Genomic DNA, 57,671 nt, shown 5'->3' with positions numbered 1-57,671 from the left:
TGATTTCAGGAAGTTTTGAGAATTTTTCGCGAACGGAAATTCAGAAAATTATTATCCAGAATGGTGGTCGCGTAACGGGATCGGTTTCTGGATTAACCAATTATTTAGTTTGCGGTAGCGAAGTTGGGAAAGCAAAAGTTGAGAAAGCGACATTTGCTGGTACTGAGATAATTTCTGAAAAGGCATTGATGAATTTTTTGAAAGTAAATTAGCTCGTTTTAAAATTCATTCTCTTCAGTAACCGCTGTAAGTAAATCTATTGGACTACTTGTTAAATCGATTTACTCGTATTAATTTTGCTTCTAATACCCAATCATTTTGTTGGTATTGCTTCATGATCACCACAACAATACCTTATGAAACTATATTATTCTGGAAATCATTCAAAATTAGAAGCTATAGTAAATCGAGCGAATGAAATCATTGAGAGTCCGTTCTATATCTCAGAACTTAGAAAATATCTGATAGAAAATAATCGCGGTTGCTATTTTGGGATATTTAAAAAATTGCTAGAAAACGATAAGCAAATTAAAGTAAAATTACATTTTAATCCTTTTACCAGAATAAAGATAAACAGTAAATCAAATTCAATTATGGTGAGTCCTACTTCTTTAAGCGGTACACATCGAGATGTAATTGTTTTACTTTCCGAATATATTTATAGGATAATACTTTCAAACCCTCAAATTTCACGCTGTTTAAATTTTAGCCAAGAAGAAAAAAATGAATTTTTGAAAGAAATGGGCGGAATTTCAAAGCATTATTTTTAATTATTGATTGTACGTATTAAATAAATAAGAAAATGCCGGGTAACCACTCCCGGCATTTTCAATCTAACCTAACCAACTAACTAACCAATCTTATAATCCAACTAATTCATAAACTGTTTGTCAATAATTCTTTAAATTCTGTTTCAGATTAAATAGAGCCTAAGATTTACAATTCTTTTTTAAATGCTCTAAAGGTTTTGTCTCAGCCGCACCTTTCTATTCCTCATCTATTCTACCGGAGATCAATTCTCGGGCCGATTCCAAAACCTTTCAGAAGTCAATTTTTTATTTTAGTAGGGCTTAAATAAATTGATATTGACTTTGAAATTAAAACTCAAAAACAAAACTAATGTCAAAAAACTTGTAGAGAACTGATAAGCTTATCACTTAACTACACTACAAATATACGTTAGACTTAAAGCTGAAATTTGAGTTAATCGATGAAGAATTTTAAAGTGTAGATGGATGGTAAAAAAGTTTCGTTTAGCTGGACTTTAAACTTTTAATTATAGAAGATTAAGCCGTTTCATTAATTCTGGTCTATTGGAACGACTCACGGGAATTACGTCTTTTTCAATTAAAACGCTATTATCTTCGATATCGATAATTTTGTCGACATTTATAATGAAGGATCTGTGAATTTTTAAAAACAGATTTTCTGGCAATTTTTCTTCGATTTTCTTCATGGTAGAGTGTACCGTATAATTTTTACCAGAAGTTTTAACTAAAATGTAATCTCCTCTGGCTTCTATTAAATATATACTGGGAATATCGATTTTTATCAATCTGCGATCGATATTTACATAAAGATCATTTCCTGATTCTTTAGGATTGCCATCTACAGTATCTGTTGGGGTAGTGGAAGTAGTAAAACTTAAAGCTTTTTTTACCGCCTTGTCAAACCGCTCTTGGGTAATTGGTTTTACTAGATAATCTACTATACAATCGTATTCGAATGCTTCTATGGCGAAATTTCGATCTGATGTAGAGAGTATTATTTTTGGAGGATTTTTTATAGTTTGAATAAAATCGAACCCATTAAAATCTGGCATGTGAATATCCAGAAAGATTAAATCGACCTCATTATGGTTTAAATGCTTGATAGCCGAAATTGCATTAGAAAAATCGGCTTGGATCTCTAAATTTTTATTGTTAGCACCTAATCTTTTTAAAATTACTCTCGCTGCTGTTTCATCATCTACAATAATACATTGCATAGTATTTATTTTAGCCTTTTTTAATAAACGTCATCATAGCTTCTAAAATCTCTTCAAATTTTAGGTACAAATCTTTATCTAAAGTTTCTTCCCTAAGACGGTCTTCATGATCAATAGCAACCTGATAACTTTTTTCTAAGCCTAAAATACTAATTTTATGTTTAATCTTATGAACATCATCTGCAGCACGGTTAAAAATTTTGCCTTCTAAATGTTTCTTGTAGTTTTCAATTTCCTGCGGAAGTTCTAATCGAACGACATCGAGCAACTGCTCTTCAAAAGCTTTGTCGCCACCAGATAATTGGCTAATGTAAGAGTAGTTAGGTTTCTCTTCCATAATAATTTTATTTAGGTAATGTAAAGTAGAATATGGTGCCTTTTGATAATTCACTTTCCAACCAAATTTTTCCTCCGTAAAAATCAATGATCTTTTTTACGATGGATAAACCAATTCCTGTTGAAGAAAAATCGTTATCAATTTTTTCAAATATCTGAAAAATCTTGTAGAAATGATCCTTTTTAATGCCTTTTCCGTTGTCTTCTATCGAATATTTAAAGAAATTACTATTTTCTTCAACTGCAATTTTAACCAATCCTTCAGGTTTATCAATACTTTTAACAGCATTTTGAATTAGATTCTGAAAGAGCTGTTGCAATCGAAATTTATCTCCTTTTACTACGGGAAGTTCATTTAAAATTTCAATTTTGACATTTTTTGGACAATAAATAATTTGTTTTATTTCATTAACCAGATGATTGGTGTCTACTTTATAATACTCTAAATCTTCTTGATCTATAGTCGAATAATTTAAAATACCGGAAATTAGCGCATCCATTTTTTCTACGCTTTGTAAAATTATGTCGAGGTTTTTTGCTCCGTTTTCATCAATTTTATCAGCATAATCCTGCTTCATCCAGGTAACTAGGCTATTAATACTTCTTAAAGGAGATTTTAAATCGTGCGATACCATGTGCGCATAATCTGATAGTACCTGATTCTTTTTTTCTAAATTCTTTAAAAGTATTTCCTGATCTTTATTGATTTTAGTGATCTCCTTGGATTGTTCCTCGATGTAAGTAGCCAGGTTGGCTACATTGATATATTCATCATTTTGATTTTTGTCGGCTATATTTTTGATATCTAAAGTTTTCATCACAGATTTAAGCCGATCTATAATTTCTTTTTGACTTTCAGCTTCAGCTTTCAATTTGCGGTTGGCGCTAAATAATTCATCGGAGCTTATACGCATGGCTAGTTGAATCATGCTTAATTGCTCGTTATTTGTTTTATATGATTCTTCTACGGCCTTAAAAAAATTTTCGAATCTTTCATCGTTTAAAAATTCTGCTGGGAAATATTTTCTTATTTGCCGTTTTAATAAAGAATTCATTTTATTCGCTGATTAAGGTTAACGTCATGGTTTGATTATGAAGATTACAGGCTGTGCTTGTTGAGAATGGAGCAATTTCTCCGTAAGAATAGAATCCGGCTATAGGAACATCGTGGCCTAAAATTTCAGAAACTTCTTCAATTTCTTCTTCAACGCGTTGATCCATTACGATTTTTCTTCCAATGCAACTCACCAATAACGCAAATTGGGGTTTTTTTGAACGATTTTTCATGGCATCTGCGGCGGCTTTCGCAGCTCCTTCAGCAATACCATCTACGGTGGCCATCATCAATTGTGCATGAGCTCCTTCTGGAATATCACCAGCCAAAATCATGCTTTTGTTATCTTTATCTATATTTAAAATGGTACGTACTAAGCTGAAGTTATCGTCTTTCTCTTTTACATTTAATGGATATAATAAAGCGGCCTCTGGCAGTTTACTCGCTTTTGTTCCCAGGTATTTAGAGTAAAGATCTAAAGCCGGTAGATCATCAAGTTCCACTAAAATGTTATTTTTCGATTTTGTAATTAGACGCTCTGGTCCAAATGGAATCCACCCTCCATAACTGGCATAACTAACTTCTAGTGTTTCACCATACAGGCCAACCATTACAATTTCGCCTTCTTTAGGATTTTGTTGGTAGGATACCATTGTTTTTTCAAATCTGGAACCATCTCCACATAGTCCACCAGTTAGTATAATTTCTTGTTTTGTGAATTTTTCAACACCTTTTATTAAAGCACTTCCGTTTACAAAGCTACCTTCAGAAATTATAAATAAATGTTTTAAATTCTCTTTATTGAATTGGCTTGCCAGTTCAAATCCTAGCGCTTCGCCATCTTTATCGTAATCGAGAATATTTGCGGTTTTAACTTCAAAATGAGCTTTATCGAATTGAATAAGGGTAGCAACGATCGAATTGTCGTTTACTTTTTCTCCAATAATTTCTCCAGCAGTTGTTCCAAATATAAGATCTGGATACGGGAATTCTTTTCGGATGTCTTCTAAAACTACAGGATCTTGTAATAATTTGCGTTCTCCAAAAATAAAAACCAATGGATTTTTTAGATGCTCTTTGCTAGATACGCCGTTATAATTCCAATCAGAATTTAATTTTTTAAGAGCCTGAATTACTTTCATGATTGTTTTTTTAAGCTGAAGAAAAATACAGTTCCCTGCCCAACTTCGCTATCTAGCCAAATATCACCTTCATATAAATCCACCACTTTTTTTACAATGCTTAAACCAACACCAGTAGATTTTTCGTGTGTGCCAAGCGCATTAAAAATTTTAAAAATGCGCTGGTGATGTTCTTTTTCTATACCAATACCATTATCTTTTATGCTGAAAGTATAATGAGTAGTATTTTCAGTATAGTCAATTTCAACAAAACCCTTTTCTTTATCAATGTAGTTCACGGCGTTGCTTAAAAGGTTTTGAAATAATTGCTGAATTCTAGTGCGATCACCTTGAATAACCGGAAGAGTTTTTAAAATGCTTACATTTATATGATCTGGAATATAAATCATTTCAAGAATTTCGGTTACAAGTTCCTGAAGGTCTAATTCTTGATTTTGGATATTACCGTCTTCAATACTGGAATATCTAAGAATATTTTCTATAAGATGATCCATTTTTTCAACTTTCCCCTGCATAAGATCCAGGTTCATTAAGCTTTCTTCTCCTAATTTTTCTCTAAAGTCTTCTTTTGTCCAGCTTAGTAACGCAGAAATATTTCTTAGTGGAGATTTTAAATCGTGAGAAACAATATGCGCGTATTCGTTTAAATGTTCATTTTGTTGCTCTAAGTTTTTGAGAAGTTGTTCTTTTTGCGCTTCCAAAAGTTTCATCTCTGTAATGTCTAGATGAATACCTATAGATCCTACCAATTTGCCATTAACATCATAGTTTGGAGCACCACTAACCAGCCAATATTTTAATTTATTGTCTTTGGTTTTTATTCTAACTTCATAGGAATTAGAAACTCCTTTTTTTCGAAACTTATCGTTCTTGGTAAAATCGGCTGCCGATTCTGGAATTAGAAAAACTTCAGATGCTTTTTTACCTGCAAGTTCTTTTTTAGAATATCCACTCATATCGGTGAAACTCTGGTTTACCATTAAGATCTTGTCTTTAAGATCGACTTCCATAAGGCCCAAATTCATATTAGCGATAATGCTACTGTATTTTTCTTTTTGCGCTTTAAGACTGTCTTTATAATTTTTCTGAATGGTTACATCGTCATAGCTCCAAAGGTGACCTTTATATTTTCCGTCGTAGTAAATAGGAATATAGCTGCGTTCAAGAATCCGGCCGTCTACTAGTTCTAATTCTTCCGCGATTACAATTTTTTTCTCCTGAAGTAATTTTTCGATCCTATCAACAAATTGTTCTGGATCTTTGAAGTATATTTTATTTTCTTCGGCTGAATTAGAACAATCTACACCTTTTAAAAGATCGGGGTCAGTATTTATACCGAAAATATTACAGAATTTTTTATTGGTTAAAAGTATTTTTCGGTTCTCATCTTCCAGCAAGATTCCGGTTTGAAGATTAACTATTAAGGTTGAAAGTCTATTTTCAGATTCTTCAATTTTTTCTTTCGCTATTTTTTCTTTCGTGATATCCTCTATAGTTGCTACCTGATGCTGGATTTTTCCATTTTCATCTCTAATTGCTGCAACTCTGGTTTTTGCCCAAAGAGTTTCTCCAGTTTTTTTGATGTATCGCTTATTTATGGTATAAAAGTCTATTTTGCCCTCTACCATATCTTTTAAATGACGACCATGTTCCTCATCATCTGGATGGGTTGCATCTGCTATAGTAAGGTTCCTAAACTCTTCGATAGAGTACCCAAACATGTTAATAAGCGACTTATTAATTTTAATAAGGTCTTTAAAATTGTTATTGGTAAGCGAAATACCAATGGGGGAATTATCAAAAATCAAATCGAGTTGTTTGTTTTGATCTTCAAGCTGTTTTTTTATGGCAATTTCTTCTGTGATATCTCTAGCAACTCCTTGTGCGGCAACCGGCTTTCCTGTACGATCATAAATAATACTGGCGTTAATCTGCACAATTTTTTCAGAGCCGCTTTTAGTGATTATTAGTGCTTTGTAATCGTTATAGCTACCAGTATGATAAAGTTGTTTAAAGGCTGCTGTGGTATAATCAACATAGTCTGGATGTACCATACTTAGAAGATTTACAGCCTCTACTTCATTGTCATACCCAAACATTTCTTTCGCAGCGTGATTCATTTTTAGGACATTACCTTCAATATCCATGATTACATACGCATCGATAATATTTACAAATACACCTTCTAGCTGCGAGGTTTTTTCGTTGAGTAATTCTTTTAATCGATTATTGGATTGTCGTAAGGCTTCAGAAAGATCATATAATTCGGTAGATTTCTCTTCCAGAATTTTCTCTGCAAGTTTTCTTGCCTTCTTTTCTCTTTCTAATGCTCTTTCTAATACTTCAATTTTTTTGGTAGGCTCCATGTTTTTTAGTGATCAGGAATCTGACCTGTGTTCCGTCCTCTGCTAATTTTTCCATCTTAATTTCGGAATCACGGTCGTAGTGTTCAAAAGTTTTTTCCATTAGGGCTTTAGCGAACATATACATTGCTCTATCTGAAAAATACAAAATTTCTAGGTGATCTTCTGTCTTTTTCTCAACTTTAAACGTGGGAAGCTCGGCTCCAGGATATAATTTACGAACCTGAACATGAATATGATTTTCTATAGAAGATACTAATTCTATAGGATCTTTATATAATGCGAATATGCCTGGATGCAATGTAGTAAGCACTCTGAAAAAGTATAGCCCGTAACTATAGATAAGATCATCTAATGGTATATCTACCTTTTTACTAAGATTTACTAAAAGGCTTTGCATTTCTACAAAATCATAAGTTCCTACTGAAGTATAAACACCTTCAGATTGAAGTTTAGACTCATTAATTATATGATCTACGATTTCGATCCCGAAATTCTCTTCAACCATATCCAGAAATTCTGTAAATACAATACCTTTCATAATGTTATCCCTTTATTAATTCGTTTTGGCTCCAGTAATCTAAAGCGCTGCTTAATTTAGAAACATAGTCTTCGTAACGCAGCGGTTTAATAATGTAGCCAGCAATGCCAATTTTATAGCATTCTAATAAATCTCTTCGGTTACTTGAAGTAGTTAGGATAATCGTTGGAATGTACTTTAAAACATCATCTGCCTTTAAAATTTTTAAGAACTCTATTCCGTTCATTTTAGGCATATTCAAATCCAAAAATATAATATCAGGTAAACGATCTTTTTGATTTAGGATTTGCAGTGCTTCTTCACCATTTTTCGCTTCAATGATATGGTGAGGTAAGGATAAGGACGAAATTGTTCTATTTAATTTCATCACTTCGATCATATCGTCTTCGATAAAAAGGATTGTTAGCTTGTTTTTCATTTTATTTTGGTGTCTTATAAGAACAAATTTGCCATATTTTAGGGAAATAAAATATAGTATTCGTCTAATTATATATTAGTGTCGTTAAGCGGTTGATTTGAATAGTTGAATGGAATATAATAAAAAAACCGCCGGAATTTGGGGGCATCCGGCGGTTTTTAGCTGCCTAATAAAAGGCAGAATATTGTGATATTTTTAGTGCACCGCACTAGTGTCTACTTTTCCTTTTCCCTTTTTAATCATTAAAACGAAAGGAACACATAGAAGAAACAAAATCCCTAGGTATAGAAATATATCCATATAAGAAAGTACAGTGGCCTGTTTCATAATGCTACCATCCAAAACACTATATGCTTTATTTAAAGATTCATTAATGCTAAATCCTTTTTGAATAAAATTTTGTTGGAGACCAAGTATTCGCTGTTGCACCTGAAAGTTAATCTGACTAATATTCGGAATTAAATCTACTCGATGCTGTTGTGTTAATCTTGAAACAAAGGTGGTTATAATTGCAATACCAAAAGACCCACCCAATTGTCGCATCATTCCTGTAAACGCCGCTCCATCGGCAATGTCTTTTCCTTTAAGCGTGGATAAAGAAAGTGTGGTGATAGGTACGAATAATAATCCTAACCCAACACCTCTAACTACAAGCGGCCAAAACATATGCTCAGATCCTGTATCTGGAGTCATTAATAGATACATCCATAAACTATATAAAAAAAATACTCCAAAACCTGCAGCTGCTAAAATTTTCTGTGGGACGCCTCGCTCTAATAGTTTTCCTATAATAGGCATCATTAAACCAGTTGTGATCGAGCTTGGGATAAGTAACAGACCGGCATCTGTCGCGGTCCATCCCAAAATAGATTGTGTGTAAATAGGAATTATAAAAGTAGAGCCAAATAAGCCAAATCCTAATATAAATGTGAGCACTGTACCTATGCTGAGGTTAGTATCTCGCAATACTCTAAGATTTACGATTGGGTGCTCGTAAGTTAATTCACGCCAAATAAATAAAACAAGACCAAAAACAGCCATAACCGATAAAGTTATTATGGTGCTATTTTGAAACCAGTCGTCCTGCTGGCCATGTTCTAAAACAAATTGAAGCGAGCCTATAAAAGTGGTTAATAGTATAATTCCCCACCAGTCAACTTGGTTGGCTTTTAATTTATCTCCATACTTAGGACTTTTAACAAATAATATCGTTAGGAAAGTTGCGATTATGCCTAGAGGTATATTGATGTAAAAAATATAGGGCCAAGAAAAATGATCTACCAAATAACCTCCTAATGGAGGTCCTAATGTAGGCCCAACAATTACTCCCATTCCATAAATAGCTTGTGCCATTCCTCGCTTTGCAACAGGATAACTTTCAGTAATTATTGTTTGTGCCGTTACTAGAAGTGCGCCACCACCCATACCTTGGATAAAACGAAAGGCTACGAGTTCCCAAATATTTGTTGCATTTCCGCAAAGAAAAGAGGTGACCGTAAATATAATGATGGACGCTGCAAAATAGTTTCTACGGCCAAACTGTTTAGATAACCAGCTTGTCATTGGAATTATAATCACATTAGCGATTGCATAAGCAGTAATTACCCATGCAATATCGGTAAGTGTTGCCCCAAGACTACCACGCATATCGTTTAAAGCAACGTTTACAATGGTAGTATCAATGATTTCTAGAAGAGCACATAAAACTGCAGTAATGGTAATAATTACTCTTCTAAAACCATATTCAACCAGGCTGTCTTCGTCTTGTATTTGCGCTTGTGCTTCAGCCATAATTTATTTTAAATGTACATCTACCAAAACATTCATTCCTGAACGTAGACGCTGCATTTTTTCTTTGTCATTTTGTTTAGAAAATTCAATTTTTACGGGTAATCTTTGTACCGTTTTTACAAAATTCCCAGTCGCATTATCTGGTGGCAATAAAGAAAATCGTGCACCCGTTGCTGGAGAAAAAGCAGTGATCTCACCTTCAAATTCGTAATCTGGATAAGCATCTACTTCAATCCCTACTTTTTGCCCGATTCGCATTTTTTCAAGCTGCGTTTCTTTAAAATTGGCAGTAACCCATTTATCTTTAGTGTTTACCAAGTAAAACAAGGATTGCCCTGGTTGGATGTACTGTCCTGGTTCGATATCTACACTAGAAAGTTGCCCATCTATAGGAGCAGTAATTATCGTATAGTCCATATTTAATTTTGCAGCATCTAAGGCAGCCTTCGCGCTTTCTACATTGGCTTCAGCGACACTTACTTGATTTTCTGAAATTTCAGTTTGAGAAATTGCTGCATTGCGTTGGCTGGCAGAAGCTTTCTCCTGATTTTTTAGAATCTCCAATTGTTGTTCAGCTTCTTGTTTAGCAGCTGATGCCTGTTCGTATTGCTGCTCTGTAATCGAGTGATTTTTAAAAAGATTCTCATAACGTTTAAAATCCTGAGTGGCTCTCCATAATTTTATTTCCGCAGATTTAATACTTCCGCTAACAGATTTAAATTGAGAATTTGAAGCAGCTGCGTTCGATTGGTAAGAGCCAATACTTGCTTTTGCAACACCAACCTGACTTTTTGCAGCAGCTAGATTTGCTTTGGCTTGCTGTAATTTTACATTGTAATCACGATTATCAACAACTAATAAGGTGTCGCCTTTTTTTACTTTTTGATTATCGCTTACATATACTTGTTCTACATAACCGCTAACATGTGGTATAATGGGATTCATGTTAGCTTCTACCTGCGCATCATCAGTTTCTTCGTGCGATAACGAATGGATAAATTTGTAACCACCATATACGATCCCTACAAGGATCAACGCTCCGATTATGATGATAAATTTTTTATTGGATTTTTTCTTTTCTTCCATTTTAGTAAAAAAGATTAGTTGTTTTTGATATTGAATTTATTTGTGAGTAAACCTTTGGCTTGTAATAATTGATAGTATTTTAGGCTAATATCTGCCTTTGAGTTTGTCTTGTTTATTTTTGCCTGAAGTTGGTCTACATCGGCTTCTAAAAGATCGTTGGTGTCTACCAAACCATTGTCATACTTGTCTTTAACGATGCGATAATTCTCTTCAGCCTGTTTTTGAGATTGGGTATAAACTTCATCTTTATTTAAGGCAAGTTGATATTCTTCTTTCGCATTTTCTACTTGTATTTTTACTTCGTCTTTAGCTTTAGAAATATGATATTCTAATTCTTCAGCTTTATGTTGTGCTAATTTTACTTCATTTTTTGCTTTAAAAATATCTGATAAATCATAGCTTACACCTACACCTATATTCATTGCGTTTGAAATTGTAAGCGCATTTTTTACATCAAGTGCAACATAACCGCCAAGCATAGCAATAGAAGGATAATAGGCAGCTTTCGCCATTTTCACATTGTTTTCAGATGCTTGCTTTTTGTAGTCTAAAGCTGCAATATCGGCTCTATCAATTTGTGTAGTCTCTACAGAAGGAGTAATTGCAAAAGTTTCGGTTGGTAGCTTAAAAGTAGTGTTCTCTGGCATTTTTAGAAAAGTGGCCAGGCGATAATTCAATATTCGAACATTTTTTTGTGCTTCCTGTAGGCTAAGTTCAATGTTTGATTCTTGTAACTGTGCTTTCAATAAATCATTTCTAGCTAAAAGTCCGTTATCTTCCATAGCGCTAAAATCTCTTACTCTTTGCTTAGCGCTTTTAAGATTCTCTTTAATAGCATCTACCATCTGCTGGGCTTTATACAAATTTAGATAAATGTCGATTGTCTTTAGAGCAATTTTTTCCTTTGTGCTGGCAGCTTGGAGTGCTACAGCTTCAAGATTGTTTTTTCCAGCATTTATAGCGTTTCTAATTTTGAATCCGGAAAAAATAGGCATAGACACGCTTGCTTGACCCAAAAGAATTTGGTTAATATCTGGTGTGCCTGTTTCTTGGGTTTCACCTTCAGTAGGATTAGGATTGCCTAGCGCCAATTGAAGATCTATATCTGGGCTGGTTAGATATTGATATTGCCCTGAAATTGAAACATCTGGATATTGACTGTTTTTAGTAACCTTAAGTTCTTCCGAAGCTGTTTTAATACTTGTCTCAGCCAGTTTCGCATCATCACTATTGCTAAGTGCGACACCAACCGCTTCTTCGAGACTTAACGTTTTGTGCTGTTGGGAGAATCCAGATAAGCCAATAAATAAACAAACTGCGAGCAGTAGAAATTTACGCTTCATAAGTTAAAAGTGCTTTTATTGTTCTTTGAATATGTTGGGTTAAATTATTTAAAACGAAATGGTCAAAGCTCTCTTCATCAAAAAGGCCTTGGGTTTGCGAATAGATCTTCTTATTATAATATAGATTAAAATAGATTCCTAAGATAGTAGGAACAATAAGCTCGACATCTACATTTTTACTAAATGCACCATCGGCCTGTCCCTCTTTTATAAGATTGGTGAAAAGCTGTATGTTTTCATCTTTCTTTTTCAGGTAATTTGTGAAATCAATTTTTTGATCTTCTCTTGAAAATTCAAAATGTACAAGTTTGTGAATCTTTCTTCCTTCGTGTATACGCGTTATTAAAAGCGCAATAACAGCATCTATTTTGGCTATATACGTGGACTCACTTTCGATAGTTTGTCCTACAGCCACCTGAAAATTAGAGATTCTGTAAGAGACTAGTGTCTCTAGAAGCTTTTCTTTACTGCCAAAATAGTAAGAGATCATGGCAATATTGATATTGGCCATTTTAGCAATGGCTCTTATCGAGGTACCGTCAAAACCATTTTTAGAAAAAAGTTCTTCAGCTACTTTAAGGATTTCTAATTGTTTTTCGCTCAATTCCATTTCTTCTGATTTCTGAAAAAGAGCACAAATTTAAACAAATGTTTAAATTAAACGATTGTTTAAATTCTATTTTAACATATAAGGTTTTCGGAACTACTTATTGTCGGATTCTAACTTTTTAAGCTCATAGATATTATCAAAAGCTTCGTCTATTGAATTGACTATATATATTTTTCTTTTATAAAACATTCGTTCGAAAACTAGATTCATCATTTCGTGAGAATGAAAGGCAATCACAGAAAAGCTTTTAATAAAATATCGATTTTTGAAGAAATAAATCCAGTCTTTTGAGACTGTATAATATTTGTAGATTCTATTTGAAATATAATGTGGTGTGTAATCGTCACCAAATAAATGCCGTGCATCTTTTACAACTTTCTCGCCGTATTTCCAATTAAATATTACACCTTCGTTGATTTCAGAAACTAAAATATCCTCTAAAAAATATATGCTTCCAAATTCATATTCTATTTTTTCCAAAACCAAGTCAGCGTATTTTGAATCTTCAAAATTCATTTATCCTCATTTTAAGCATATTAAATTACTATTTTAAATTTATAATTGAAAATTGAGGGATACGTTTTTAGAGACTGAAACTTCAAAAAAAAAGGCCGCAAATTGAACGGCCTTAGTTAATGTATTAATATGTGTCGATATTGTCTAATTTTGAACTTTAAAATTTATAGGAATTGTGTAGCGAACAGGGACTGGTTTGCCACGCTGTTTTCCTGGCTCCATTTTTGGTAAAAGATTGATTACTCTAATTCCTTCTTTCTCTAGATCTTTGTGCGGTCCCCTAGCGTGCACATTATTAACTTCGCCATTCTTATCAATTTCAAACATAATAGTTACTCGATTTATACCGCTTAGGCCTAAATCTTCTCCAAGCCCGGTATCAAATCTTTTCGTAATGAATTTGGAAATCTTTTCACTCATACAAGCTTTACGATCTTCGTTATCATCTAGACTTTCACATCCAGGGAAAATAGGAACATCTTCAATAAATTCGACGGGCACGGCAACAACAGGTTCATAGTCTGGGGTTTCGATAATGTCGTCTACTTCGACGATATCATCAAGACTTGTCTCTGTAGTTTTTATACTGTCTTCAGGTTCAGGTGAATCATCTTCTATCGGCTCGATTTCTACTGGATCCTTTGGTTTGGGCGGTGGTAATTCCTCTTTGACCTTGGTTATGGGGATTGCTTCTTCAGTATTGATATCTATAGGTTCCCATTTTTCAGTGGTTGCCTGCTCTTTATCGTAAGTTTTCAAGTTGATCATGAAATACGTAAAAAGTAAGACAACAATTAGCCCAAGTTGTAAAAAGAATACCGTTTTTTTCCGAAGATCGGCTTTTGGATTTTTCTTTGGTTTCATAATAAAGATATTTATGTTAATAAAAAATGTTACAACTAGAACCTGCTTGAAATGCTGGTATATTGGGGGGGGACTTAAATTTGAAGTATCAATTTCAGTGCCTAATTAAATTATTTAACAAAGTATTAATAAAATTTTTTATCGATGAAATGGTATTGTAACAAGTTTTAAGGATATAATTCTTTGTATATTTTTCTGATTTATAAGTATTTGTGTGTTTGTAAGGCTGAATTGGTTCTTAATGGAGCTTTTTATGATTTTTATCGAAAATTTTATTAAATTTTTAACTTCTATTGTAATAATTCTTTAATTAGCTTATCAAATAATAAATGTTATTAGTTGGTCCCGATAAAAAGGGAGTGACGAGGCGAAGCAGTATTCATATCGCTCATACAACATCCCCTACGATATCCTACTCAAAATACTTTAGCGAAATACTTTTTATTAATTAAAAAAATTATGCTATGCAATGGTTTGTGTTATATACCAAAAGCAGATTTGAAAAAAAAGTTGCTGAACGCTTAAGAAATTTAAATTACGAGGTGTATTGTCCTTTAGTGGAAAAACAAAGTAAATGGTCTGATAGAACAAAGCTTATCAAAGATCCATTGTTTAAATCATATGTTTTTATTAGGCATTCTGGAAATCCTAAAACAGAGGTTATGAGTGTCTCTGGTGTGGTACAGTATCTCTATTGGTTAGGAAAACCTGCGATTGTAAGGCAGGAAGAAATAGATACCATAGAAGATTGGTTACGAACAGACGATATAGAGGATTGTACGATAGCTAGCTTAACGGCAGGTGATAGAATGAAGATTAAGGAAGGAATTTTAAAAGGTCATCAAGGAGTAATTAAAGAGGTTTACAAAAATTCAGTAAAACTCATTTTAGCAGATCTTGGGTGTTCTGTCGTTATAAAAACCATGAATTTAGTTTAGTTTTATTCTTAACCGTTAGGCCTATTTACTTTCAATTTTTTTATTTAAATGATAAACAAACTAATTGCAAATATTAGTATTTCTAATATTACATATCATAACTGGTTTAAGGTGTTTTTTGTTTTTATAATAGGGCAGGGTGCAGTACAGCTAATACAATTGTTAAGCGGTTTTTTTTTAATCCATTGGTTATCCGTAGAAGATTACGCGCAGTATAGTATTGCATTCGCTTTTCAGAGTACAGCACAGGTGCTGGTCGAACTGGGCGTTTCTGGGTCTGTTGTTGCTCTAGTTGGCAATAGAATACATGATAAAAAGATTCTAGGTAATTATATAAAAGGAGGGAAATTTTTTAGAAATAGAATGTTCTTTGTAGTTAGTCTTATATGTATAATTGGATTTCCATATATGACCTTGCAGCATGGCTGGCCTTTACATATAACACTATTGTTATTGTTGTGTATACTGCTTAATTTATTTTTCACAGGAAATACTGCTTTTTATATAACACCTTTAATGATTCATCGTAAGTTGAAAGAAATGTATAATGTTCAGCTTACTAGCGGTTTATTTAGACTATTGTTTTTGTGGGCAGCATATCTCTTATCAGTTATAAATTCATGGCTTGCAGCTTTCACTACATGTGTTGTGGTTTTTTATAATGGGGAACGATTTAGAAAAAAATCGCAGGAGTTTATAGAAGAACCTGTATCTAGCGATCCTAAAACTAGGAAAGAAATTTTAGGTTATGTAAAACCTGTAATTCCGGGAATAGTTTATTCCGCTTTTAGTGCCCAAATTTCGTTGTTTATTATTGGGATTTTTGGAGCTTCTGAAAATATTGCTGAGGTTGGTGCACTAGGAAGATTAGGACAAATTTTTGTGATTTTTAATATGGCTAGCTCAACTTTAATAGTTCCTTATTTGGCCAGACAATCAAAAGAAAATCTAGGTAAAAAAATACTGGGAATATTGGCTATTGGAAGCTGTATTGCAATTGTTTTAATAACTATTGGTTTCTCTTTTCCTAAGCCTTTGCTTTGGATTATGGGTGAAAAATATTCTCATTTGAGAGAAGAAGTAGGATTGTTGATCTTAAACTCTAGTATCCTATTTATAAATGTATTAATGTGGGATATGAATTGTTCGCGAAAATGGCTATGGTCGTGGATCCCTATAGTAAGTATTTCATCGAATGTTCTATTACAGATTATTATGATTTATACTATGGATTTAAGTTCTACTTATAATGTGTTGGTTTTTAGTATCGTACTAAGTGTTTTTAATCTTTTAAATAAAATACTGGTAACCATAATTGGCTTAAATAAGACAAAAAATGAAATTAATTTACTACCAAAAGAATAAGAATTTTGGAGACGCGCTAAATCCGTACATCTTCAATAAATTGATCCCTAATTTTTTTGATGAGGATCCAACTTCAATTTTTTTAGGTATTGGCTCAATACTTCAGTTCAATTTCCCAAAAGCTCAAAAAAAAGCAGTATTTAGTACTGGTTTTGCTTATGGAGAGGTTCCAAAAATAGATTCAACATATGATGTATTTTGTGTAAGAGGTCCAATAACTGCAAAAAAAATTGGAGTAGACCCAAAATTAGCTATTACAGATGGTGCTGCTTTACTTAGAGATTTTGACTTTCCTATAAAGCAAAAGAAATTTAAAGTGTCATTTATGCCACATCATCAAAGCGATTGCTATTATGATTGGAAGGAGATTTGCGATCGTGTTGGGTTCAATTATATAAATCCTCTTTCTCCGTTTTTAGAGGTTATAGATGCCATACAGTCTTCACAGGTTATCATAGCTGAAGCGATGCATGCAGCTATAGTTGCAGATACGCTAAGAATTCCTTGGATACCTCTTAAAATGTATCCTTCTATTAATGAACTTAAATGGAACGACTGGACATCGTCTCTAGATATGCAATATGAAGCCAATTATATTAAAGCTCCTTACAATTTACAAACCACATCAGAAAAAATTGCAACGCGGTTTAATATTGATAATGGTGTATTGCTGAAAGGATTGTCAAAAGCACATTTCAAGTATAACGAATTGTTGAAGAGAGATCGTTTTATTGGAAAATTTCAAAAATTGGCCTATGCACCACAGTTCTTGAGTAATGAAAAAATCTTGGATAATAAAGTGGAGCAACTTCAGGAAAAAGTAGAGTTGTTTAAAAGCAAATATTGTTCAATCCATACGTTGTGATATGAAATTAGAAAAAATTATTACACTTGCCAACGCTCATGTAAAGATACAATTCTCTGCCATGGAACGTTCTTTAAGAGCAACAGGTTGCAATTTACCTATATGGGTTATTCCGTTTAATGACGACAAATTTGATCTTCCCGATAATTCTTTTTGGTGGGAAGAAGATCAGCTAATTGAATGGGCTAAGGAGAACAACATTTTTGAAATGTGCCGTAAATATCAGTGTTTTTTTACTCAAAACTATCAGTACGTTGATTCTGATATTATTTTTATTAGAAATCCGGAAGAAGTTTTAAAAAATTACGAAGGATTTATAAGCTCGTGTACGCATTGGAATAATCCAGATCATACTTATAATGCCCAAACAAAGCAATATTTTAAGTCTAAAAGTACCATTTGGCAAAATTCTATTTTTAATGCAGGTCAATTTGCTTGCGATAAAGCATTATACACGCTAGAACGTCTGAAAGAAACCTCTTCAGGAACATTTAAAAAAACATTATTAGATAAAATTAATATCTATAAAGATCAGGTAGCAATTAACCTTCTGGTAAGCTTATCGAATGTTAAAGTTACCAATCTCACGTTGCCTCCTACGAATATGCAGTCCACCTGGGCAGGAGACTATGTAGAGTCTAATTTTGAGGAACTTTACTGGAAAGATGAAGATCATAAACCTTACATCATACATTGGGCAGGGGTTCCCAAGTTTCTAAAATTACCGGTAAATAAATATTTTACAAAATTTCTCACCCCAAGAGAATATAAGGAATGGCTGGATTACATCGCCAAAGAAGAACAACAAAACAAGAATATTTCTCTCCGAAATTTTAAGATTAAAATTCACCGATTTAAAAAAGCGCTCGAAAGTGTTTAAATAAACCTCAATAAATTGAAAATGAATAATATATCTGTAGTTATTCCAACACGACATCGCAATAAAAATTTAGAAGAATGCTTAAAATTGCTTTCACCAGAGGAGCAAAATTATCCAGCTGAAGCTTATGAAATAATTGTATCTGATGATGGAAACAAGAGTACGGCAGAATCTTTAATTCAAAATAAGTTTTCTTGGGTGAAATGGGTTAAGGGACCGGCCAAAGGTCCTGCGGCTAATAGGAATAATGGTGTGAAATATGCCAAATTTGATTGGATTGCATTTACCGATGATGATTGTCTACCCTCCAAAAACTGGTTAAAATCATTTAACGAGGCTATCGAAGCTAATCCAGAGATAAATGTTTTTGAAGGCAAAACCGAGGCCGATCGAATAAAAAGGCGCTTTAACGAAGTAGCTCCTATAAACGCAGAGGGTGGATTATTGTGGAGTTGCAACTTAATGGTTAAAAAATCCTATTATTTAAAGTTAGGAGGATATTGTGAAGATTTCAAATTTGAATTAGAAGATATAGAGTTTAGAACTCGTGTACAAAAAGATAAACAACCTATAATTTTTGTACCCAAAGCTCATGTATGTCATCCATGGCGTATTATTAACAATAGATACAAAGTGGAATATGAAAGTGTGCTTATTTTTCTTGATAAGCATCCCGATCACCAAAAGCATTATAATTTATCTACGCGGTTAAAAATCATAACTATGATGATTTTCAACCTTTTTCGCGATGCATTTAAGTTTAGATTTCGAGGGATAGATTATGCCTTGATAGATTTATTATATGAATTTAAGAGCGCTTTTGTAATTCATTTTAAAGTTGTTGAAAATCAAAAGCAAGTAAGAAAAACAGCTTAGTAACGATTTTATTAAAATATAATGGCATGGAAAAATATTGTGTTTTTGGCGGATTTGGATTTATCGGTCAATATATAGTAAATCAATTAAGATCTGAAGGTCATCGAGTTGTTGTGATTGGTTCGAAAATGAGAAATATCGAAGACTATTATCATTGGGGTGGCTTAACCTATTTGAAACTAGAGCAAATAATGGAAAAAGTAGATGGCGTAATAAATCTGGCTTATGCATCTACACCAAAAACAAGCTTCGATGATCCTATAACAGATATTAAGGATAATTTACCTTCAGTAATAAACTTTCTTGAATGGATGAGCATGTTCTCGGTAAAAAGAATTGTAATGGTTTCCACTGGTGGTGCTATCTATGGAAATACGAATGAAAACCCAATATCTGAGACTGCGGCTACAAATCCCATCTCTCCTTACGGAATAACCAAACTTGCGGTAGAAAAATATTCTTCAATGTATTATAGTCATAAAAAATTACCTGTAATAACAGTAAGACCAGGCAACGCTTATGGTATTGGCCAATCTCCTTTTGCAGGGCAAGGTTTTATAGCTACTGCAACATACTCTATATTGGAAAATAAAGGAATGGAAATCTACGGGAAAAATGGGACCATAAGAGATTATATACATGTAAAAGATGTTGCCGATGGTATTATAGCCGCCCTTAAAAAAGGAAAGATAGGACAAACATATAATGTAGGTACCGGTAGAGGAGTTTCTACAAAATATGTATTCGACTATATATCTAAAATTGCAGTAAAGGCTGGTTATATAGTTCCTAAAGTAAAAAACGCAAAATTAAGACCTTTTGATGTTAGAAAAAATGTCCTAGATAGCTCTAAATTAAAAAGCGATACGGGCTGGCATTCTCAAATAACATTGGAAGACGGGATAAATGAATATTGGAATCATAGTCTAAAAGATTACAATGCCAAATCAATTGAAAGAGTAATGTGGGTTTAAAAAAGTGAAAAAATGCATTGTATAAGAGTTATAGACCCGGATAAGAAAATTATCATTTTCTTATCTTCAGATAATGATATTATCAGAGAGCGGAAGGCATATTTAAATGCTTTCAAAAAAGATTATAATATAGTCTGCTGTTTGGATTATGAATTAAACAGCGTTATTGAATCCATGGAGAAGCAGGGTGAGATTTTTTTAATTCTTTATCCAGATCCCTGTGAAGCAATTATTCCTGAAAATATTTTAAAGTTAAATTATCCAACCGCATGCTTTCAAATAGACACCTACGACGGTACTAGTGCAAGGTTTAACGAAGCAATGCTTTTTGATCATGCATTTATTTTCCATCCTAAGTATGATGAATTGCTCTCGGAGAAAGGTCATCCAAGTGTTACTTTATTACCACATGCGGTCGAGACGAATCTTTATCCAGATTTCAAAGCAGATAGAGCATTTGATGTAGGTTGGGTTGGTCGACTAGATGGTTCATTTTATAAAATAAGAAAAGAACAGGTAGAAGCTATTAGCAAAAATTTTAAGACGAACGATATTAATAAATTTTACAATCAAGATGAACTAATATCGATTTACACCAATTCTAAGATTGCAATAAATATTTCTAGGGACGACTATATGATTGATGCTAATCTGAGATGTTTCGAAATTTTAGCCGCTGGTGCACTTTTAATAACTAAAAAGCCAACAGAATTAAATGAAATTGGTCTTGTAGCAGGAAAACATTTTGTAACCTATACAACTACAGAAGAGTTGCTGCAAAAGATCAAATACTATTTAGAAAATGACAAAGAAAGAAATCGAATTGCTTTGCAGGGCTATAAGCAGGTTAATCTGTACCACGATTTTTCAAACCGTGTTGAAAAGATAAGGGAAGCTGTTCATCAAAATAATAGCATCAAATTGGCTCCTGCCAAGAAATGGACAGATATAGAAATTAATGAAGTGTTTTTTGCTTATTACGCTCATCGCAGAAAATTAACTAAAGCAATTAAATACGGGATGCTATTGCTGAAATCTAGATATAATAAATCCTTCTATGTATTTAAAAACCTAGGTAGAATTGTGTTTTTAAACGTTAAATTTTATACCAAATAATATGAAACTAACAATACTACATGTAGCAGATATAAAATTGGATCCTTTTTCAGGGATGGGCAGAATTGCTTATTTCTGGAAAAAGGCTTTTGAAGAAGCCGGTCACGAATTTATTCATTTAGGAAAAGAAGAGGTTAAGACAAATCATCCATCGCAATTCCCTAAGCAAGCTTATAAACTTTTCAGGTTAAAGTATGCTGCTAAAAAACCTGATGTTATTTTAGCTCATGAGCCAGTATCAGGTATCTTTATTGGAAAAAATATTCCGGTAGCCCTTTTTAGTCATGGAATTGAGCAGCGAGAATGGAATTTAAGAAATAAGGTTTATAAACAGTTTCATGATCCAGTTAGTTTTAAGAGCAAGATATTATTTCCGGTGTGGCGATTAGTAAATTGTAATAAAGGGCTGAAAAAAGCTAATTTGTTACTTTTATCTAACAAGGAGGATCAGACTTATGCGATCCAAAAATATAATAGAAAATGCAATGATATTGTCATTTTCAGAAATGGAGTAAAGGAAGATTTTCTTGCAAATTGTATAACGAAAGAAAAAACCGGAGAATGTGTTATAGGTTTTGCTGCGACCTGGATTAAAAGAAAGGGAACTGGATTAATTACAAAAGTGGCAAAAAAATTAGCAGACCAAGATATAAATGTGAAATGGTTATTATTTGGAACAGTTTTCCCAAAGGAAGATATTTTAAAAGAGTTTCCAACAGAACTGCATTCAAAGATCGATATCGTTTCAACTTTTAATGAATATGAAGAAAAAAGCTTATATGAAAAATGCGATATATTTATTCTTCCAAGTTTTTTTGAAGGTCAATCTTTGGCACTCTTACAAGGAATGGCTTCTGGTTTATGCTGTATCACTTCAGATAATTGTGCACAATTAGATTTAATTCAGCATCGAATAAATGGACTACTTTTTAAAACCGGAGATTTTGAAGATCTATCAGATCAAATAGAATTAGCGATCAACAATCCAAAATTCCGAAATAAATTGGGCGAAAATGCAAGGGAGAGCGTGATAGATAGGAAATGGAATGTTGTTTCTAAAGAAGTGGTAAGGCAAATTGAGCAAATAGCTTAGTATCAATTTAATGCTAATTCATAAGATTCTTTTTAAGTTTTCAATTTATTATCACTTTTGGCGGGCTAAGATATGTATACTCCCGGCTGTCTTGGCGGGTTTGAAAATAGGATCTAAGAGTGTAATAAAAAAAGCTTATTTCACTTGGCCACACCAAGTTAGTATAGGGGAAAATTGTATTTGTGAAGACCATGTGAATTTTAGATATGATGGGACATGGCGTCCAGGGCCTTCTATAGTTATTGAAGACAATGTTTATATTGGATCAAATTCAGAATTTAATATTTGTGATCATATAAATATAGGCAAAGACGTACTTATTGCATCTGGCTGTAAATTTATAGATCACAATCATGGATATCATTTAACAAATCAAAAAATTAGATTACAGCCCCCAGATATAGGTGCTATAAAAATTGAAGACGATGTTTGGCTGGGTGTTAATGTAGTGGTATTGAAAGGGGTTACAATTGGATGCGGCGCTATCGTTGCGGCAGGATCTGTGGTTACCACATCTATACCTTCAATGGAAATATGGGGCGGTATTCCCGCTAAAAAAATTAGTAATAGAAATGATGAAAACCTTAATAATCACATGCGGCTGTCTGGAACCTTCTAAGGATGGTATAGGCGATTATTCTTTCAATTTGGCTAAAGCGGTTAAACTGTTAGGAGTGAGAGTTGTTTTAGTAAGTGTAAACGATGTATTTGTGAAAGTTTTTAGAGAAGAAAATAGAGAGGATATACAAATTTGTAGGATTCCGGCACAAATAAACTGGCAGCTAAAATATAGAAAATTGAAAAACATATGCGAGACCGTTAGTCCTGATCATGTAAGTTTTCAATACGTTATCTATGCTTATCATAAAAAAGGATTACCAATTATTGCCCATAAATTTTTAGTGGAAATATTAAAATTTCATCAGGTAAGTATAATGATGCATGAACCATGGATAGGACGGTCAAAAGAAGATTCGTTTAGCCATAAGATAATTGGATATTTTCAACAGGTTATTATAAAGCAGCTTATAAATGGCATAGCTCCAGTTAAAGTTTTTACCAGCAACAAGGCATTTAGCGATTTATTAAGTAAAAATGGTATAGGAAATAAAGTTTTACCACTTTTTAGTAATATCCCTTTTCTTGAAAACGCATCGAGCTCTATACCAGATCTTTTCAATAAAAAGAGTTTTGTAATTTCTGAAAAATCTATCAAAATCGTGCTTTTTGGACGGATACCTTTCGCTTGGAAAAAAAGAGAATTTCTAAAGTGGATGGAAGAAAGGGATATATGTTTATTAATCGCAGGTAGATCAGATCAAGATAATGCTCAAAATCTTATAAAGGAATTCGAAAATTTAAAACCTAATTTGAAAATTTTTTCTTTTGGAGAGCTCGATAAGATGCAAATTTCGGCATTACTACAATATGCAGATGCCGGCTTAGCTCTTACTCCACCAGAAATTTTAGGAAAAAGTGGGGTTGTGGCTGCTTATAAAGAACATGGGCTGCCCGTAATATTAGCAGGAAAGAATGAAAGCTTTTCGGGAATTTCGTTTAATGCTTCAAAAATGACAGATGAAATTAGCTTGGATATTCCATGGGATAAACAGGAAATTAAATTTCAAAGAAAAAAGACCTACAGCGGAGTACACTTAACTGCCGAAATGTTTCTTGATACGATAAGTAGCGTAGAAAAACAGCAAATTGCTCTTGCGTAATTTTAACCACAAAATTAATATTATGAAAATAATTGTTTCGCATCCAAATAGTAATCAGTTTAATCGTTGGGCTTTAGACGGTTTGTTAGATAGAAATATGTTGCAGGAATTTAATACCTCTTTAGCGGCATTTCCAGGAAGCTTCTTAGATAAACTTTCTAATGTAAAAACATTTTCAGAAATAAAAAGAAGAAGTTTTGTTTCTAATTTACAGCCATTTACAAAATGTTCTCCCTGGCGAGAAACGGGGCGGATTGTTTCCGGTAAGTTTGGTTTACAATCTTTGGTTAAACATGAAACAGGAATTTTTTCTGTAGATTCTGTGTATAGAGATATCGATTTTAAAACGAAGTCAAGACTTAAGAAGGCAAAGCTGAACGGGGCAAAGGGAGTGTATGCTTACGAAGATGGAGCGCTTAATACTTTCTTAGAAGCTAAAAAACTAGGTCTTACCTGTTTTTACGATCTGCCCATAGGTTATTGGAAACATGCTAGGAAGTTATTAGAACAAGAATACGAACGATCCCCTGAATGGGTGCCTACACTCACTGGTTTACAAGATTCGCCTACTAAACTTTCTAAAAAAGACAGAGAATTACAGTTGGCAGATAAAATCTTTGTAGCAAGTACTTTTACAAAAAATAGCTTGGTAGATTTCGATGGTATCCTAAATAATGTACAAGTTGTTCCATATGGCTTCCCAAACCCTACTACCAAACGTAATTACTCTAATATTACAAGAAGAAATAAGTTGAAGCTGCTTTTTGTTGGAAGATTAGAGCAGCGAAAAGGTATTGGTGATGTTGTTAAGGTAGCCGATGCTTTAAAAAATCATGTAAGTCTTACAATTGTAGGGCAAAAGCCAACGCAAGATTGTGAAGCTTTAAACTCAGCCGTAAAAAGACATCATTGGATTTCTAGTATCCCTCATGCAAAAGTTCTTGAACTTATGAAAGAGCACGATGTACTTTTGTTTCCTTCTTTATTTGAAGGTTTTGGGATGGTAATAACGGAAGCGATGTCTCAGGGCACACCAGTAATAACTACTGAAAGAACTGCCGGCCCAGATTTGATTGAACACGGAGAAAATGGCTGGTTAATGAAGGCGGGTTCTACATTGAGTTTAAAAAATTGTGTTGAAGAAATCCTGGAAAACAAAGAAATTATTGCGCAGGTAGGAAAAAACGCATTAGAATCTGCATATAATAGGCCTTGGAAAAAATACGGAGAAGAACTAGCGCAGGCAATGAGAGATCACTTTTAACTACTAACAATGAACAATTTATCGATTAGTATAGCCAAGAGTAGAGAAGTTGTATATTCAGATAATTTGGTTCTTAAAAAGGGAGTTTGGTTATATTTCATCCTATTGTTATTTGAAGGTGCTCTACGTAAGTGGGTGCTTCCTTCGCTATCCGCTCCTTTATTGATTGTAAGAGACCCAATAGCTATTTGGTTAATTTATGCAGCCTGGAAGAGAGATATAATACCTTATTCGTCATTTTTGGTTTCAATGGTATTTACTGCGTTACTATCATTAACCACTACGTTTTTGACCGGCCATGGCAATATGTTTGTAGCCTTGTATGGCGCCAGAATTTTGATTTTACATTTCCCGCTTATCTTTATCATCGGTGAGGTTTTTACAACCAGTGATGTTGTAAAAGTTGGCAAAGTAATGCTCTGGCTTTCAATTCCCATGACAATTCTAATAGCATTACAGTTTTATAGTCCACAATCTGCCTGGGTAAACCGAGGTGTTGGTGGCGATATGGAAGGCGCAGGATTTAGTGGTGCTATGGGATATTTTCGTCCGCCGGGCACGTTTTCTTTTACTACTGGAAATACAATGTTTTATGCGGTATTGGCAGCATTTATATTTTATTTCTTTTTAGAGCGCAACAAAATAAATATATGGTTATTAATTTTTGCTGCAATTTCTTTGTTTATCGCAATTCCACTTTCAATAAGTAGAACACTGTTATTTCAGGTTGTAATCGCTTTCTTTTTTGCCTGCATGACAGGAATAATCAACCGAAAATTTTCAGGAAGGATAGTAGCAACCGCATTACTTTTAGTTATAGCACTTAGCCTAATTGCAACTACAGAAGTTTTTCAAAAAAGTACAGAAGTGTTTTCTACTAGAATAGAATCAGCCAGTAAATTTGAAGGTGGGATTGAAGGTACTTTACTCGATCGCTATTTAGGCGGGCTTTTAGGTGCAATAGAGCATTCTACTTCACAAAATTTACCATTTTTTGGTTATGGTTTAGGATTAGGAACCAATGCTGGTAGTATGATGCTTACTGGTGAAACTACTTTTTTAATTGCAGAAGAGGAATGGGGACGTTTGGTTGGTGAAATGGGAATTTTGTTTGGTCTGGCAGTTATTTTTATTCGATTAGGTTTATGCGTTTCCATGACTTTAAAAGCATACGCTAAATTAGTTTTAGGCCAACCCTTAGCCTGGATGCTTTTAAGTATTGGGCTTTTAATAATCCCTCAGGGGCAATGGGCTCAACCTACAGCATTAGGATTTGGAGTTTTGGTAGGAGGATTCATTATGGCTGCTATTAATTCTAAAAAATAATATCAAATGAAACTCATATTTTATTCACACCCCAATTTTTTGGGGCATCAAAGTATGCCCAGATTTACCCAGATGTTGGCAAAAGGAATGGCTAAACGTGGACACGATGTAGAAATTTGGTATCCTTCTGCAGTATTCGCGGGTTTATCAAAAAAAGCTACTCTAAAAAAGTACTTGGGATATATAGACCAATTACTGATTTTTCCTTTACAGGCTAAAAAAAAAATAAGAAAAAAGGATGAAGGCTTGCATGTATTAACCGATCATGCTCTGGGACCATGGATGAATTTTTTGAAAGATCGTAAGCACGTAGTTCATTGTCATGATTTTATAGCTCAAAAAGCAGTAAAGGACGGGATCGAAGGTTTTAAAGTTGGTAGATTAGGTAAAGTATACCAGGCAATTATTAAAAATGGATTTACTAAAGCCAGAAATTTTATAGCTGTTTCTGAAACAACTAGAAAGGATCTACATGAAATAGTTCCTATTGAAAACTCTGCAACTAAAGTAGTTTATAATGGTTTGAATCAGGATTTTAATCCAACTAATTCGGTTAATGAAATTAGATATTATTTAAGCAAATTATTAAATCTGAATTTATCAGATGGTTTTATTTTCCACATAGGGAATAACGAATGGTATAAGAATAGAGTAGGTGTAATTAAATTATACGATTACTGGCGTACTAATTATGATCATAGTTTACCCCTAGTAATGGTTGGCCCAAAACCAACGGAGGAACAATCTTTTTTAGCTGAAAAATCTTTTTTTTCGAAAGATATATTGTTTTTTAATGATGTTGAAGATAAGATGGTTAAGCAATTGTATGCGGCAGCTACGGTTCTTTTATTTCCATCTTATGCTGAGGGATTTGGTTGGCCAATTGCTGAAGCAATGGCATCAGGTTGTCCTGTAATAACGACTGGAGAAGCACCTATGACCGAAGTTGGTGGCGAAGTCGCTTTTTACATAGCAAAGCGATCATTCAAGGATAAAGAAGAAATTGGATGGCTCGAAGAAGGAGCACAGGTAATCCAAAAAGTTATTTCTTTAAGTTCAGAAGATCGAAAAGAAATAATTTCAAAAGGTATCGAAAATGCTAAGCGATTTGATAGTGAAATGGCCTTGGATTCGATAGAAGTTTTATACCAATCTTACTATTTAGAAAATCATGAGAATACTTCACATTGTTGATCGCATGGATCCCAAAGCTGGAGGCGTATGCCAGGCCATAAGGATGATTATAGAATCTTTAAAACATAGAAATGTTGAAAGTGATGTTGTTTCAGTAGACGACCCAAAAATGAGGTTTCAAGATGATTTTAAAATTTTGGCTTTTGGTCCTGCAGAAAATCCATGGCAATATTCCAAAAAACTATTACCATGGTTAATATGTAATCTTGGGAATTACGATACAGTGATTATACATGGCTTATGGCAATATTACAGTTTTGCAACTTATAAAGCATTAAAAGAAAGAAATGGTGAAAAACCAGTAGTATTTGTAATGCCTCACGGGATGTTAGATCCTTATTTTCAAAATGCTCCAGATAGAAAGTTAAAAGCAATTAGAAATAAAATTTATTGGCAAATCATTGAAAGGCATGTGATAAATGGTTGCGATGCGCTATTATTTACTTGCAAAACAGAATTAGATCTCGCAAAATTACCGTTTAAACCCTATAAGCCTAAAATTGAAAAAGTTATTGGATTAGGTATAAAGGCACCTCCGAGGTGTACAACCTCAATGGTTAATGCGTTTTACGATAAAACAGGACTAACTAATTCTGATGATTTTTTACTTTTTCTAGGCCGAATAAATAGAAAAAAGGGACTCGATTTACTTGTTAAAGCCTTTTTACAATTACTGGACAACATACAAATGCCAAAATTAGTCATTGCAGGACCGGGAATCAATTCTGATTTCGGATTAGAAATCATCAATCTAATTAAGACCAGACCAGAATTGAAGTCTTATTTTATTTTTCCAGGCATGCTAACTGGCGATTTAAAATGGGGTGCGTTTTATGCTTGTGAAGCCTTTATATTGCCAAGTCATCAAGAAAATTTTGGTATCGCAACGGTAGAAGCTCTTGCTTGTCGTAAGCCAGTTTTGATTTCAAATCAGGTGAATATTCATAACGAAATAGTTGCTTTTGAAGCAGGATTGGTAGAAGAAGATAACCTTGAAGGAGTTTTGAATTTGCTTTCCAAATGGATGATAATTTCGAATAAAAATAAAGAAATGATGACATATAATGCTGAAAAATGCTTTAAAGAATTATTTCAGTATCAATCTATAGCAAATAAAATTATAGAACTAAATAATTCTATGAATGAAAAATACTTCGAATATTCAGTCGAGGGTTAGACTTGCGGATTTCGATGCAAAATTAGGTTTGGATAGAGGCGCTAGTAAATTCAAAGAAATAATTTGGTATTTTATTAAAATTACCATTTTTCTATCCGCTTTTCCTTACCCTTCAAGTTTAAAAGTTTTCCTATTAAGAGCTTTTGGAGCTCAAGTTGGCACCAATATTACTTTAAAACCGAGAGTGAATATTCATTTTCCCTGGAAATTAGAAATAGGTGATCACGTTTGGATCGGCGAAGAGAGTTGTTTGCTCAATTTTGAAAAGTTAATAATAGGCGATAATGTATGTATTTCACAACGGTCCTATTTGTGTGGGGGCAACCATGATTATAGAAAACCTTCAATGCCTTACCGAAATGGACCAATTACTTTAAATAATGGTTGTTGGATTGGAGCTTGTAGTTTTATAGGCCCAAATGTAGTAATAGGTACAGATGCTGTGATAACCGCAGGATCCACTATAACCTCGAATATTGAACCAAATATAGTTTGCAGAAAATCAAATTTTGATTTCGAAAAACCACGATGGAATCAAGATATATTAAATCAAATTTAAAAGTCAAATTTTAAGATATGAAAAGAATTTTAGTTACTGGCGGAGCCGGTTTTATCGGATCGCATTTATGCGAAAAATTATTAAATGAAGGTAATGAAGTTATCTGTTTGGATAATTATTTTACTGGTAGTAAGCAAAATATTGTTGATCTAATGCATCATCCATATTTTGAAATCGTAAGGCACGATGTTACAGAGCCATTTATGGCTGAGGTAGATGAAATTTATAACCTGGCTTGTCCTGCCTCCCCGGTGCATTATCAATATAATCCCATTAAAACCATGAAAACATCTGTTATGGGAGCTATAAATACTTTGGGGTTAGCCAAAAGAGTAAGAGCAAAAATATTGCAGGCCAGTACTAGTGAAGTATATGGAGATCCAGAAGTACATCCACAACCCGAGGAATATTGGGGTAATGTTAATACTATTGGGCCGCGATCCTGTTATGATGAAGGTAAGCGATGCGCAGAGACTTTGTTTATGGATTATTTTAACCAACATAATATAGATATTAAGATTGTCCGGATTTTCAATACCTATGGTCCTAATATGAATCCAAGCGATGGTAGAGTAGTCTCTAATTTTATTGTTCAGGCTTTGAAAGGTGAAAATTTAACCATCTTTGGTGATGGTAGTCAAACTAGATCTTTTCAATATGTGGACGATTTAGTAGAAGGAATGGTGAGAATGATGAATACCCAAAGGGGATTTACAGGTCCTGTGAATATTGGAAATCCTTATGAGTTTACCATGTTAGAGTTAGCAGAAGCTATCATAGAAATTACAGGGTCATCTTCAAAGTTGAGTTTTAGAGCACTTCCTAAAGATGATCCAAAACAAAGAAAACCAAATATTTCATTAGCTAATAAAAACCTAAATGGCTGGGAACCTAAAATTCAATTGAAGGAAGGGTTGATTAAAACCATAACTTATTTTGAACAGGTATTAAACCATCAACCAAATTTAAATATGATCCAATAAATAGTATATTATGAAAATTTCAATAATAACAGTGGTATACAACAATGAGGATACCATAACAGAATGTATAGAATCAGTATTAAACCAAACCTATCATAATATAGAGTATATAATAATTGATGGGAACTCGACAGATGGTACTCAGGAAAAAATTAAGCCTTACCTAAGCCGTATTGATTGTTATATATCAGAATCTGACTCGGGAATTTTTGATGCTTATAATAAAGGTATAGAACGTGCAACCGGCGATGTAGTTGGTATTTTAAATTCTGATGATTTTTTTCATTCTGAAAAAACTATCGAAAAAATAGCAAAAGCTTTTGAAGTTTCTGGTAGTGATCTAGTATACGGGAAAGGCGTATTTGTGAGCAAAGAAAACCCAGATGTAATTAAAAGAATCTATCCTTCTAATCCTTTTAAGAATACTCATTTACTTTTTGGATGGATTCCATTACATCCTACAATTTATGTGAAGAGAAAGATATATGAAGAATATGGCTTATACAATAAAAATTACTCTATAGCCGGTGATTACGATATATCTTTGAGATGGTTTAAAAATCAGCAAATTGAAAAATTTTATCTAAAGGACTGGATAGTAAAAATGAGGTTAGGAGGGAAAAGTACAACTCTGGCTTTACAGAAAAAAAAATCATCTGAAGATATTAAGATTATTAAATATCATAAACTCGCAGGGTATTTAACACTTATGTTTAAAATAGGTAGAAAGATCCCACACCATCTTATTCCTAGAATGGTAGACTCCAAAAATTTATATCGTTGGTTCTAAAATTAGGAATCAAAACATAATTAACCTTTAAATAAATAGTAATGAAACTAGCAGCAAATTCATTTATTTTATTGGTAACAGTTATGCTTTCTTTTTCTTCCTGTGTTTCACGCAGAAAAATTGCGTATTTGCAAGGAGAAGGTGAGCAAAATTTAGACCTAGAAAATAACGTAAAAATTAAACCCGATGATGTCTTGACGATACGGGTATCTACGGAAGAACCGGATGCGGCAATTCCGTTTAACTTGATTAAATCTGCAGGACAAACCGGAATCCCAGGAAATATTGAATTAGAAACCTACTTGGTCTCTCATGAAGGAAATATAATTTTTCCTGTGGTTGGTGAAATTAAAGTCACGAACTTGACAAATATCGAACTAGCCGAACGAATTAAAACTAAAATCAGCGACTATGTTAAAGATGCCATCGTAAATGTGCGTATTCTTAATTTTAAAATAAGTGTTTTAGGAGAAGTAAATAGTCCTGGTACATTTGTTATTGAAGATGATCATATTACCCTGCCACAAGCGTTAGGATTAGCCGGCGATATGACGATTTATGGTAAACGAAAAAATGTCCTAGTAGCAAGGCAAATTAAAGGGAAACAGGTAAGAAAGTATGTGGATTTGCGTGATGCTGATGTAGTAAGTTCACCTTATTATTACCTTCAGCAAAATGATATTGTATATGTAGAACCCGTGGGTGCAAGAAGACAGTCAGCTAGTTTTCTGGGTACGGCTTCCAGCTATCTATCATTAGCTTCCGTAATTATTTCAACAATTGTTTTGATAACTAATAATTAAATTTTGGTCATTATGAATAACAATATTAAGAGTAATCACCAGAAAAGAATTGGTTCTGAAATAAAAAAATACACCAAATTTTGGTATTGGTTTATACTAGCTTTAATTATTACTTTGAGTGGCGCATATTTTTATTTAAAATATTCTACGCCGATCTATAAGGCAACAGCAAGCATTATTATAAAAAATGATGCTTCACAAGGAAATTCTGAAGCAGCCTATGGAATTAACGATGCTAGTTTATTTGGACTAGGATCGCAAAAGATAGAGAGTGAAGTTTCTATTTTAAAATCAAGACACTTAATGAAGAAAGTGGTTAAGGCGCTTCACTTAAATATTTCATATGCTATTGAGGGTAGGTTTCGCACTATAGAATTATATGATGATAAACCGTTTACAGTGAAAATGTTGACATATGATCCTAAAAAACTCAATAAATATTCCAATCAATTTAGCATTACTTATTTAGGGAATGATGAATTTGAAATTTTAGATCGTAAAGACTTAAAAGAATATAGAGTAAAGAGTAACGAGCCTATCGATATTGGTTTTTCAAAGATTATTCTTACGAATCCAAAATCTGGTGGACTGAATTTACCGGTAAATGTAAATTTCAATTCAATGGAGTCTGTAGCCGCTAACTACGGGAATAAAGTAGCACTAATGCAAGGTGAAAATAGCTCGAACGTGATAAAGTTTGAACTTGCAGATGCCGTTCCAAACAGAGCCAAACATGTTTTAGATCAACTCATTTTAGAATATAATAAGGATGCTATTGAAGATAAAAATTTAATTGCTGAAAACACGGCAAGTTTTATAAATGAGCGTTTAATGATTATCAATACCGAATTAGATTCAGTAGAAACGGGAAAAGTAGAATTTAAGAAAGAGAATCGTCTAACCGATTTATCATCGGAGTCTGAAATGTTTGTGCAAAATGCAAGTGAGTACAGTAAACGAAAGCAAGAAATAGGAACTCAGCTAGAATTAGTTAATACTATTTTACAATTTTTAGCTTCCACCGATAATGATGATTTAATTCCTGCAAATCTAGGACTTGAAGCTAATGCTGTAAATCAACAAATTTCAGAATATAATACATCAATTCTAGACCGCAACAGATTATTAAACAGTTCTACGGAAAAAAATCCTATGGTAAAAAGGATTAATGATAATATAGTTCAGATTAAATATAATATAATTCAATCTTTAAAGCAGTCTAGATCCAGTCTTCAAATTTCTTTACATGATTTACGAAGACAATCATATAATATTAATTCTAAGATTTCAGAAATTCCTCTTCAGGAGAAGCAAAATAGAGGTATAGAAAGACAGCAGAAAATAAAGGAATCTTTATATTTATACTTATTACAAAAAAGGGAAGAAAATACATTAGCTTTAGCCGTAACCGAACCCAAAGCAAAAGTTGTAGACGAAGCTTATAGCACGGGCATTCCTGTAGCTCCCAATCCTAGAAGTATTTTTTTGGGATCAATTTTATTAGGTTTGCTAGTGCCTTTTTCGATTATTTTTGCTTCTCAGACGTTAGATGGAAAGGTTAGAAGTAAACAAGATTTACAAGAGTATTTGTCTGCTGAAATTCCGTTAATTGCTGAAATTCCAACTTTGGGAAGGTTAAGAAAGAATTTTTTGATACAGCGCAAAGATAGATCTGTATTAGCGGAATCTTTTAGGATTTTAATGACAAATTTAAATGCCTACTTAAAAAAGACATTTGATAATCAAAACTCAAAAGTGATTCTTCTAACATCTTCATCTAAAGGAGAAGGAAAAACTTTCACTACCATAAATCTTGGGATTACCCTTGCTAATAGTAAAAAGCGCGTTTTAATAATTGGAGCAGATTTAAGGAATCCACAGTTACAAAGATATACAGATGATCCTAAAAATTTTATTGGATTAAGTGAATACCTTTCAGATAATGCGACCGTTGATGAAATTGTAAGAAAATCAAGTTTTCATCAAGATCTAGATATAATCTACTCGGGAAGCATTCCTCATAATCCGGTTGAAATATTAAGAGAGGACAAATTACGAACGCTTTTTGATCACATTCGAGCTACATATGATTTTATTCTAGTAGATACCGCTCCTTTAATGTTGGTAGCAGATACAGCTATTCTTAGTGAATTTTCAGATCTTACTTTATACCTAATAAAGGCAGGTAGTACAAAGAAAGAAAGTTTAGATTTTATTCAGGATGCCAATGATGGTACGTTAAAGAATACCTGTTGTGTATTAAATTGTGTCCAATTTGCTAATTTAAGATACGGCAACAAGTATGGATATGGTTACGGAGAAAAAAGAAGAAAGGTAACACCTGAAATTAAAAAGGAAACGGCTAATATGATTTCATGACAAAATATAGAGTTATATTTTAGCTCAATTTCAGCTTTAAATAATATAAAATGCGGTTTTGAGAATTGCTTAGAAAAAATAAAATAAGCATTTTACAATGACTGTTATCGAGAGTTAAGTTTCAAAAGTTTGAGCGTTAGATATTTTATCCATTTTAAAAATTTTGCTGCTAGCGATGTTAGCCCCTTAGGAAAGTACTTAGTACCAACTGAAGGGGCTTTTTTATTTATTCCCTAATTTCAGGAATCTTATCTATATACATTTTTTGATAGTTGGGTTTCATCATACCACTTTCCCCAATTTGTTTAAAATTAAAACTGTTAGTAGAAAATCTTTTAGACCGTACACTTGTTCGCTCAAGTATCTCATCAATTGCTCTTGCAAGAAATGGTTCTTCAGGATCGCCTAAAACTCCTAAATTACCTAGCTCTTCTTCTATAAAAATGTCTGGAGTAAGGCCATCAACAAAATCGGTATATCCATCAGCATTAGCCATTTTTAAAACTAAAGGCTGCATGGCGTAAGTATGCTCTTCACTTCGGTTTTCTTTACCAAAGCTAGGACTGTCGTAAAGTGTGATAGAAGCCTGAAATTTACCAGTTGTTTGTCCACCAATTTGAACTACATTAATATGCGGACTTAAGCCATTTATAATTAATTCGCTAGCTGAAGCTGTAGATCCTGTGGTGAGAATATACACTTCATTTAGATTTAAACTATTAATGCTCTCTCCAGAATTTAATTGTGTGTCAAATTCATTAATCAATCGCTGCGGTGCAAAATTTTCGTAGTAGTTCTGGTAATCCTCATTCCATCTTTCCTTTGCAAATACCTTTCCTTCAAACTGGCCGGTAATCATACTTGCTAAAGCGGTTGCCGTATTTACAGATCCACCACCATTGTAACGAAGATCTAATATTAAGTCTGTGACTCCTTTTGTTTTTAATTCTCCAAAAGCTGCATTTAACTCTTCATCAAAATTCGCTATAAAACTATTATACATTAGATAGCCAATCTTGCGATTTTCAATCTCTAATACTTTAGTTATAAAAACGGGATTCATTGTATAGGGATCGTCAGATAGGGTTGCAGTCTCATCTGTTAGCTGGAGTGCTCCATTTTCTACATAGGCTATATCGATAGTAAACGTTTTTCTTGAAAGTAAATTAAAGTAATTAGCTTCAGTTAGTGCAATTCCGTCAACTTCGGTAAAAATAGTACCACGTTCAAGACCGGCTTTTTCGGCTGAAGTGCCGGGTAAGATGTATCTTATAAATCCAAAAAGATTGTTAGTTCCAGTTATTCGCCCTAGACCAAAGTCTATACCTGTAGCACCACTAATCCCATCGAATTGATCTTCCAGTTCCTGATAATCATCGACTATGTAACTAAATCTATCCTGATTAGATAGTAATGAGTTAAAAAGTCCTTCAGGAGAATTAAAGTTGTTTAAAAAATTCTTTTCTTCTTCATCATTTTGAAAAAAATCATCATCAAGTTCTGCAACATCAGATTTGTATAAGTACACATCATTTAGGCCGCGATAAATAAAACTTTTTATTTGAAGATCAGTATTTATCTCTTCATCTATAACATCCCCATCATCGACTTCTGGTTCGGGATTTTCGTTTTTATCTTTTATTTCAACCAGATCTTCTTCAATATCGTCGCTAGAACAAGCATTAAATGCAAATATGCTTCCTAGGAACCATATTATTAAAAAGTATTTTTTCATAGAGTTAACTCTTAATATTTTTAAAATTATCAGTAATTGTGCCATCATTTTATCTTCTATACAATTATATACGTTAAAACTAATACTTTGGTTGTCTTTTAGTTGTAGATGCTGAAAAAAAGATTTTTCAAGAAATATATAATTATTGTGATGAATTTTTCAAGAGTATTACTATAATTTCTTTTTAAGGAAACGAATTTATATTAAGAATGAATACTTAATAATTCTATTAGTAGGTTTTAGTTGACGAGATATAGATTTATATTTCTTTAAGCGGTTTTTACTGCATGGATATAATTGCCTTGAATATGGATTTTTTTGTCAAATATTTTAATAAGTATTTGTAAATAAGTTTTTTATGTTCTGCAATATACATGCTTTTTTCGATTTTTGATTAATATTTACAACGTTATAGTTTAGTGCTATTTTCTATGTTTTTGATCATTTTGTCCATTAGTTGCAAGCAATACGTGGGTAATTTTACCTCTTGAATTACTTAATTAATGTTAACAATTAACTAAATAAATGATAATGGAAAAACTTAAACTATTATTAATTGTCATATTACTTGGTATTGCTACTCCTGGAATTGCGCAGGAGACGGTAACAGGTATTGTTACAGATGCTAATGATATTCCTATTCCCGGAGTAAATGTTATTCGCGAGGGAACAACTGTAGGTGCGGTTACTGATTTTGACGGTAATTTTTCTATAGAAGTTTACGAAAACGATATCTTAACTTTTAGTTTCTTGGGTTATAAGTCTTCTCAAGTTAAATACACAGGGCAGGAAACAATAAATGTACAATTAGAAGAAGATAGTGCAGAGCTAGAAGAAGTAGTTGTTATTGGTTATGGTACCGTAAAGAGAAAGGATTTAACGGGATCTGTAGCATCAGTCGGCGCTAAAGATATTGAAAAAGCTAATAAAGTAGATGCGGTATCTGCATTGCAAGGTCAAGCACCGGGTGTGGTGGTTCAACGAACAGATAATAAACCAGGATCTGGTGGTTTTAATATTCGAATAAGAGGAGCTAGTACTATAAATTCTAATGAAACCGCAAGTGGCGGAGGATTTAATCCAGGCCAAAATCCATTATTTATTGTAGATGGAATATTTGTAGATGATATTTCTTTTTTAAATCCTGCGGATATAAGTAGTATGGATATTCTAAAAGATGCTTCAGCTACAGCAATATATGGTTCTAGAGGTAGTAACGGAGTCGTTTTAATTGAAACTAAAAGAGGGAAAAACGGAGAGTTAAAGATTGACTATAGTGGATATGTAGGCTTTAGAGAAGCCTATAATTTGCCTCCGGTTTACGATGGTCCGGGGTATGTTGAGCTATTGAGAGACGTAGCGGTAGGACAAGTTTTTGCAAGTAAGGAGGGTGACTTAAGTACACGTCGTGATGATGTAGATATATCAGATTATCTAGATCCTGAAGAACGTCAGAATATAAGTGATGGTGTAAGTACAGATTATGTAGATCTATTACTTAAAAAGGGATTACAAACTAATCACACTATTAACTTAAGTGGAGGTACAGAAAAAACAACTTATTCGGCCGGTTTGGCTTATACGCTGGACGAGGGGAATTTTGACGGAGAAGACTTCAACCGGTATAATGTTCGGGCTAGTTTAAATAGTGATCTTACAGATTGGTTAAATATAAGTTTGAGCAATTACTTAACTTCAGCAAAACAAAATGAAGGAAGTAATGAGGCGTTTAGAAGTGCATATCGTTTAAAACCAATAGGAAGACCTTACAATGAAGATGGTTCTCTTCGTTTTAAACCAATTGAAAAAGAAACACAGATAACAAATCCTTTATTCGATGTTAAAAACGAAACGAGAGAAACACGCTTCCTTCAATATATAGGGGATATTGCCTTAAAAATTGAACCTATAGAAAATCTAAGTTTAACTACTAAATTTTCCCCAAATATTAAATATCAGCGTTATGGTGAATACCGCGGACGATATACAAAAAGTAGTAGTGGGAACGTAGCGAATAGAAGAGCCCAGGTAGATAATTCAAACTATTTCTCTTATTCTTGGGATAATATATTAAATTATGATTTTGAAACTGGTATACATGCGCTTAAGTTTACTGGTGTGGCTTCGCGTTTTATGGAACGATCTGAAGGTTATTACAACCAGGTACGTAATTTTACTACAGACGAGTATACCTTTTATAATTTAGGAGCTGGATTAGATATTATAGATTATTCTAGTGGTTTTTCTAAACAAACACTAGAATCTTATACGGGACGAGTTAATTATACCTTGGCTGACAAATATTTATTTACTGTTACAGGACGTTATGATGGTTCTTCTATACTTTCTGCCGATAATAAATGGGCCTTTTTCCCTTCTGCTGCTTTTGCATGGCAAGTAATTGATGAAGATTTTATGCAAGAGCAAAATGTTTTTTCTAACGCTAAATTAAGATTGAGCTACGGACAAACAGGAAATAACGGTTCTGGTGGTGGTCTGGCTCCGCTAGCATCCCAGTCTTTATTAGAAGCAAGCGCTACTAACTTGGGAGACGCTTCAGTTTCTACAGCGTATTTAACTGGACTAGCAAACCAAGATTTAACCTGGGAACGTACAACAGAGATTAATCTTGGTGTCGATTTTGGATTTTTGAATAACAGAATCTCAGGTTCCATAGACCTTTACGAACGAAAAAATACCGATATCATATTTTATACTCCGCTTCCTAGTGTTACTGGATATGAAGGAACATATGATAACGTAGGTGAATCTACCAACCGCGGTATAGAAATAGCTTTAAATACTACCAATATTAATAGCGAAGACTTCAGATGGACGACCAACTTCAATTTTGCATCTAATAAAAATACCTTAGATAAACTTTACGGAGGTTTGGATGAAATCATTTTTAATGTGAATGGGACCAATCTTATTCACCGTGTAGGTGAACCAATAGGAGCAGTTTATGATTATGAGTATGATGGAATTTGGCAATTAGATGAGGTTGAAGAAGCAGCTGCTTATGGGCAACGTCCAGGGCAGGTAAGAGTAACCGATGTTAACGGAGACGGAGAAATTACACCTGATGAGGATCGTAAAGTTATAGGCCAGGTAACGCCAAAATGGACAGGTGGTATCACTAGCAATATGACTTACAAGAATTTTGATTTTGGGTTCTTGATCAACATCAGTCAGGGTAGTACTTATAGAAGTGTATTTCACAGTAACTACGCTTGGGGATATGCCGATCAACCTTCTCGATTATTTAACGGCTATAGAACTGATTATTGGACTCCAGAAAATCCAACTAACGATTGGTATCAGCCAGGGAATGGTGGTATTTATCAAGGTGCAGCACATTATATGGATGTTTCTTTCGTAAAAGTAGGATATATGACTTTGGGATATACGCTACCTAGCGATTTACTTGAAAAAATAGGTGTAAGAAGTCTGCGCATATATGGAACTGTTCAAAATCCTTTTGTTTTTAGCGATTACGATGGATGGGATCCAGAGAATGCTGGTCGAAATCAATATGGTGCTGCGTTTATGGCGCGTACTTATATGACAGGGATAAACCTTACATTTTAAAAATTATAAAATATATTGAAAATGAGATATTTTAACTATAAAGCGATTGTACTGCTAATATCTTTAGGAGCAGTAAGTATAGGCTGCGATAGCTATTTAGAAGAAGAGAATAATACCTCTCTAAGTATCGAAACAGCAAATACAGATCCAGAGACTTTCAATCAATTAGTAGCTTCAGTTTACGAAAGAGCGAGAGAAACAACTACGGTTTATACCTCAGATCTTTATTATGCTTTAGAAGATCTAGGTACAGATATCGTTACACGTAATACTCCTATTACCGGGACTAGTGATCTAAATGATTACGTCAATTTCAATTCTCTCAATTGGGCGGTTGGTGTATATTGGGCTAACCAATATAGCGTTATCGCTGCAGCTAATTTAGCAATAGATGATGCCCCGCTTATATTAGATGTACCAGAAGATGAAAAAACAAAAGGTCTTGCTGAAGTTAAGTTTTTTAGAGCAATGGCTTATTTTAAGCTTGTAGAAAATTATGGTGGCGTACCATTAGTGCTGAATGCAGTAACAGATATATCTACAGATTACCCGCGTAATACTGAAGAAGAAGTTTATAACCAAGTATTAATGGATCTTGAAGAAGCTCTGGCGGGAGTTCCGGAAAGTACAGAAGTTTATGGTCGTCTTACCAAGGATGCCGTTAGACATTTTATGTCTAAAGTATTACTTACTAAGGGCTACAAATCTTTTGGGGATGATAATGATTTTACTCAGGCAGCTGCCTATGCGGAAACTGTAATTAATAATCACCAACTTGTTTCTTCATTTCAGAGCTTGGTAAGCATAGAAAATCAAAGAAATTCAGAAGTGATTTTTTCCTACCTATTTGGAGGAAATGCAGTATCTAGGGGATGGGGTAATTCAAAACATATGTTATATAAGTTTCGATTTTTTGATTATCCGGGGTTAACCAGAAGTGTAAAAGGTTTAGGCCCAATGCCAACACCCTTTTTCTACAGTCTTTTTTCTGAAGAGGATGAGCGTGCAGCAGCAACATACAAAAGAGTTTTATACGCTACCGAAGAAGATGTAGCAGAAGTAAATGATACTGAAGTTAATATTGCAGTTGGAGATACTGCTATATATTTTCCAAAAACAGCGTGGACACAAGCTGAAATTGATGCCGTACCTTATGCTGTAATAAATCCGGGGACTTACTTCAAAAATGATGGCGTAACACCAGTACACTATCCAATGTTTAGAAAGTTTGATGATCCTACGATACCATTTACGCAGCCAGATCAAACTTCGCAAGGAGAAAGAGACATGGTTATAATGCGTTCAGGTGAAGCTTATCTATTTGCTGCAGAAGCTTATTTGCAACTAAACGATAAATCTACAGCTGCAGAACGTTTAAACACAATACGATCTAGAGCAGGATTGGATTCTTCTTTATCTTCTGAAGATGTTGATATAGATTTGATCCTAGATGAAAGAGCAAGAGAACTTGTTGGAGAAGTAAATCGTTGGATGGATCTAAAACGTACGGGCAAATTAATAGAACGTGTATTAGAACATAATCCGCATGCCGCTTTAAATAACGCTATTCAGGAAAAACATCTTTTAAGACCAATCCCTCAGACAGAGATTGATAATACTGGAGGCTCTATAACCCAAAATCCTGGTTACTAATATTGTAATCTATAAAAGCAGGCAGTAATGCCTGCTTTTATTTTAAAAAAAGAATTATTATATCAGTTTAGTACATTGGTACCCCAATACTTTTGAATATGAATTTTAAAAATGTCCGGCGTATTCTCACAGTCTGTTTATTACTCTTGTTGTTTTCCTGCAAAGTCAGTAAAACAGAAAAAACAGCTTCAGAAGAATATGTCGATAAAGTTTACCCCTTATTAGATACTGAAAATTCTAGATGGTTTTATTTTAGCTCTGCCAGCAGACCTTTTGGGATGGTTAATCTTAGCCCAGACACCCAGATCGATGGGGCGTGGGGTAGTGGATATCGTTACAACACCGATACTGTTAAAGGATTTAGTCATATACACGCTTGGCAAATGGCCGGACTTTCTATGATGCCTGTTACTGCGAAAGCTGATGACGAGAAAATTTTTACTGATTTTTATTCGAAATTCGATCATAAAACTGAAGAAATACATCCAGGATATCACAAACTTTTTTTAGATAGATATCAAATTGAAACTGAATTAACCAGTACTACTCGGGTAGGATTTCATAAATATAACTATCAAAATAGTAATTCTCAGGCTTTATTATTCAATCTCAATACCACTTTAGGACCTTGTGATAATGCAGAAGGTTCGTTGGTTTTAGACAGTGAAAAAGTAGTATCAGGTTCATTTAAAATGACACCTACTAGTAGGCGACCAAAAGCTTTAATTACTTATTTTAAAGTGCATTTTAATAAACCGGTGGCCTCAATTAAAAAAGATAATAATACCGGAAATTATTTGGTGACTTTTGAAGAGGATGCTGGCGAGTTAATGGCTAAAGTAGGAATTTCATATACTTCACCCGAGAATGCCAATTTAAATATTCAGTCAGAATTAAATCATTGGAATTTCGATAAAGTAGTAAAGGAGTCCCGAGAACATTGGAACAAATTGTTAGGAAGAATTCGTGTTGAAGGTGGCGATAAAAAACAGCAAGATCGATTTTATACCGATTTGTGGCATGCTTTGCAAGGAAGAAGAATCATTAGTGATTGTAATGGGGATTATCCAGATAATACCGGCGATAATTTTAGAATAGGAAAGCTGCCATTAGATAAGACTGGAAGTCCACTTTTTAATCATTATAATTCAGATTCTTTCTGGGGAGCACAATGGACTATTAATACGTTGTGGGGACTTGTATATCCAGACATTATGAAAGAATTTACAATGTCCTTAATTCAGTATTACAAAGATGGCGGTTATATTCCAAGAGGACCTTCAGGAGGTAATTATACCCATGTAATGACAGGTGCATCTTCAACTCCTTTTATAGTAAGTGCTATACAAAAAGGATTAATTTCTGAAGACTTAGATAAAATTTATCAGGCATTAAAACTGAACCATATGCCCGGCGGAATTATGGCTAAAGCGGGTTATGAGCATGAAACTTCTATTGGTGGTGGTTTAGATTATTATTTAGATAAAGGCTACGTTCCTTACCCATTGCCCGTACCAGAGGATGAATACGGAATTCATAAAGATGGTTCTAGTATGACTTTAGAATATGCTTATCAAGATTATACCCTAGCCCAACTCGCCAAGAAATTACAAAAACTGGAGGATTATAATTATTTTACAGAAAGATCGAAAAATTATAAGAATGTCTTTAATAAAAATGTAGGTTGGATGTCTCCTAGAAAAGTGGACGGTAGTTATAGTGACAATTTCGATCCTTATCAATACGAGAATGGTTTTGTAGAAGCGAATGCTGCGCAAGCAACCTGGTTTGTTCCACACGATTTAGAAGGTCTTTCTTTGCTTATGGGAGGAAAAAAGCAAGCAATTTTGAAGTTAAACAATCAGTTTGTAGAAGCAGAGAAATTAGGTTTTACCTCGGGAACTTCTCACGATGCAGAATTACATCCTGAATATAGTAGAATACCTATTAACTACGGAAATCAACCTTCGATAGAAACCGCCTTTGTTTTTACCAAATTGGGAAATCCTGAATTAACTCAATATTGGTCTAGAAAGATTGTAAATACTGTTTTTTCAGATCTATCTCCATCTAGAGGATATAACGGAGATGAAGATCAGGGATTAATGGGAAGTTTAGCTGTATTAATGAAATTGGGACTTTTTCAGATGAACGGAGGAACAGAGGAAGATCCTGCTTACCAAATAGGAAGTCCAATATTCGACAAAATTACGATCGATTTAAATTCCGATTTTTATGAGGGGAAAGAACTCAGTATCATTTCTAATAACAATTCTGAGAAAAACATTTATGTGGAGAGTGCTGAATTTAATGACAGGAAATTGGATTCTTTTGAAATTAAACATAGCGATTTAATAAAGGGTGGAGAAATCAGATTACACATGACGAATTCAAGGCATAAATAATAATAGAAGAAAATTGAGAATTTTATAAGAATTTAAATAATATTGGTATGCGATATTTTTTTACTTGTTCTGTAATAGTGGTGACACTTTTTTTAAGTTGTACTCAAAAAGAAGAGCAGCATCACGAAAGCACAGCAGAATACGAATTATTAAACAGAATACTTCCCGATCATGCTTCTCAATTTAAAGTAATTATTGATAGCACAAGTCAGGATGATTATTTTGAAATCTCTACTTCTGAAGATAAAATTCAGTTGAAAGGAAATAATGGAGTTTCAATTGCTTCTGCTCTCTATTACTACATCAAAAACGTTACTAATGGGCAAATTACTTGGAACGGTGTTAATCTAAATTTACCAGAAGAACTTCCCTTAGTTTCTCAACCTATTTATAAGAAAACGCCTTACGATTATCGATATTATCTAAATTATTGCACGTTTAATTACACGATGAGTTGGTGGGATTGGGAGCGATGGGAAAAAGAATTAGACTGGATGGCGCTTCATGGAATCAATATGCCATTAGCCATTACGGGTGAATCTTATATTTGGGATAAAGTATATCGATCTTATGGATTTGAAGATGAAGATTTAGATCCATTTTTCAGCGGTCCTTCTTATTTTTCCTGGTTTTGGATGGGAAATCTAGACGGTTGGGGTGGTCCTTTACCTAAAAGTTGGAAAGAAAGTCACAAAGAACTTCAGCTAAAAATATTAAAAAGAGCACGCGAATTAGGAATGACGCCCGTTTTGCCTGCTTTTACCGGTCACGTGCCAGCATCTTTTAAAAAGGTTTTTCCCAATGCTACTTTAAAACAAACCAATTGGGGTAACGATTTTGAGGATACTTTTATTTTGGATAGTAACGATCCTTTGTTTTCAGAAATTGGTCAACGATTTTTAGAAGTTCAAACAGAGGTTTATGGCACCGATCATTTATACTCTGCCGATACTTTTAACGAAAATACTCCACCGTCTAATGATCCTGAAGATTTAGCCAAACTCAGTAAAAAGGTTTACGAAAGTATGAAGGCTGTAGATAAAGACGCGGTCTGGGTAATGCAGGGTTGGCTATTTTATAGTCACCGTGATTTTTGGCAGGCTCCACAAATAAAAGGCTTGTTGGATGCAGTACCCGATGATTCTATGATTATTCTAGATCTGGCTACAGAAATAGAACCTGTATGGAAAAGAACTGATGCTTTCTACGGAAAACAATGGATTTGGAATATGTTACATAATTTTGGAGGTAATATCACCATGTTTGGTCGTATAGAAACGGTAGCTACTGCTCCGGCTGAAGCATTAAATAGTAAAGACTCTGGGAAACTAAAAGGTTTGGGGCTAACTATGGAAGCTATAGAGCAAAACCCTGTTTTATATGAATTGATGGCCGATAATGTTTGGCGTAATAAACCAATAGATTTAAAAGACTGGTTAAAACAATATACTAAAAATCGCTACGGAAAAGAAGATGAAAAACTTTTACAGGCTTGGGATACTTTAGTAAATACGGCATATAACGGAAAAGTGATTAGAGATGGAGCTGAATCTATAATCGTCGCGCGTCCAACTATGGAAGGCTATAGGCGATGGGCAAGAACAAAACTAAATTATAAACCCGAGGAACTTTTACCGGCTTGGGATAAATTTATTGAAGTAGCCGATAATTATAAGGATTCTGAAGGCTTTAAGTATGATCTTGTAGATCTAACACGGCAGATCTTGGCTAATTATGCATTACCGTTACAACAACAAATTAGCTACGCTTATCAAAATAATGATAAGGAAGATTTTGACAAGTATAGCAATCAGTTTCTAGATCTTATTGACGATCTCGATGAATTGTTAGCTACTCAAAAGGATTTCTTATTAGGTCCTTGGCTAGCTAGTGCAAGAGAGTGGGGAACATATCCGCAAGAAAAAGCATTGTACGAACAAAATGCCCGCGATCTTATTACGCTTTGGGGAGGAAAAGATAACAGGTTGCATGAATATAGTAATCGACAATGGAGCGGACTTATGGCCGACTTCTACAAGCCCAGATGGGAACAATATTTTAAAGCTGTAAAGAAAGACTGGTTGAAGTTTGATCAGTCACAGTTCGATGAGAACATCAAAGAATGGGAGTGGAATTGGGTGCAAACGGAAGAAGAATTTCCTACTCAACCATCTGGAAGCGCTATTAACAAAGCGAAGGAGCTTTATAAGAAGTATCGAAATGATATTGTACCGCTAACACAAAAGATGAAACCGATAGAATATAACTATTAGAAAATAATGCTTTTGAAAAATAAAATATCCAAACGCTTTTTATCGCTCGATGTTTTTAGGGGAATAACGATATGTTTTATGATTATTGTGAATTCTCCGGGAACGGGTGCGCCATTTTATGCCTCATTAACTCATGTAAGTTGGTTTGGATTTTCGTTAGCAGATTTGGTTTTTCCTTCTTTTCTTTTTGCCATGGGGAATGCGATGGCATTCTCTATTCCGAAGTTCAAAAGTGGAGACTCAAAAATTTTTTGGAAGAAAACGATTAAAAGAAGTTTACTGATTTTCCTGATTGGTTATTTGCTATACTGGTTTCCGTTTTTTGAGTTCGACCAGGAAAATGAATTAGTTTTAAAACCAATATCGCAAACTCGGATAATGGGGGTGTTGCAACGCATCGCTATTTGTTATTTTGTTGTAGCAGTTTTGGCTTATTATTTCAAGAGGAAAACCATAGCAATCATCGCTGTAGCAACATTAATTATTTTTTGGATCTTATTGTATCTCTTAGGCGAAACCGGCAGGGAGTTAGAAATGGCAACTAATGGTATTACATGGTTAGATCAAAAGATTCTTGGTGAAGCCCATATGTACAAAAAAGACCGAATAGTTTTTGATCCTGAAGGAATTTTAAGCACGCTGCCTTCCATAGTGAATGTAATTGGTGGTTATTTAGCTGGTGTTTTGATAAGAAAACATGAAAAAACGCATAAAACTGTTGCTGAATTATTAGTTATAGGAGTGATGCTAATTAGTTTAAGCTTATTTTGGAATGAATTCTTACCATTTTCAAAGAAATTATGGACAAGTTCTTTCGCTCTTTATACTGTAGGTATCGATTTATGTATTATTGGTTTTTTAATATTTATAATTGAATTAAAAAACATCAAATTTGGCACCTATTTTTTCACTGTTTTTGGTAAAAATCCCTTGTTTATTTATCTATTTTCAGAATTGTTTTTTATAAGCCTGTGCTTAATTCATACCCCTTCCGGAGAACGAGTTTTTGATTGGTTGAGTCAGCATGTTTTTCAGAATATTTATTCAGGGAGTTTTGGAGCCTTGCTTACCGCTTTATTCATCATGGGAGTTTGTTGGCTTTTGGGGTGGATATTAGATAAAAATAAAATATATATAAAGCTATAATATGTTGGTTTTAAAAAAAGTAAGTTTATTTCTTACAATCTTCTTTTTCATTTCTCAAATGCAGATTTGGGCGCAAGAAGTGAATTCATTTAGTTTAGTAGATGAAAATGAAATATCGACTATTGTAATCGATGATTCTGAAGCCGAAGTGGTTAAAATTGCAGGAAATCTTCTGAAAAATGACATCAAAAATATCAGTGGAAAAATCCCAAATTTAGGAAATTCACTCGAAGAAAATATAGTCTTAGCAGGAACCTTAGGCAAAAGCAAGTGGATTAATCAACTTGTTTATTCCAACAAAATAGATGTCTCTGATATTGAAGGAAAGTGGGAAACTTATAAAATTCTCGTCGTAGAGAATCCATTTGATGAGGTGAAAAAGGCATTAGTTATTATAGGTTCAGATAGAAGAGCAACTGCCTATGGTTTGTTAGAAATTTCAAGAAAAATAGGAGTTTCTCCATGGGAATGGTGGGCCGATGTAGTTCCTGAAAAAATGCAAAATATTCAGCTAAATATCGCTTCGGAAACTTTTGGAGAACCATCAGTAAAGTATCGAGGTATTTTTTTAAACGATGAAGATTGGGGACTTCAACCCTGGGCTGCAAATACTTTTGAGCCTGAAACTAATGATATTGGTCCCAAAACCTATGCTAAAGTTTTTGAATTGCTATTAAGATTGCGCGCCAATACCATTTGGCCGGCAATGCATTCTAGCACCAAGGCTTTCTATCACTATCCAGAAAATAAAAAAGTAGCCGACGATTATGCAATAGTTGTTGGGAGTTCTCATGCAGAGCCTATGTTAAGCAATATCAATGCAGAGTGGGATCATGAAACGATGGGTGATTATCGCTACGATACCAATGCTTCGAGTATAAAAAAGTTCTTCGAAAAAAGAACAAAAGCGACTGCAAATTACGAAGGGATTTATACTTTAGGAATGCGTGGTGAACACGATTCTCCAATGATTGTGGGTAACGAAGATGTAACTTCACAGGTAAGTTTATTGGAAAACGTAATTAACGATCAGCGCGAAATCCTGAAAAAATATAAAGCAGATTATCCAAATACTCCTCAAGCTTTTGTTCCGTATAAAGAAGTGCTGCATTATTATAAAAACGGATTAAAAGTTCCAGATGATGTAACGCTAATCTGGACAGACGATAATTATGGATATATAAGACAGCTGAGTACCGAAAGCGAGCAAAATCGTAAAGGAGGATCGGGTGTTTACTATCATACTTCCTATTGGGGAAGACCACATGATTATTTGTGGTTAAATTCTACCAATCCGGTGCTTATGTGGGAAGAGCTTCATAAAGCTTATTCTTTAAATGCTAGCGAAATGTGGATTTTAAATAGTGGAGATATTAAGCCGCATGAATATAATATTGAGCTTTTTATGGATATGGGCTGGGATATTTCAGCATTTAAGAAATCTGAAGAAGTTGAAAGCCATCAGTTGTCTTGGGCCAAAAGAGAATTTGGCAAAGAATTTTCTTCCGCGATTAGTGATATTATGAATAGCTATTATCATCTAGCATTTCAGAGAAAACCGGAGTTTATGGCTTGGAGCCAGGTGGAGCCTGTGACTAAAAATAAGGAAACACAGTTATCTTCGATACATTATGGTGATGAGGTTACTACGAGAATAAATCAATATCAGCAATTAGTTGCTTCCGTAGATAGCATTAAAAATCAGATAACTAATAATAGAAAAGATGCTTTTTATGAACTCGTTTATTATCCGGTAAAAGCAGCTGCGGCTTTAAACAAAATGTGGCTTTACGCTTATAAAAATAAATTTGTTGCCACACAAAATAGAGAAAGTGCCAAATATTATGCGCAAAAATCTGCGGAAGCTTATGAAGCTGTAGCCCAGATGACATCATATTATAATGATTCCATTCAAAATGCAAAATGGAAATATATAATGAATAAGTCGCCTCGTAATCTTCCGGTTTTTGATCAGCCAGCTTATATGGGTGTTAACTCTTCACAAGAATCAGGTATAGGTCTCTCGCTTGAAGGCCACGAAATGGAGTATAATCAAAACACAACTAATGCACATTCTGATGTGTTACCTATTTTTAATGCATACACAGAGAATTCTTATTACATAGATGTGTTTTTAAAAGGAAAAGAAGCACAAAATTGGAGCACTAAAACTAACGTTCCGTGGTTGAAATTATCTAAAACCGAAGGAAAACTTTCTACTGAAAATCCTGAAGATCGAATAATAGTAAGTATTGATTGGGATTTAGTGCCAAAAGGTGAAGATAAAAAAGAAGCACCACTAGGTCACGATTATCAATTAATTCCACCAAGTTTTAAGGTAAATACAACGCTAGATATTCTTGCGAATAGCGAAAAAAAGACGGTTGGAGTATCTGTTTTTAATCCAGAATTAAAAGAACTCAAAGAATATAATGGTTTTATTGAAGACAAAGGTTTTGTGGTTATAAATGCAGAAAATCCTACTAAAAATAAAAAAGGAACTGAAACTTTCTGGGAGCCAATTCAGAATCTGGGATATACTGGAAAGGTAATGCAGGCAAAACCTTATAAAGCAGCGCCAATTGCGATAAATGATTCAGTATTAAAAAATAGCGCAATCTTATCTTATGATTTCTACACCTTCAATTACGGTGAAGTAGCTATCCGTTTAGCAAGTTTACCCACTCATCCTTTAAATGAAAATTACGGAGTTCGGTGTGCGGTCGCTATAGATGACAACTCTCCAGAAATAATCGATTTTGAAACACAAGGACGAAGTGAAGAGTGGAAAGAAAATGTTCTAAGAAACCGAACGATTAAGTCAATGTCCTCAATTTTAAATAAACCTGGAAAGCATACTATAAAAATTTATATCATTGATCCCGGTCTTATGATTGATCAAATTTTAATAGATTTAGGCGGACTTAAAAATGCTTATGCTTTTCCTGCGGAAACTAAAAGTAAATGAGTCAGAACGATAGTTCCCTGAAATTTATGATTAAATACGCTGTTTTATTTTATTTTTTATTTGTTCAAATTTGTTTTGCTCAGGATTTAAAATTTGAACATTACAATGATACCTATGGGCTTTCTCATAATTCTGTGCGACATATCGTACAAGATGATAATGGATTTTTATGGTTAGGTACGTTTGGAGGTTTAAATAGGTTTGATGGTTATCAATTTACGTCTTACTTAAGTGACGATAAAGGAAGTAATAGCTTATTGCACGACGACGTTACGGCATTAGAATTTAATAGCCAGACGAATAATTTGTGGATAGGAACCCGAAAAGGACTTACATTATTAGATCTGGATAAACAAAAGTTCACCACTTTTCTTCCCGATCAATCCAACGCATACAGTTTACCAGATGAAGAAATAAGAGCAGTGTATCCAGATAGGAAGAATAATGTCTGGGTAGGTACTAAAACATCAGGGCTATTTTTATTTAACACATCTGAAGAAAAATTTACCAAAATACAATTATCAGGTTTTGAGTATGTAAAAGAAATTTTTGAGGATAGTAAAGGGAATTTATGGATTGGTAGTTTTGGCAATGTTGGTATTGCTAAAATTAGCAGAAAAGAAGACGGTACAATTGAGCATATTCAGTATTATAATTTACCAATTCCTAATTCGGAAGAACTAAATCCCTATATAAACTTTATCTACGAAGATGCAAAAGGCGATCTTTTTGCCGGTACGCGTAAAGGATTATATAAATTTGATGGCGAAACTAATTCCTTTACTAATTTATACATAGAAGATCCAGTAATTAGAGAAAAGCTTGGTCCTTATTTTTTATCTGTTGCAAAAGCTCCAAATGGCAAATATTGGTTAGGTACTTTAGGAGGGCTTTTGGTGTGTGAAGCGCTTGAAGATATCTGTAAAGGACATTTTTCTTGGAATTATGAAACACTTACCGATGATAGTTCCATAACCGATAATCTAATTTATTCACTTTATTTTGACGCCTCCGGTGTTTTATGGATTGGTACAGAAGATGGATTAGATAAATATGATCCTTATGTGAATGAGTTTAAAATTAGTAGAGAGATCTCTAAATTTATAAATGGGCAGGCACCGCGAATTAGGGGATTTGCCAGCACCTATGATGATAAAGTTATCGTAGCAACGTGGCATAATGGTTTGTTTACTCACGCAAACGATGGCGTTAAACCACTTAATGGAATAAAAGAAAATATAGCAAGTATTTATTCAGCAGACGGTATTCACTTTTATTGTGGTTTATGGGATGGAAGACTACTTATTTATAATTATAAAACCGGTTTTGAAAGAGTTATAGATGTTGGATTTAAAAATGCACCGATACTCAGTATTTTGAAGTACGATAACACGCTAGTAATTGGATCTTTTGGTGAGGGAATAAGGTTTATCAATGCCAGCTCTTTTACTCCAAGCGATATTGAACCTCTATTGCCTGATTACGATATTAATAAAATAAAAAAATATAAAGATGAAATTTGGGTGGCTACAGAGGCCGGAGTGGTTGCCTACAATTTAAAAACAGCAGCAATAAAAAAATATGAGCAAATTACCTCCCATCCAGAAATGCCATATGACAATGTAAGTGATATACTAATCGATGAAGAAAATAATACGATCTGGGCAGCCACACGATTGGGTTTAGCTCGGTATGATGCTAAAAAAGATCACTTTTCTAATCAAGAAATACCAAAGTCGTTAACCAACAGATGGGTCACAGATATTGTGGCTACACCCCAAGGGGATCTTTGGCTTAACCAAAATAATAATAGTATAGCAAAATACAATATTGCACAAAATACGACCAAGATTTATAATGTAAGAAGTGGTAATAGATTAGATATTTTTAGCTCAAATGGATTTTTCAATTTCAATAACGAGAGTATATATTTAGCAGGAAAAGATGGGATTATTTATTTTACACCTTATCAAATTAGCGAAAATCTATTCAGTCCTAAACCTATCATAACAGAGTTTAAAGTTCAGAATAAAGAAATAATACCAGGAACTAAGATAGATGGGCATGTGCCATTACAAGAAGATATCAATAAAAGTAAGAAAGTAGAATTGCAATATGCCAACAGAAGTTTTTCTATTCAGTTTGCAACACCTTCTTTTACAAACGAACGTCTTAATAAATTTCAATATAAATTAGAAGGTTTTGATAAAGATTGGATCGAAACAGGTAGTGATGTAAGAACTGTTCAGTATACAAATCTTTACCCTGGAGATTACATTTTTAAATTAAGAGCTAGTAATAGCAACGGTATATGGAGTGAAACTTCAGAATACGATATAGAGGTAGATCATCCATTCTGGCTCAGTTTAAAAGGTGTACTTCTTATCTTATTTTTTCTAGGTATTCTTTTCTATTTTATAAGAAAACAAGTAAAAATAAGAATTGCGCTAAAGCGAGAATTGCTATTGGAAAAGGTAAAAAGAGAAAGAGACGAAAAGCTGAATAATGATAAACTTAGATTTTTCACTAATATTTCTCACGAACTGCGAACTCCTTTAACTCTTATTTTAGGTCCGGTAAAACAAATATTAGATTTAAATAATCAAAACGAATATTTAAAAAGTAGAGCTAATCTTATCTATCAAAATGCGAATAGACTCCTTCGATTGGTCAACCAGATTTTAGATTTTAGGAGGGCAGAAACTGGAGAATTAAAATTAAGAGTCCGACAGTCTGAAATTTTGGTTAGTACCAGGAATATTTTCAATTCATTTCTAGAAATGGCTCATGCAAAAAGCATAAACTTGAATTTAAATGTCGAAGAAGAACAGATGATCTGTTGGATCGATATGGATAAATACAAGAAAGTGCTTTATAATTTAATGTCCAACGCTATTAAATTTACGAATAATCAGGGTAATGTTGATCTTTATCTAAGTTATAAAGGTGAAAATAACGAATATCTTTTTTTAGAGATTAGCGATGATGGTATAGGGATTCCTGAAGAAAGTCAGGAGAAAATATTTTCGAGATTTTATCAGGCAGAGAATAGTCAAGATAATACAACCGGGACAGGTATTGGTTTGTCTTTGGTAAAAGCATTAGTAGAAATTCATAAAGGCAGCATTTTCGTCAAAAGTGAGCCTGGCAAAGGCAGCATTTTCACAGTAGAAATTCCTATAAAGAAAGATGCTTACAATACAGAAGATATTTTTGATTCTGTGCCTAAAGAAGTTGCCAATGAAGAATTTGTGCCAATTACGCAAATAGAAAATTCATTTGAGCCCTCTGTAAGAAAGATCGATCCTGTGATCAAGCATAAAATTCTAATCTTAGATGATAATGCCGAATTAAGAAAATATATTGCTGAATATCTTTCCCCTTTTTATAAAGTATATGAAGCCGAAAATGGGAAAGAAGGATTAGAAATCTGTAAAAATGAAAAACCTATTTTATGTGTTGCAGATGTTATGATGCCAGTTATGGATGGTTTCCAATTTGTAGAGGCACTGAAGGCAGACGAAAATACAAGTCACATAGCAGTAATTTTATTAACCGCGTTAGCAGAGAATGAAAACCGTATCAAAGGATATAAAATTGGGGTAGATGGATATTTAGTTAAGCCTTTTGATCCTTCGTTGCTAAAAACCAGAATTGAAAATATAATCAAGATATATTATGATCTTAAACAAAAATTTTCTGGTGACGAAGAGATAGATATTCTAAAGCTTGCTCACTCTCAAATCGATATCGATCTCATCACAGATATCAAGGCATTAATAGATAAAAATATCAATAATCCAAAGCTTACACCTAGTTTCATAAGTGATGCTATGGCAATGAGTTCCTCAAAGATTTACCGAAAAATAAAACAACTTACCGATGTTACGCCAAATGAGCTTATTCGCATTATTAGATTAAGAAAATCTATAGAACTTTTAAAGACAAAAAATTATAATGTGAGTGAAGTTGCCACAATGGTAGGCTTTAATGATCCTTTATATTTTAGCCGATGTTTTAAAAAGCAGTTTGGTAAATCTCCTAGTAGTTTTTTAAAATAAATATTCAATTAAAACGACTGATATTGTCAAATTTTATAATCTCAATTATAACCTAACAATAAATTAAAATTTCAAAAATGCGCACTAAATTTTATTTAAGTTCAATTACGATATTCTTACTATCGCTTTCACTAATTCAATGTAAGCAAGCTGCTAAAGAAAAGGAATCAGAAGTTCAGTCAAAAGATTCTGCTCAAACCGTAATGATAAATAATCCTATAGTAGACGGGGATTTTGCAGATCCGTCTATCGTCAAGTACGAAGGTAAATACTATATATATGCAACTATCGATCCCTGGGGCGGGGAGGAGTTAGGTGTATTAGAATCTTCAGATTTCAAAAATTGGGAACAAAAACATATAGCCTGGCCTACTAAAACGCTTTGTACAAGTCCTACTTCAAATGATAGTAAAGTTTGGGCACCTTCCGTAATTCAGGGTAAAGACGGGAAGTTTTACATGTATATTTCAGTAGGAAGTGAAGTTTGGGCAGGAGTTAGTGAGCATCCACTGGGACCCTGGAAAAACATGAAAGAAGATAACTCACCACTGATTAAAGGAGATATGTTTCCTGAATATCACATGATCGATGCTGAGGTATTTATAGATGATGATAAGCAGGTGTATCTTTATTGGGGCTCGGGTTTAAATTGGGTTAATGGGCATTGCTTTGTGGTAAAGTTAGAAGACGATATGAAGAGTTTCAATAAAGAGGAAATAAAAGATGTAACCCCTCCAAATTATTTTGAAGCACCTTTAATGCTAAAAGAAAACGGTAAGTATTATTTAATGTATTCTGATGGTAAATGTACTAACGAAACTTATAAAGTACGTTATGCAATTGGCGACACACCGTATGGACCATGGAAAGAAGGAGAGAATAGTCCGGTATTAACTACATCAGAAGATAAAACCACTTTAGGACCTGGGCATCATACTGTTTTTAAAGAAGGTGATCAGCACTATATTCTTTACCATAGAATAAAAAATAACGAAGACGAGTTATTTAGAGAGCTTGCAATCGATAGTTTGAATTTCGATAATAACGGTAAAATAAAAAAAATAAATCCTTCAGGTGTAATTATGCCGAAGATGTAATTTCTATTACGAACTCATAAAACCAAAAATCCCGAAATTTTTATAGATTTCGGGATTTTTATTGTGGAGTCGGGCGGAACGACCGAATATTGATTTATAGGGCTTTCCAACCTATAAATTTTAATGGATGCTGAATTGGTACTCCGTTGTCAAAGTAGACCTTTTTGAGATAGAGAGTTTTGGGGTTTATAATCATAAATCAAATATTTAACGAACAAGGATATGGATTTCTGGAATAAATCTGAATTACCGCTTCAGCGTAAAATGATTTTTATAAACTCGTCCATTTCCTAAATCAACGTGAAACCAATAATCATCTGAAGGCATTTGACCAGATTTAAATGTGCCATCCCAACCTATATCTTGAGGAGTGAGTTGTCTCAGTAATTTACCATAGCGATCGTAGATAAGTATTGTAGCATCGGGAAATGCATCGATGCCTTCAATTTGCCAGTAGTCATTAAATCCGTCGCCATTAGGGGTAAAGAATTTTTTATAATCAATTAAAACCACTTTTTTAGAATCCGTTCCACATCCGGCTTTATCGCGTATTGTGACATCATACACACCACCCGAAATATATGGGAATAGTTCGCTGTCTTGAAAATTAAAGCCATCAATGCTGTATTCAAAATCTCCGTCCCCTATGGTTTGAATTTCTATATAGTTGTTATTAGACCAATCTGCAAAATCTACTTTCTGAATGGCTGGTGATTCTGATCTTTTCAATTGAAAAACATAAGAATTTTTACACATTATTCCATTTTGGTTTTCGCCAATGGTAAGTACATAACTTCCTTCAAGACTTAGGTAAGCCTCTGAAGTATTGGAAATGATAGAACCTGTAGGATCTTCCCATTGCCAGAGGTCAAAGGTTTCGTTTCGTGAAAGTTGTAGACCGGGTTCTTGATCGCAGATGACAAAGTTGTTATCAATAGCAAGTTCGGGTAACGCATTTACCGTTAAGTCCAGATAGGTTTCACTAAAACACAATGAATTTGAACTGTTTTCAACACGTATAGCAATACGCTGTGACCAAGCCGAAGTATTCTGAAAATTATCGGAAAGGGGCGATGATAACGTTGTTCCGTTTTCATCAAAGTAGTAAATTTTTAACCCGGTTTGAGAACCTATGATTTCTTGTTCAAGACTACTTAAATCAAAAGTGGAATAGCCATTCCCTACATCACAGGCAAAACGTATTACGGGTTGATTGATTTGAGGTTTAGCAGATGTAATGAGGTTTAATTTTGTTTCTGCATAGCACCCGGTCTGGGAGTTGGTTACCCGTATGGTTATCGCTTCCTTAGTACTGATATACGGATTTGGTAAGGGGCTCGGCAAGCTATTACCCGCTGCATCATAGTAGGTGATTGCCGTTCCGGTTTGGCCGTTAAGGACCAGATTTTCAATCTGGGAGGTGTCAAAATATTCAGAAATGCCGTCGTTATTATCATCGCAGCCGATCAGGTCGGGGAGGCTTCCAATATTTGGTATATTACTCACAATAAGTTTAAATGAAGATTCTGAAGAACATCCTGTACGCGTGTTTAACACTTGAACCCTGATTGTTTCCTGATTGGAAACCTTATTTGACACCTTCTGTGGAAGGGGCTCCATGATTTGCTGGCCATCTTCGTGTATTAGAGTGAGCTCAAGATCAGGCTGGCTACCCAAGAGGTCATTTCTTAAGCTAGATATATCAAAAGTGGTGAATCCGTCCGTGTCGGTATCACAAAATACAAGATCATCAATAGGGTTTATATGAGGTAATGGGTTGACAATAAGATCAAATGAGGTTTCCGAATAGCAACACGGATTATCTGCGTGAGCCACACGTACTTTAATAGTCTCTCGATTTATAACCCTATTGGTGAAGGGATTTGGTAAGGCATCATAGCTTTTACCGGTACCGTCAATATAGGTTATAACTTTACCTGTTTGGCCTTGTAGGACTTGCTGCTCAACATGACTTAAATCAAACGAATTCGAAATTCCTGTGCCGGCTGTTGTTTCACAGGTATAAACATCCTTGATACCATAAGCGGTAGGGGGTTCTTTCACATCTATTGTTTCAGACAGGGATTCTATACGACCATCTTTACCGGTAACCCGTGCGGTTATAGTGTAGATGCCATCCTTTGAAAAATCATGATATGGTGAAAGCTGATCTGAGGTATTATCTGTACCTGATGCCGGATCTCCAAAGTCCCATTGTACGCTAGACAATTTTGCTTCATCCTCAATGCTAAATTCTTTTAAAAACTCTGAGCAAATATTAGAAATACTCATAGAGAAAATATTTAACTTATGTTTTACATCGCCAGTAACATTAATGTAAAAATTTGCGTCAGGAAATCCAAAGTCTGCTGTTGATCTGTATATATT

Annotated in this window: 44 protein-coding genes (2 of these 44 only partly in view); 29 read left to right on the top strand and 15 right to left on the bottom strand. The window is 33.9% G+C overall.

Annotation, left to right across the window (positions count from 1 at the left end; genetic code table 11):
* On the top strand, positions 1–212 hold the 3' portion of the coding sequence (locus PBT89_RS13170) for a 3'-5' exonuclease (protein ID WP_270062306.1). Its footprint begins 637 nt before the window's first position; 212 of the gene's 849 nt are visible here — the last part of the coding sequence; its start codon lies off the left edge, out of view; it ends in the stop codon at positions 210–212.
* 144 nt (positions 213–356) lie between these two features.
* On the top strand, positions 357–770 hold the full coding sequence (locus PBT89_RS13165) for a hypothetical protein (protein ID WP_270062305.1): 414 nt from the start codon (positions 357–359) through the stop codon (positions 768–770).
* A gap of 506 nt (positions 771–1,276) precedes the next feature.
* Here PBT89_RS13165 and PBT89_RS13160 read toward each other — a convergent pair.
* The 13 genes from PBT89_RS13160 to PBT89_RS13100 all read right to left on the bottom strand — a co-directional run bounded on the left by PBT89_RS13160 (position 1,277) and on the right by PBT89_RS13100 (position 14,051).
* Entirely contained in the window at positions 1,277–1,987 is a 711-nt protein-coding gene (locus PBT89_RS13160; RefSeq protein ID WP_270062304.1) for a LytR/AlgR family response regulator transcription factor, read from the bottom strand.
* 10 nt (positions 1,988–1,997) lie between these two features.
* Positions 1,998–2,324 (bottom strand): Hpt domain-containing protein, encoded by a 327-nt coding sequence (locus PBT89_RS13155; RefSeq protein ID WP_270062303.1) that lies wholly within the window; start codon positions 2,322–2,324, stop codon positions 1,998–2,000.
* A 7-nt stretch (positions 2,325–2,331) separates the two neighbouring features.
* Complete coding sequence (locus tag PBT89_RS13150) at positions 2,332–3,378, bottom strand: sensor histidine kinase (RefSeq protein WP_270062302.1); 1,047 nt, start codon at positions 3,376–3,378, stop codon at positions 2,332–2,334.
* A gap of 1 nt (position 3,379) precedes the next feature.
* A complete protein-coding gene (locus PBT89_RS13145) occupies positions 3,380–4,519 on the bottom strand; it encodes an FIST signal transduction protein (protein ID WP_270062301.1) in 1,140 nt (379 codons plus the stop codon).
* Positions 4,516–6,885, bottom strand: coding sequence for a PAS domain-containing sensor histidine kinase (locus PBT89_RS13140; protein WP_270062300.1), 2,370 nt, complete (start codon positions 6,883–6,885; stop codon positions 4,516–4,518). The genes PBT89_RS13145 and PBT89_RS13140 overlap by 4 nt, the downstream gene beginning before the upstream one ends.
* Positions 6,863–7,423, bottom strand: a complete 561-nt coding sequence (locus PBT89_RS13135; protein ID WP_270060436.1) for a heme NO-binding domain-containing protein — start codon at positions 7,421–7,423, stop codon at positions 6,863–6,865. Before PBT89_RS13135 ends, PBT89_RS13140 begins: the two co-directional genes overlap by 23 nt.
* Before the next feature lie 4 nt (positions 7,424–7,427).
* Complete coding sequence (locus PBT89_RS13130; RefSeq protein ID WP_270062299.1) at positions 7,428–7,841, bottom strand: response regulator; 414 nt, start codon at positions 7,839–7,841, stop codon at positions 7,428–7,430.
* Positions 7,842–8,036: 195 nt separating this feature from the next.
* Positions 8,037–9,632 carry an MDR family MFS transporter gene (locus PBT89_RS13125; RefSeq protein ID WP_270062298.1) on the bottom strand — a complete coding sequence of 532 codons (1,596 nt, stop codon included), beginning with the start codon at positions 9,630–9,632 and terminating at the stop codon, positions 8,037–8,039.
* 3 nt (positions 9,633–9,635) lie between these two features.
* Positions 9,636–10,718: an HlyD family secretion protein gene (locus PBT89_RS13120; protein ID WP_270062297.1), complete on the bottom strand. Its 1,083-nt coding sequence runs from the start codon at positions 10,716–10,718 to the stop codon at positions 9,636–9,638.
* 14 nt (positions 10,719–10,732) lie between these two features.
* The gene (locus PBT89_RS13115; protein ID WP_270062296.1) at positions 10,733–12,061 is read right to left on the bottom strand and encodes a TolC family protein; all 1,329 of its coding nucleotides are present in this window, start codon (positions 12,059–12,061) and stop codon (positions 10,733–10,735) included.
* Positions 12,051–12,671 (bottom strand): TetR family transcriptional regulator, encoded by a 621-nt coding sequence (locus tag PBT89_RS13110; protein ID WP_270062295.1) that lies wholly within the window; start codon positions 12,669–12,671, stop codon positions 12,051–12,053. Before PBT89_RS13110 ends, PBT89_RS13115 begins: the two co-directional genes overlap by 11 nt.
* 93 nt (positions 12,672–12,764) lie before the next feature.
* A complete protein-coding gene (locus PBT89_RS13105) occupies positions 12,765–13,187 on the bottom strand; it encodes a hypothetical protein (protein WP_270062294.1) in 423 nt (140 codons plus the stop codon).
* A gap of 144 nt (positions 13,188–13,331) precedes the next feature.
* Entirely contained in the window at positions 13,332–14,051 is a 720-nt protein-coding gene (locus tag PBT89_RS13100; RefSeq protein ID WP_270062293.1) for an energy transducer TonB, read from the bottom strand.
* A gap of 464 nt (positions 14,052–14,515) precedes the next feature.
* On the opposite strand from PBT89_RS13100, the gene nusG reads away from it, so the two are divergent.
* From nusG to PBT89_RS13005, 19 genes are all read left to right on the top strand, one after another.
* Entirely contained in the window at positions 14,516–14,989 is a 474-nt protein-coding gene (nusG, locus tag PBT89_RS13095; RefSeq protein ID WP_270062292.1) for a transcription termination/antitermination protein NusG, read from the top strand.
* Positions 14,990–15,037: 48 nt separating this feature from the next.
* Positions 15,038–16,354, top strand: coding sequence for a lipopolysaccharide biosynthesis protein (locus PBT89_RS13090; RefSeq protein WP_270062291.1), 1,317 nt, complete (start codon positions 15,038–15,040; stop codon positions 16,352–16,354).
* The gene (locus tag PBT89_RS13085; RefSeq protein ID WP_270062290.1) at positions 16,326–17,219 is read left to right on the top strand and encodes a polysaccharide pyruvyl transferase family protein; all 894 of its coding nucleotides are present in this window, start codon (positions 16,326–16,328) and stop codon (positions 17,217–17,219) included. Before PBT89_RS13090 ends, PBT89_RS13085 begins: the two co-directional genes overlap by 29 nt.
* Before the next feature lies 1 nt (position 17,220).
* On the top strand, positions 17,221–18,099 hold the full coding sequence (locus tag PBT89_RS13080) for a hypothetical protein (RefSeq protein ID WP_270062289.1): 879 nt from the start codon (positions 17,221–17,223) through the stop codon (positions 18,097–18,099).
* 21 nt (positions 18,100–18,120) lie between these two features.
* Entirely contained in the window at positions 18,121–18,975 is an 855-nt protein-coding gene (locus PBT89_RS13075; protein WP_270062288.1) for a glycosyltransferase family 2 protein, read from the top strand.
* 26 nt (positions 18,976–19,001) lie between these two features.
* On the top strand, positions 19,002–19,949 hold the full coding sequence (locus PBT89_RS13070; protein WP_270062287.1) for an NAD-dependent epimerase/dehydratase family protein: 948 nt from the start codon (positions 19,002–19,004) through the stop codon (positions 19,947–19,949).
* A 12-nt stretch (positions 19,950–19,961) separates the two neighbouring features.
* Entirely contained in the window at positions 19,962–21,065 is a 1,104-nt protein-coding gene (locus PBT89_RS13065) for a glycosyltransferase family protein (RefSeq protein WP_270062286.1), read from the top strand.
* Position 21,066: 1 nt separating this feature from the next.
* Positions 21,067–22,158, top strand: a complete 1,092-nt coding sequence (locus PBT89_RS13060) for a glycosyltransferase family 4 protein (protein ID WP_270062285.1) — start codon at positions 21,067–21,069, stop codon at positions 22,156–22,158.
* Positions 22,159–22,351: 193 nt separating this feature from the next.
* Positions 22,352–22,777 carry an acyltransferase gene (locus tag PBT89_RS13055; RefSeq protein WP_270062284.1) on the top strand — a complete coding sequence of 142 codons (426 nt, stop codon included), beginning with the start codon at positions 22,352–22,354 and terminating at the stop codon, positions 22,775–22,777.
* Entirely contained in the window at positions 22,731–23,879 is a 1,149-nt protein-coding gene (locus tag PBT89_RS13050; protein ID WP_270062283.1) for a hypothetical protein, read from the top strand. Before PBT89_RS13055 ends, PBT89_RS13050 begins: the two co-directional genes overlap by 47 nt.
* Positions 23,880–23,901: 22 nt before the next feature.
* The gene (locus PBT89_RS13045) at positions 23,902–25,143 is read left to right on the top strand and encodes a glycosyltransferase family 4 protein (protein WP_270062282.1); all 1,242 of its coding nucleotides are present in this window, start codon (positions 23,902–23,904) and stop codon (positions 25,141–25,143) included.
* A 9-nt stretch (positions 25,144–25,152) separates the two neighbouring features.
* Positions 25,153–26,469, top strand: coding sequence for a hypothetical protein (locus tag PBT89_RS13040; protein ID WP_270062281.1), 1,317 nt, complete (start codon positions 25,153–25,155; stop codon positions 26,467–26,469).
* A 6-nt stretch (positions 26,470–26,475) separates the two neighbouring features.
* Positions 26,476–27,663 (top strand): glycosyltransferase, encoded by a 1,188-nt coding sequence (locus tag PBT89_RS13035; RefSeq protein ID WP_270062280.1) that lies wholly within the window; start codon positions 26,476–26,478, stop codon positions 27,661–27,663.
* Positions 27,641–28,840: a glycosyltransferase gene (locus PBT89_RS13030; protein WP_270062279.1), complete on the top strand. Its 1,200-nt coding sequence runs from the start codon at positions 27,641–27,643 to the stop codon at positions 28,838–28,840. Before PBT89_RS13035 ends, PBT89_RS13030 begins: the two co-directional genes overlap by 23 nt.
* On the top strand, positions 28,806–29,399 hold the full coding sequence (locus PBT89_RS13025) for a WcaF family extracellular polysaccharide biosynthesis acetyltransferase (RefSeq protein ID WP_270062278.1): 594 nt from the start codon (positions 28,806–28,808) through the stop codon (positions 29,397–29,399). Before PBT89_RS13030 ends, PBT89_RS13025 begins: the two co-directional genes overlap by 35 nt.
* A 17-nt stretch (positions 29,400–29,416) precedes the next feature.
* Complete coding sequence (locus PBT89_RS13020; protein WP_270062277.1) at positions 29,417–30,382, top strand: UDP-glucuronic acid decarboxylase family protein; 966 nt, start codon at positions 29,417–29,419, stop codon at positions 30,380–30,382.
* Between the two features lie 10 nt (positions 30,383–30,392).
* Positions 30,393–31,172, top strand: coding sequence for a glycosyltransferase family 2 protein (locus PBT89_RS13015; RefSeq protein WP_270062276.1), 780 nt, complete (start codon positions 30,393–30,395; stop codon positions 31,170–31,172).
* A 41-nt stretch (positions 31,173–31,213) separates the two neighbouring features.
* Positions 31,214–31,975: a polysaccharide biosynthesis/export family protein gene (locus PBT89_RS13010; RefSeq protein WP_270062275.1), complete on the top strand. Its 762-nt coding sequence runs from the start codon at positions 31,214–31,216 to the stop codon at positions 31,973–31,975.
* 12 nt (positions 31,976–31,987) lie between these two features.
* Positions 31,988–34,354: a GumC family protein gene (locus PBT89_RS13005; RefSeq protein ID WP_270062274.1), complete on the top strand. Its 2,367-nt coding sequence runs from the start codon at positions 31,988–31,990 to the stop codon at positions 34,352–34,354.
* Between the two features lie 226 nt (positions 34,355–34,580).
* On the opposite strand, the gene PBT89_RS13000 is transcribed toward PBT89_RS13005, so the two are convergent.
* Positions 34,581–36,089, bottom strand: coding sequence for a S41 family peptidase (locus PBT89_RS13000; RefSeq protein ID WP_270062273.1), 1,509 nt, complete (start codon positions 36,087–36,089; stop codon positions 34,581–34,583).
* 531 nt (positions 36,090–36,620) lie between these two features.
* Here PBT89_RS13000 and PBT89_RS12995 point away from each other — a divergent pair.
* From PBT89_RS12995 to PBT89_RS12960, 8 genes are all read left to right on the top strand, one after another.
* Entirely contained in the window at positions 36,621–39,680 is a 3,060-nt protein-coding gene (locus tag PBT89_RS12995; protein ID WP_270062272.1) for a SusC/RagA family TonB-linked outer membrane protein, read from the top strand.
* A gap of 21 nt (positions 39,681–39,701) precedes the next feature.
* Positions 39,702–41,333 carry a RagB/SusD family nutrient uptake outer membrane protein gene (locus tag PBT89_RS12990; protein WP_270062271.1) on the top strand — a complete coding sequence of 544 codons (1,632 nt, stop codon included), beginning with the start codon at positions 39,702–39,704 and terminating at the stop codon, positions 41,331–41,333.
* 98 nt (positions 41,334–41,431) lie between these two features.
* The gene (locus PBT89_RS12985) at positions 41,432–43,738 is read left to right on the top strand and encodes a GH92 family glycosyl hydrolase (RefSeq protein WP_270062270.1); all 2,307 of its coding nucleotides are present in this window, start codon (positions 41,432–41,434) and stop codon (positions 43,736–43,738) included.
* Positions 43,739–43,785: 47 nt separating this feature from the next.
* Positions 43,786–46,011, top strand: a complete 2,226-nt coding sequence (locus tag PBT89_RS12980; RefSeq protein WP_270062269.1) for an alpha-N-acetylglucosaminidase — start codon at positions 43,786–43,788, stop codon at positions 46,009–46,011.
* Positions 46,012–46,023: 12 nt separating this feature from the next.
* Positions 46,024–47,157: an acyltransferase family protein gene (locus PBT89_RS12975; protein WP_270062268.1), complete on the top strand. Its 1,134-nt coding sequence runs from the start codon at positions 46,024–46,026 to the stop codon at positions 47,155–47,157.
* A 1-nt stretch (position 47,158) separates the two neighbouring features.
* A complete protein-coding gene (locus tag PBT89_RS12970; RefSeq protein WP_270062267.1) occupies positions 47,159–50,125 on the top strand; it encodes a glycosyl hydrolase 115 family protein in 2,967 nt (988 codons plus the stop codon).
* On the top strand, positions 50,122–54,186 hold the full coding sequence (locus PBT89_RS12965; protein ID WP_270062266.1) for a hybrid sensor histidine kinase/response regulator: 4,065 nt from the start codon (positions 50,122–50,124) through the stop codon (positions 54,184–54,186). The genes PBT89_RS12970 and PBT89_RS12965 overlap by 4 nt, the downstream gene beginning before the upstream one ends.
* 77 nt (positions 54,187–54,263) lie before the next feature.
* Positions 54,264–55,283 carry a family 43 glycosylhydrolase gene (locus PBT89_RS12960; RefSeq protein ID WP_270062265.1) on the top strand — a complete coding sequence of 340 codons (1,020 nt, stop codon included), beginning with the start codon at positions 54,264–54,266 and terminating at the stop codon, positions 55,281–55,283.
* A 246-nt stretch (positions 55,284–55,529) separates the two neighbouring features.
* On the opposite strand, the gene PBT89_RS12955 is transcribed toward PBT89_RS12960, so the two are convergent.
* Positions 55,530–57,671, bottom strand: partial view of a T9SS type B sorting domain-containing protein gene (locus PBT89_RS12955; RefSeq protein ID WP_270062264.1) — the 3' portion only. It continues 1,098 nt past the right edge of the window; only the last 2,142 of its 3,240 coding nucleotides appear in the window; the start codon falls outside the window, past its right edge; its stop codon occupies positions 55,530–55,532.

Source organism: Zunongwangia sp. HRR-M8, assembly GCF_027594405.1.
Taxonomy (GTDB): domain Bacteria; phylum Bacteroidota; class Bacteroidia; order Flavobacteriales; family Flavobacteriaceae; genus Zunongwangia.
Note: the sequence above shows the minus strand (reverse complement) of the source record. Positions and strands in the feature narration are given on the sequence as shown.

Bases quoted from the DNA above. Each gene is read 5' to 3' on its own strand.
- PBT89_RS13165 (WP_270062305.1), top strand. From the start codon at position 357: ATGAAACTATATTATTCTGGAAATCATTCAAAATTAGAAGCTATAGTA.
- PBT89_RS13160 (WP_270062304.1), bottom strand. From the start codon at position 1,987: ATGCAATGTATTATTGTAGATGATGAAACAGCAGCGAGAGTAATTTTA.
- PBT89_RS13155 (WP_270062303.1), bottom strand. From the start codon at position 2,324: ATGGAAGAGAAACCTAACTACTCTTACATTAGCCAATTATCTGGTGGC.
- PBT89_RS13150 (WP_270062302.1), bottom strand. From the start codon at position 3,378: ATGAATTCTTTATTAAAACGGCAAATAAGAAAATATTTCCCAGCAGAA.
- PBT89_RS13145 (WP_270062301.1), bottom strand. From the start codon at position 4,519: ATGAAAGTAATTCAGGCTCTTAAAAAATTAAATTCTGATTGGAATTAT.
- PBT89_RS13140 (WP_270062300.1), bottom strand. From the start codon at position 6,885: ATGGAGCCTACCAAAAAAATTGAAGTATTAGAAAGAGCATTAGAAAGA.
- PBT89_RS13135 (WP_270060436.1), bottom strand. From the start codon at position 7,423: ATGAAAGGTATTGTATTTACAGAATTTCTGGATATGGTTGAAGAGAAT.
- PBT89_RS13130 (WP_270062299.1), bottom strand. From the start codon at position 7,841: ATGAAAAACAAGCTAACAATCCTTTTTATCGAAGACGATATGATCGAA.
- PBT89_RS13125 (WP_270062298.1), bottom strand. From the start codon at position 9,632: ATGGCTGAAGCACAAGCGCAAATACAAGACGAAGACAGCCTGGTTGAA.
- PBT89_RS13120 (WP_270062297.1), bottom strand. From the start codon at position 10,718: ATGGAAGAAAAGAAAAAATCCAATAAAAAATTTATCATCATAATCGGA.
- PBT89_RS13115 (WP_270062296.1), bottom strand. From the start codon at position 12,061: ATGAAGCGTAAATTTCTACTGCTCGCAGTTTGTTTATTTATTGGCTTA.
- PBT89_RS13110 (WP_270062295.1), bottom strand. From the start codon at position 12,671: ATGGAATTGAGCGAAAAACAATTAGAAATCCTTAAAGTAGCTGAAGAA.
- PBT89_RS13105 (WP_270062294.1), bottom strand. From the start codon at position 13,187: ATGAATTTTGAAGATTCAAAATACGCTGACTTGGTTTTGGAAAAAATA.
- PBT89_RS13100 (WP_270062293.1), bottom strand. From the start codon at position 14,051: ATGAAACCAAAGAAAAATCCAAAAGCCGATCTTCGGAAAAAAACGGTA.
- nusG (WP_270062292.1), top strand. From the start codon at position 14,516: ATGCAATGGTTTGTGTTATATACCAAAAGCAGATTTGAAAAAAAAGTT.
- PBT89_RS13090 (WP_270062291.1), top strand. From the start codon at position 15,038: ATGATAAACAAACTAATTGCAAATATTAGTATTTCTAATATTACATAT.
- PBT89_RS13085 (WP_270062290.1), top strand. From the start codon at position 16,326: ATGAAATTAATTTACTACCAAAAGAATAAGAATTTTGGAGACGCGCTA.
- PBT89_RS13080 (WP_270062289.1), top strand. From the start codon at position 17,221: ATGAAATTAGAAAAAATTATTACACTTGCCAACGCTCATGTAAAGATA.
- PBT89_RS13075 (WP_270062288.1), top strand. From the start codon at position 18,121: ATGAATAATATATCTGTAGTTATTCCAACACGACATCGCAATAAAAAT.
- PBT89_RS13070 (WP_270062287.1), top strand. From the start codon at position 19,002: ATGGAAAAATATTGTGTTTTTGGCGGATTTGGATTTATCGGTCAATAT.
- PBT89_RS13065 (WP_270062286.1), top strand. From the start codon at position 19,962: ATGCATTGTATAAGAGTTATAGACCCGGATAAGAAAATTATCATTTTC.
- PBT89_RS13060 (WP_270062285.1), top strand. From the start codon at position 21,067: ATGAAACTAACAATACTACATGTAGCAGATATAAAATTGGATCCTTTT.
- PBT89_RS13050 (WP_270062283.1), top strand. From the start codon at position 22,731: ATGATGAAAACCTTAATAATCACATGCGGCTGTCTGGAACCTTCTAAG.
- PBT89_RS13045 (WP_270062282.1), top strand. From the start codon at position 23,902: ATGAAAATAATTGTTTCGCATCCAAATAGTAATCAGTTTAATCGTTGG.
- PBT89_RS13040 (WP_270062281.1), top strand. From the start codon at position 25,153: ATGAACAATTTATCGATTAGTATAGCCAAGAGTAGAGAAGTTGTATAT.
- PBT89_RS13035 (WP_270062280.1), top strand. From the start codon at position 26,476: ATGAAACTCATATTTTATTCACACCCCAATTTTTTGGGGCATCAAAGT.
- PBT89_RS13030 (WP_270062279.1), top strand. From the start codon at position 27,641: ATGAGAATACTTCACATTGTTGATCGCATGGATCCCAAAGCTGGAGGC.
- PBT89_RS13025 (WP_270062278.1), top strand. From the start codon at position 28,806: ATGAAAAATACTTCGAATATTCAGTCGAGGGTTAGACTTGCGGATTTC.
- PBT89_RS13020 (WP_270062277.1), top strand. From the start codon at position 29,417: ATGAAAAGAATTTTAGTTACTGGCGGAGCCGGTTTTATCGGATCGCAT.
- PBT89_RS13015 (WP_270062276.1), top strand. From the start codon at position 30,393: ATGAAAATTTCAATAATAACAGTGGTATACAACAATGAGGATACCATA.
- PBT89_RS13010 (WP_270062275.1), top strand. From the start codon at position 31,214: ATGAAACTAGCAGCAAATTCATTTATTTTATTGGTAACAGTTATGCTT.
- PBT89_RS13005 (WP_270062274.1), top strand. From the start codon at position 31,988: ATGAATAACAATATTAAGAGTAATCACCAGAAAAGAATTGGTTCTGAA.
- PBT89_RS13000 (WP_270062273.1), bottom strand. From the start codon at position 36,089: ATGAAAAAATACTTTTTAATAATATGGTTCCTAGGAAGCATATTTGCA.
- PBT89_RS12995 (WP_270062272.1), top strand. From the start codon at position 36,621: ATGGAAAAACTTAAACTATTATTAATTGTCATATTACTTGGTATTGCT.
- PBT89_RS12990 (WP_270062271.1), top strand. From the start codon at position 39,702: ATGAGATATTTTAACTATAAAGCGATTGTACTGCTAATATCTTTAGGA.
- PBT89_RS12985 (WP_270062270.1), top strand. From the start codon at position 41,432: ATGAATTTTAAAAATGTCCGGCGTATTCTCACAGTCTGTTTATTACTC.
- PBT89_RS12980 (WP_270062269.1), top strand. From the start codon at position 43,786: ATGCGATATTTTTTTACTTGTTCTGTAATAGTGGTGACACTTTTTTTA.
- PBT89_RS12970 (WP_270062267.1), top strand. From the start codon at position 47,159: ATGTTGGTTTTAAAAAAAGTAAGTTTATTTCTTACAATCTTCTTTTTC.
- PBT89_RS12965 (WP_270062266.1), top strand. From the start codon at position 50,122: ATGAGTCAGAACGATAGTTCCCTGAAATTTATGATTAAATACGCTGTT.
- PBT89_RS12960 (WP_270062265.1), top strand. From the start codon at position 54,264: ATGCGCACTAAATTTTATTTAAGTTCAATTACGATATTCTTACTATCG.